This is a genomic window from Aquitalea magnusonii (genome assembly GCF_003202035.1).
Classification (GTDB): Bacteria; Pseudomonadota; Gammaproteobacteria; order Burkholderiales; family Chromobacteriaceae; genus Aquitalea; species Aquitalea magnusonii.
This window is the reverse complement of sequence record NZ_QJKC01000008.1, coordinates 168280-214761: the sequence shown is the minus strand read 5'-3', so window position 1 is coordinate 214761 and position 46482 is coordinate 168280. Positions and strand designations below refer to the sequence as shown.

The window sequence follows — 46482 nt, the reverse complement described above, 5'->3', positions numbered from 1 at the left end:
CCCATCTCGCAAATCAGCTACACCTACCTGGGCGACGCCCGCAACAATATGGGCAACTCCCTGCTGGTGATCGGCAGCAAGCTGGGCATGGACGTACGTATCGGCGCCCCGAAACACCTGTGGCCGACCGACGAACTGGTGGCCGAATGCCGTGAAATCGCCACCCGCACCGGCGCCCGCATCACCCTGACCGAAGACGCTGCCGAAGCCGTCAAGGGCACTGACTTCATCCACACCGACGTCTGGGTCTCGATGGGCGAACCGGCCGAAGTGTGGGCCGAACGTATCCGCCTGCTGAAACCTTACCAAGTGAACGCCGCGCTGATGGCCGCTGCCCAGAACCCGCAAGTGAAGTTCATGCACTGCCTGCCGGCCTACCACAACAGCGAAACCAAGGTCGGCAAGGAAATTGCCGCCCAGTACCCGGACCTGGCCAATGGCATTGAAGTGACCGAAGACGTGTTCGAAAGCGAAGCCTGCATTGCCTTCGAGCAAGCCGAAAACCGCATGCACACCATCAAGGCGATTCTGGTCGCCACCCTCGGCGACTAAGACTGGACAAGGTGGCAAAGCCCTGCGGCCTTGCCACCCCGGCAGTGACCGCAGTCAGACCGCAACACCGCTTCACCCACCACGACGACACCCCCTTGAAGTCGTGGCGGCGGAATCCGCTCCCCCTCACTCAGGCGGATTCCACCCTCCGGCAGGTCATCCCCCGGTGACCTGCCGCCCCATCCGACACACCCCGGCCTGCCACAGGCAGACCGGCCACGCCACTGTCCCGACCGTGCGGACAGGGCCAGAAAAGGAAACATCATGCGAGTCGTCGTAGCCCTGGGCGGCAATGCCCTGCAACGTCGTGGCGAAGCCATGACCGCTGACAACCAACGCGCCAACGTCAAGGTGGCCGCCGAACAACTGGCCGCCGTCACCCGGCTGGGCCACAACCTGGTGATGTGCCACGGCAACGGCCCGCAAGTCGGCCTCTTGGGCCTGCAAAACGACGCCTACGCCCGCCACGTCGACGGCAAGGTCACCCCCTATCCGCTCGACGTACTGGGCGCCCAGACCGAAGGCATGATCGGCTACATGATCGAACAGGAACTGGGCAACGTACTGCCGTTTGAAGTACCGCTGGCCACCATCCTCACCCAGACCGAAGTCGATGCCGCCGACCCGGCCTTCCAGAACCCCACCAAGTTCGTCGGCCCGGTGTACAGCAAGGAAGAAGCCGAAGCGCTGGCCGCCAGCCACGGCTGGACGGTCAAGGCCGACGGTGACTACTACCGCCGCGTGGTGCCCAGCCCGAAGCCGAAACGTATCTTCGAACTGCGCCCCATCAAATGGATGATCGAAAAAGGTGCGGTGGTGATTGCTGCCGGCGGCGGCGGCATCCCCACCCTGTACCAGGGTGACAAACTGGTGGGTGTGGAAGCGGTGATCGACAAAGACCTGGCCTCAGCCCTGCTGGCGCGCGAAGTGGACGCCGACTACTTTGTCATCGCCACCGATGTGAAGAGCGTGTTTGTTGGCTGGGGCACTCCCGAAGCCAAAGCCATCCGCCACGCTCACCCGGACGAAATGGACAAGCTGGGCTTTGCGGCGGGTTCGATGGGGCCGAAAGTGGAAGCCGCCTGCGAATTCGCCCGCCTGACCGGCAAGCGTGCGGTGATTGGCGCGCTGGAAGACATCGAGAAGATCGTCAAGGGCGAAGCCGGCACCATCATCTCCACCGAGAAGGCCGGGATCGAGTGGTACTGAGCGGGTAGATGGACTGCGGTGTTATGAACAAGGGCTGCCATGGCAGCCCTTGTTGCATGGTGGCGGCAGAATCAGGCCAGGCCCAGCTCGGCGGCATGGTCGCGGCACAATGCCTGGCCGGCAGCATAGCCGGCCTGATACATCTGCGACAGGTTGGAGTAAGACCAATCCAGCTCCTGCTCACGCTGCTCCGGACGGATGAACTGGTCGTAAGCCACGCGCAGCAACTTGGTACGCGGCTTGCCCTCGGCATCCTTGTTATGCAGGGCCTCGAACAGCTTCAGGTCATCACGGGCAATTTCGGTCAGCGGGGTAATGATGGACTGCACCCAGGCATCGTACAGATCACGCGGCGGGTGCAGCAGCTGTTCGCTGCCCAATACATCGAATACCACGGTGGTATCGATATAAGGGTGATCCTGGAACAGGCGCTTGAAGTTGAGGGTGTCAATGGCCGCGCCTTCGATGAAGTAATCGCCATCCAGCAGATAAGGCGGGTAGATCAACGGGAAGGACAGCGCGGCCAGGAAGTGTTCATGGTTGATCTGCTGCTTGTTCCAGCAGTCCATGCGCTTTTGGCTGAGGTTGTAGGCATTCAGGTAAAACTGCGGCTTGATGTCGGCCAGTCTGGCAAAGTCCACCACCTGGTCGATGAAGGGCACATGAGCGCACAAGCCCTGGCTTTGGGCGTTCAGATTGCTGGGGCAGAGGCTGGCCATCAAGTAGCTGCTCCAGTCGGCAGCCAGCCGTTGCAAGGGGCCCTGGTCGGCCTGGGCCTGGATGGCCTGCAGTAGCGGATTGGCCTGCTGCCATTGCCGCCAGATGTCGGCCAGCGGGCCGGGTTTGTTGAACACCTTGAAATTGACCGGGAAGGCGGCATACAGCGCATCGGCCACGCCCATGTCGGCCAGTTTTTCCAGTGCAGCCTTGGGGTCCTGTCCTTTGGCCGCGGTATACAGCAGGCCGACAATCGCGCCTGCGCCCGAGGTGGAAATGATGTCGAACTCGACGCCTGCTTCGATAAAGGCCACCAGCGAACCAGCCATCAGCGTGGCATTGGGCGCACCGCCACCCAGCACCAGTGCCAGAGTTTTCTTGTTGGAGCTCATGCGTGTACTTCCGATTGGGGAGATATCTGAAATTATGCGTTATGGATTGTGAAATTACTTTTTTATTGGAAGAAATTTCAGATAAAAAGCGCGGCGGCTGAGTGGGCCGGTCTACGTGGTTTTACCATGTATCTTGTAATGCACTGTAGCTGGGAATAATATGCGGCTTGTCCTTGTGCAGTGCACGGCCCTCTACCGTGTAATGCAAGGTATGGGAGTCCGAGTATGAAAACGCAGTTGAAAAAGGGCACGCTGGATATGTGCGTGCTGGCCGCACTGGCGGCGGGAGACAGCTATGCCTACGAACTGGTGAGCATTCTGTCGCGCAGCATGGAGGTGAGCGAAGGCACCATGTACCCGCTGATGCGCCGGCTGCAGGCGGAAGCCTGGGTGTCGACCTACCTGGTGGAGTCGGCCAGCGGACCTTCACGCAAGTACTACACCCTGACTGCTGCAGGGCGGCAACAGTTGGTGCTGATGCAGCAGGAATGGCAAGAGTTCGTCGGCGATGTGAACAGTGTGTTGCAACTGGCCGCAGGGCGGGCCAAGGGAGAATCAGCATGAAGCAGCAGGAATTCATCAAACAATTGCAGGATGCTTTGTCTCGGCTGCCGGAAGGGGAGAGGCAAGACATCATTGCGGATTATCAGGAATACTTCCGCGATGGTCTGGCGGCAGGCCGCAGCGAAGCGGATATTGCTGCTGCCCTGGGCGAGCCGCAGCAGTTGGCGCGCGAACTGATGGCACGTCATCACATGGCACGCTGGGAGAGCCGCAAGAGCTTCGGCAACCTGTTTGCCGTGGTGGGCGCCATTGCCGGCCTGGGCTTTCTCAATTTCATGCTGGCCATTCCCTTCCTGTTTTATCTGTGGCTGCTGACCATGGCGGCGCTGGCCTCCACCGGCATCCTGATTGGCGGCCTGCTGCTGTTTGGCACACTGGCCTGCAATGAGCTATTCGGCTGGCCGGCCATTCATGAATCGCGTGATGTACGGGCCATCTGGTCCGAATTTGCCCAGGGCGGCCCGGCGGGGAACATTCATATCCGGGGCAGTCGCGGCGAAACGGTTGATGTGGTGCGGGAGGCGTCGTCCGGCCGGGCCAGCATCCATATCCAGTCCAGAGATGGCACGGTCAGCCTGGAGCGCAATGCCAGTGAGGTGCTTGGCCGGCTGCAGATCAAGGATGAAACCGGGCAGGTGGATATCGCTGGCCTGGACTGGGGCTTGAGTCGCCATGGCATGCTGCTGACCGGCTTGCTATTGATGGCGCTGGGTGGCGGCGGCGTGTTTCTGTGCTACTTGCTGGCGCGCTGGACCTGGCGCGGTCTGCTGTCCTATGGCCGTTACCAGCTGGCTGTTCTGGACAGGGCGCGTGGTGCTCCAGTCTAGCTTTGCATGAGCGCAACGGCAGGAGTGGACGGGATGAGGGCGGGACGGCCAGTGGGCGTGGCAGGCAAGAGGTCCTACACTGTGGCCTGTGTCGCTAACCGGTATGGCGGCTGTTCAAGGAGCTTTGACATGGTCCGTGTCCTCACCCGCATGGTATGCGGTGTACTGCTGTTGGGCGCCAGCCTGTATGGTCTGCCTGGTATGGCACAGCCGGCTGATGCTGCCCTGGAGCAGGATAGGCTGCTGCTGCGCTTGCTCTCTTGTCAGCTGCCATGGGCGGAGGTGGTCAGCCCGAGTGTGCCGGTCGGCCTGGCCGTACAGCGTATGGAGGCATTGGGAAAGTCGGCTGCGGCAGGGGGCGTGGGCGATAAAACCATTGCCGGGCCACTCCTCCTTGGGCGTGCATGCTTGCAGAACGTGCATTTTGGTGGTGCCGCAGGATCATTCTGGGTCAGTGGGCAGGTGTGCCAACCGGGCATCGATGATTTCGTACGGGAATTGCGCAAGATCGGCGTGGCGCTCCATGGTGGCAAGTTGCCGCCAGCGCTAGCGGCATTGCCCATGCCAGCTTCCATGCCGCGTTACTGGGCTGGCACCGACCGGCAGTTCTATTTGCTGCTAAACGGCAGTATTGAGCTTGCCGGGAATGGCCTGCGGCTTGGGGACGACTCAGCGCTGTCCTTTTTCTGCATGCTACGTCCACCTGCAGAATATGAGCAGCACTGAGCGGTGCGTGCTAGCGCGAAAGAGCGCAGTCGCTTGATGTCAGCCAGGCGGCAGCCTGGAGAAGGCGCAGGCTGCTTCCTGTCTGTTCCGCGTGATCCGCTACTGCAGGATCACGCAGCATAAACCGGCGCGGCTGTGGCTAGTGGCCTTCGTAAGAGCACACGGTGAATACATCCAGGCCGGCATCGCGGATCAGCTGGCCGCCACCCAGTTCGGGCAGTTCGATGATGGTGGCTGCTTCCAGTACATTGGCGCCCAGCTTCTTCAGCAGATTGTAGCCAGCCATCATGGTGCCGCCGGTGGCGATGAGGTCGTCAATCAGAATCACCCGGTCCCCCGCCTTGCAGGCGTCGGTATGAATCTCCACGGTGGCGTTGCCGTATTCCAGTTCGTATTCTTCCGCCACCGTGGTGAAGGGCAGCTTGCCTTTCTTGCGGATGGGCACGAAGCCGACATTCAGTTCGTAAGCCAGTACCGAACCGATGATGAAGCCGCGGGCATCCAGGCCGGCAATCAGGTCCACTTCCTCTTGCATGTAGCGATGGACATAGATGTCGATCAGCATGCGGAAGGTTTTGGGGTTTTGCAGCAGTGGGGTGATGTCGCGGAACATCACGCCCTGGCTGGGCCAGTTGGGTACGGTGCGGATCCAGCCCTTGAGGTAGCTGGCGTAGTCGAGATTGCTGAGATTTTCCATGGCGCTATTGTACTTTCAAATGAAGCGATCGTGTCTGGCGGCGCTGAAAGTAAAAAGGCCCGCCGCAACAAGCGGCAGGCCCTGTGTGTCTGATGTCGATCAGGCAAAGAAGGCCAGCTTGAAGATCCACAGCGCGGCAATCACCACCACGGCCGGTTTCAGGTCGGCAAAACGGCCAGCCAGAATCTTGATCACAGCATAGCTGATGAAGCCGAAAGCGATACCGTCGGCAATCGAGAAGGTAAACGGCATGGCCAGCGCGGTCATCACCGCCGGGGCGGACTCGGTCAGGTCGTTCCAGTCGATTTCCGCCAGGCCACGAGCCATCAGCACGGCCACATAGCACAGTGCCGGAGCGGTGGCGTAGGCCGGAACGGTCTTGGCCAGCGGCGAAATCCACAGGCAGGCCAGGAACAGGATGGCCACCACGGTGGCGGTCAGGCCGGTACGGCCACCCACGGCGGTGCCGGCGGCGGATTCGATATAGGCCGTGGTGGACGAGGTGCCCATGATGGCACCGGCGGTAATGGCCACCGAATCGGCCAGCAGGGCGCGCTTCAGGCGCGGCAGCTTGCCATCCTTGTCCAGCAGGCCGGCACGGTGCGACACACCCACCAGGGTGCCGGTGGTGTCAAACAGGTCGACAAAGAAGAACACGAAGATCACCCCCACCAGGCCGGCGCTCATGGCACCATGCAGGTCCATCTTCATGAAGGTGGGCTCCATGCTCGGTACCGGAGCGAAGATACCTTCGAACTTGGACAGGCCCAGCGCGATGGACAGTGCAGTCACCACCAGGATGCCGATGATGATGGAGCCCGGTACCTTGCGGTATTCCAGCGCCACGATCAGGAAGAAGCCCAGAATGGCCAGCAGGGTGGTCGGGTTGTGGATATTGCCCAGCGTCAGGTAGGTAGCCGGATGGGCGGCGATCACACCGGCATCTTTCAGCGCGATAATGGCCAGGAACATGCCGACGCCGGCAGAAATGGCAAACTTGAGCGAACGCGGAATGGCATTGACAATGGCCTCACGCACCTTGAACAGGCTGACGGCCAGAAAGACGATGCCGGAAATGAATACCGCACCCAGTGCTGCCTGCCAGGGGATCCCCATGCCCTTGACCACGCTGAAGGTGAAGTAGGCGTTCAGGCCCATGCCCGGCGCCAGAGCCATCGGATAATTGGCCACCAGGCCCATGATGGCGGTACCCAGCGCAGCGGCCAGGCAGGTTGCGACAAATACTGCGTTCAGGTCCATGCCGGTGGCGGACAGAATCAGCGGATTGACCAGAATGATGTAAGCCATGGTCAGAAAGGTGGTGAAGCCGGCGATCACTTCGGTCTTGACCGAAGTGCCGTGTTCCCTCAGCTTGAAAAAGCTTTCCAGTAGTTGCATGACAGAGATGCTCCGAGCCTTGTTATGGTTTGGTGAAGACGCGGGATTTTACTTCGGTGTGAAGACAAACACCTAAATCTTGACATGAAGATACTTTTGCTCTTAACCGGAAATGCACTCTGTGGTATTCTGAAAAATTACCCTTTCTTTGGCAGGAAGCTCAATTGATGAGCAAAGCAGTCGGGAACATCTATATCGTGGTGGCACCGTCCGGTGCAGGCAAAACCTCGCTGGTGGCGGCTTTGCTGCAGGCAGAGCCCACTGTCGAACTGTCCGTTTCCTACACCACGCGCCCTGCGCGCGCCGGTGAAGTGGATGGCCAGCACTATCACTTTGTCGGGCATGCCGAATTCCAGGCCATGATCGAGGGTCAGGACTTTCTGGAGTATGCCGAGGTATACGGCAATTTTTACGGTACCAGTGTGCGCTGGCTGCAAAGCCGGCTGGAACAGGGCCGTGACATCCTGCTGGAAATCGACTGGCAGGGGGCAGAGCAGGTGCGCAAGGTATTCCCGGAGGCGGTCGGCATTTTCATTCTGCCGCCTTCCATCGAAGAACTGGAACGCCGCCTGCGCGGCCGCGGTACCGACAGCGAAGAAGTGATTCTGCGCCGTCTGGCTTCGGCCCGTTCGGAAATCGACAAGGTAGCCGAATACGACTACATCGTGGTCAATGACGATTTCGAACGTGCCAAGGGAGATCTGGTGAGCATTTTCCGCGCACGCCGCCTGCGTGCATCGGTGCAAACCCAGCGACTGGCGCCGGCACTGGCCCGCATGGGCGTGCAGCGCGACTAGCACGCATTGGTTGCTCCGGCAAAACTCGATATAGTTATCCACATCGCGCAATTTACGAAAGAAATCACATGGCACGTATTACCGTAGATGATTGCCTGGATCGCATCCAGAACCGTTTTGACCTGACTCTGGCTGCAGCCTATCGCGCCCGTCAGGTTGCCTCCGGCGCGACTTCCTTTGTGGATGCCGGCCGTCACAAGCCCACGGTCGTTGCGCTGCGCGAAATCGCCGCCGGCCATGTAGGCAAGGAAGTTCTCACCCGTAGCAAGAGCTGATCAGGGTGCAGGCGGAGCGACACATGGAGACCGGGCTTGATATCGCCATCGATTACAAGGCACTGATCGAACGCGAAGCGGCGGCATTTTTCGAGGCAGCCGCCCGTTATCTCAAACCGGAAGACGTACAGTTGCTGCGCCAGGCCTTCGATGTCAGCCGCGAGGCGCACGAAGGCCAGACCCGCAAGAGTGGCGAGCCCTACATCACCCATCCGCTGGCGGTCGCTACCATGCTGACCGACTGGCGGCTGGATGTGCAGGGGCTGGCTGCTGCCTTGCTGCATGATGTGCTGGAAGATACCGGCGTCACCAAGCCCACCCTGGCCGAGAAATTTGGCAAGGTGGTGGCGGATCTGGTGGATGGCCTGTCCAAGCTGGAAAGGCTGGAATACCAGACCAAGGAAACCGCCCAGGCAGAAAACTTCCGCAAGATGGTGCTGGCCATGGCGCGCGACATCCGCGTCATCATCGTCAAGCTGGCCGACCGCCTGCACAATATGCGCACGCTGGACTCCATGCGCGAGGACAAGCGCCAGCGCATCGCGCTGGAAACACTGGAAATCTACGCACCGATTGCCAACCGCATCGGCCAGAACAAGGTGTACCGCGAGCTGCAGGACCTGGCCTTCAAGCACCTGCATCCGCACCGCTACAGTGTATTGTCCAAGGCCGTGCGCGCCGCCCGTGGCAATCGCCGCGAGGTGGTCAACAAGATTCTGAAAACCGTCAGCCAGCGGCTGGTGGAAAGCAATATCGAAGCCACCATCAAGGGGCGCGAGAAAAACCTCTACAGCATCTACAAGAAAATGCAGGAAAAGCACCTGTCGTTTTCCGAGGTGCTGGATATCTACGGCTTCCGTGTGGTGGTCAACGACATTCCCAGCTGTTATCTGGCGCTGGGGGCCCTGCACAGCCTGTACAAGCCCATTCCGGGCAAATTCAAGGATTACATCGCCATCCCCAAGGGCAATGGCTATCAAAGCCTGCATACCACCCTGTTCGGCCCTTATGGCACGCCGGTGGAAATGCAGATCCGTACCCGCGAAATGAATGGCGTGGCCGAAGCCGGTGTGGCTTCGCACTGGATGTACAAGAGTGGCGACGCCGGCATCAATACCGCCCAGCAGCGCACGCACCAGTGGCTGCAAAGCCTGCTGGACATGCAGGAGGAGAGTGACGACGCCGTTGAATTCCTCGAGCACATCAAGATCGACCTGTTCCCCGACGAAGTGTACGTGTTCACCCCCAAGGGCAAGATCATGGTGCTGCCGCAGGGCTCCACCCCGGTCGACTTTGCCTATGCCGTGCATACCGATGTCGGCCATCGCTGTATTGCCGCACGGGTCAATCATGTGCTGATGCCCTTGCGTACCGTGCTGCGCAATGGCGATACCGTTGAAGTCATTACCTCCACCCAGGCCAAGCCCAATCCGTCCTGGCTGACCTTTGTGCAGAGTGGGCGTGCGCGCTCCGGCATTCGTAACTATCTGAAGAGCCTGCAGCGCGAAGATGCATCCACGCTGGGCGAAAAGCTGCTCAAGCAGGCGATTGGTGCGCTGGCGGTGTCGCCGCTGCTGCTGGACGACGCGCTCAAGGCCGAATACATGGCCGTGCATGGCGACAAGCTGCAGGGCTTCCAGGAAGTGCTGGCGGAAATCGGTGCCGGCAAGCTGCTGCCGATTGCCGTGGCGCGGCGTCTGGTCGAGCTGGCCGGCGAGCGCCTGGGCGAGGACGTCAAGGTGGGCCCGGTCACCATCCGTGGCAACGAAGGCGGCACGGTGCAGCTGTCCAGCTGTTGCAATCCCTTGCCGGGAGATGAAATCCTTGGCGTCATCACCAAGGGCCAGGGTCTGGTGATTCACCGGATAAGCTGTCCGAATGTGCAGCGTGTCGATCACGACAAGCTGCTTAACGTCAACTGGGAAACCCAGCGCGACCGCATGTTCGGCGTCAGCGTCAGCGTGCTGGCGCGCAATGAGCGCGGTGCGCTGGCCGATATCGCCGCCGCCATCTCGCAGGCCTCGGCCAATATCGAAAGCGTCGATACCCAGGATACCCATGTGGGCGACGGCTTCATTCACATCCATTTCCGCCTGCAGGTGGAAAGCGTCGAGCATCTGTCGCGGGTGCTGAACGAGGTCCAGAATCTGGTGGTGGTGCAGCGAGCGGAGAGGAGATAAGCCATGCAGTTGCGCATCAATGGCGAAGTGAAGGAATTTGCCGCGCTGGCTACCGTGGCGGAGCTGGTGCAGGCGCTGGAACTGGTCGGCAAGCGGGTTGCCGTCGAGCTCAATGGCGAGATCGTACCTCGCAGCCAACACGGCCTGGCCGCGCTGGCTGACGGGGATGAACTGGAAATCGTCGTTGCCGTTGGCGGCGGCTGATAACACCGTAGCAAGGAGTAGACAGTGCAGGATCAACTGGTCATCGCAGGCAAGGCATATAATTCCCGTTTGCTGGTCGGAACCGGCAAATATCGCGATTTCGAACAAACCGCCCAGGCGCTGGATGCCTCTGGTTGCGACATCGTCACCGTGGCGATTCGGCGCGTGAATCTGGGTCAAAACGCCGGCGAGCCCAATCTGCTCGATTTTTTGCCGCAGAACCGTTACACTCTGCTCCCCAATACGGCGGGCTGTTATTCCGCCGAGGATGCCATCCGTACCTTGCGCCTGGCGCGCGAGCTGCTGGATGACCACCGTCTGGTCAAGCTGGAGGTGCTGGGCGACTCCGGCAACCTGTTCCCCAATGTCAAGGAAACCCTGAAAGCCGCCGAAGTGCTGGTCGCCGAGGGCTTTGACGTCATGGTGTACACCTCGGATGACCCGATCATCGCCCGCGAGCTGGAACAGATCGGCTGCTGCGCCATCATGCCGCTGGCCAGTCTGATCGGCTCCGGCATGGGCATTCTCAATCCGTGGAATCTGAAACTGATCATCGAGCAATCCAGTGTTCCGGTGCTGGTGGATGCCGGGGTGGGTACCGCCTCCGATGCGGCCATCGCCATGGAACTGGGTTGTGATGGCGTGCTGATGAATACCGCGATTGCCGCTGCCGGCAATCCCGTATTGATGGCACATGCCATGAAACTGGCTGTCGAAGCAGGCCGCGCCGCCTATTGTGCGGAGCGCATGCCGAAACGTTTTTATAGCGCTGTACCAAGTTCTCCTAGTGAGGGGGTGATTTCTTCTCGCAAGCCGTGATGCACAAAAGCGCCACAAAAAGCTTGCCGGGAATGCTTCAGACTTTTCCAAACCGCGTATTGTTGTTAAAATGCTGTTTTTTATAGGTAGCGGTACGTCCATACCTACGGATCTAAGGATACTTGAGTCAATGCCGAATATTCGCGTTAAAGAAAACGAGCCGTTCGAAGTCGCCATGCGTCGCTTCAAGCGCGCTGTAGAAAAAACCGGTCTGCTGACCGAACTGCGCGCCCGTGAGTTCTACGAAAAGCCGACCACCGAACGCAAGCGCAAGCACGCTGCTGCCGTAAAGCGCCACTACAAGCGCATTCGCAGCCAGATGCTGCCGCCGAAACTCTTCTAAGAGTTGCTCCGGCAATAAAGCGGGACCGCAGGCATGGCCTGCGGTTTTGCCATTTGTACTCCAGAATTCTACTGCCATGTCTCGACATGGCCCTTGCGTGAGCACGACATGAGCCTCAAAGTTCGCATCAGCGATGACATGAAGTCCGCCATGAAGGCAAAGGACACCGAGCGTCTGGCCGCCATCCGCCTGTTGATGGCCGCCATCAAGCAAAAGGAAGTGGACGAGCGTATCGAGCTGGATGATGCAGCCATCGTGGTGGTGATCGACAAGATGCTCAAGCAGCGTCGTGACTCCATCTCCCAGTACGAAGCCGCCCAGCGCCAGGATCTGGCCGACAAGGAAAAGGCCGAAATGACCGTGCTGATGGCCTATATGCCGCAGCAGCTGTCCGAAGCCGAAATCGACGAGCTGGTCGCCAAGGCCGTGGTCGATAGCGGTGCTGCCTCCATGCAGGACATGGGCAAGGTCATGGGCCTGCTGCGCCCGCAACTGGCTGGCCGTGCCGATATGGCGCTGGTGTCAGCCCGCATCAAGGCCAGGCTGACCGCCTGAGCTGTGGCCGGGCGCGGTCAGGCCCGGTATTTTGTTCCCTCGTGTTAAGGCAGGTGTTCGCCGTTGATTCCACAGGACTTTGTTGATCAGTTGCTGTCCCGTGTCGATCTGGTCGACGTGGTGGATCGCTATGTCCCGCTGAAGAAGGCCGGCCAGAATTATCTGGCCTGCTGTCCTTTCCACAAGGAAAAATCCCCTTCCTTCACTGTCAGTCCCAGCAAGCAGTTCTATCACTGCTTTGGTTGTGGCGCGCATGGCTCGGCCATCGGTTTCGTCATGGAATACCAGGGGCTGGGTTTTGTCGACGCGGTGAAGATGCTGGCGGAAAGCATCGGCATGCAAGTGCCGGAAGTGCGCAGCAGCAATCCGGAAGCCAGCCGGGCAGCGCGCGAGCGTCAGCTGTCGCTGGAAGAAGTGATGCAGCTGGCAGCAGGCTATTTCAAGCAGCAACTCAAATCCGCGCCGCTTGCCATCAGCTATCTGAAAGGACGCGGCGTCAGTGGTGAAATTGCCGGCCGCTTCGGTCTGGGGTATGCACCGGGTGAATGGCAGAACCTGCAGGCTGTGTTCCCGCAGTACCAGGACGACAAGCTGGTGGATGCCGGCCTGGTGATCCTGAATGAAGAAAGCGGCAAGCGTTACGACCGCTTCCGTGAGCGGGTGATGTTTCCCATCCGCAACCAGCGCGGCGCCATCATCGGTTTTGGTGGCCGGGTGCTGGGCAAGGGGGAACCCAAGTATCTGAACTCGCCGGAAACGGTGCTGTTCGAAAAAGGCCGCGAACTGTACGGCCTGTATGAAGCCCGCCAGGCCATCCGCGAAAAGAACCGCGTATTGGTGGTGGAAGGTTATATGGACGTGGTGGCGCTGGCGCAATATGGCATCGGCTATGCGGTGGCCACGCTGGGCACCGCCACCACTGGTGAGCATGTGCGCAAGCTGATGCGCCATGCCGACCAGGTGTATTTCTGTTTTGACGGTGACAAGGCGGGGCAGAAGGCCGCCTGGCGTGCACTGGAAAACAGCCTGCCGCAATTGCAGGATGGCAAGGCGCTGAATTTCCTGTTTTTGCCGCAGGAACACGACCCGGACAGCTATATCCGGGAATTCGGCAGCGAAGCATTTGAACAGCAGCTGGCAGAGCACAGCCTGCCGCTGTCGGTTTACTTTACCCGCGAGCTGACTGGCCGCGTGGACATGAATACGCCGGAAGGGCGGGCCGACCTGATCAAGCAGGCCAGCCCGCTACTGGCACAGATTGCCGCACCGGCGCTGGGCTTCATGATCAGAAAAAGGCTGGCGGAACTCGCCGGCATGGATGTCGACGATTTCGACAAGCTGACCACGGGCAAGAAGGCGCCGGAGCGCAAGGGCAAGCGCGAATACCGCTTGCCGGAAGAATCATATCGCCAGATCAACACGCCCATCGTCCACAAGCAGATCAAGTGGCTGCTGATGAATCCGGCGTGGGCCGGTGATGTGACATTGCCGGACAGCCTGCCGCTGTCCGACGAACTGGCCTGCTTTGCGATGTTGGCCGAAAGTGTGCAGGGACACGAACAGCCGCCCAATACGGCGCAATTGATAGAGGGGCTGCGCGGCACCCCCTACGAAGGGCTGATCGACAGTGTGCTGCACCAGGCCATGCAGGATCCGGACGAGTTTGCCGACCCCGGCGAGGATGATCGCATCCAGTTTCAGCACGGCAACGCCAAGCTGTTGAAAATGCTGCGTGAAGCCCAGGTGGAAAGGCTAAAACTGAAAGACCGCAACGAAGGTCTAACGCCGGAAGAGAAAGCATTATTCAGGGAACTGCTCCGAGACCTGCTCGGCTCATCCCCGTGAGCCAGGGCAGAAGTGACGTAGTTGTGTTATAATCAACTGTTTTTTTCGGCTTATTTTAAGCAGGAAGCAAAATGGCGGCCTCTCCCGAAAATCAAAAAGACGTGCAGGACAACGAAGAACAGGTAATGAGCCTGGAAGAGCAGCGTAAACGCCTGCGCCAGCTGATTGCCCTGGGCAAGGAACGTGGCTATCTCACCTATGCTGAGATCAACGACCACCTTCCGGAAGATGTCTCCGATGCCGAACAGATCGAAAACATCGTCACGATGATTTCCGGCCTGGGCATCCAGGTTTACGACGAAGCCCCGGACGCAGAAACCCTGCTGATGTCCGATGCCACCCCGGCCGTGGCGGATGAAGACGCGGTGGAAGAAGCCGAGGCAGCCTTGTCCTCGGTCGACTCCGAGTTCGGCCGCACCACCGACCCGGTGCGCATGTACATGCGCGAAATGGGCTCGGTCGAGCTGTTGACCCGCGAAGGCGAAATCGAAATCGCCAAGCGCATCGAAGACGGCCTCAAGCACATGATTCTGGCCATCTCGGCTTGTCCGGGAACCGTGGCCGAGGTGCTGGAACTGGTCGAGCGCATCAGCAAGGAAGAAATCCGCGTTGACGAAGTAGTGGATGGTTTCATCGATCCGAACGCCGATACGGCTGAAGCGGCCCTGCCGTTTGCCGAACCGGAAATCGAGGAAGACGCCCTGCTCGAAGACGAGGAAGCCGACGCTGAAGACGACGAAGCCAGTGCCGAAGCCGCCAACCTGGCCAATCTGGAAGAACTGAAGCAGCAGACGCTGGAGCACTTTGCCGGCGTACGCATGATGTTCGACAAGATGGTCAAGGTGCTGGAAAAGGAAGGCTCCAAGTCCAAGGCTTATCTGGAGCTGCAAGACGCCATCACCACCGAGTTCATGATGGTGCGCTTCTCCACCCGCCAGATCGAATCGCTGTGCGAATCGCTGCGTCGTCGTGTCAATGAAATCCGTACCTTCGAGCGTGATATCCAGGATATCTGCGTGACGCGGGTACGCATGGACCGCACCCACTTCATCAAGGTCTTCCCCGGCAACGAAATCAATACCGCCTGGGTGGAAACCGAAATCGATTCCGGCAAGGCCTGGAGCGAGGCGCTGACCCGCTTCAAGTACGCCATCATCGAGAAGCAGACCAAGCTGTCCGAGCTGCAGGATCGTGCCATGTTGCCGATCAAGGAGCTCAAGGAAATCAACCGCCAGATGTCGGCGGGTGAGTCCAAGGCACGCCGCGCCAAGAAGGAAATGATCGAGGCCAACCTGCGTCTGGTGATTTCCATTGCCAAGAAGTACACCAACCGTGGCCTGCAGTTCCTCGATTTGATCCAGGAAGGCAATATCGGTTTGATGAAGGCGGTGGACAAGTTCGAATACCGTCGTGGTTACAAGTTCTCGACCTATGCCACCTGGTGGATTCGTCAGGCCATCACCCGCTCCATTGCGGACCAGGCCCGCACCATCCGTATCCCGGTGCACATGATCGAAACCATCAACAAGATGAACCGCATTTCGCGTCAGATCCTGCAGGAAACCGGCCGTGAGCCGGACCCGGCCGAACTGGCGGAAAAGATGGAAATGCCGGAAGAGAAGATTCGCAAGATCATGAAGATTTCCAAGGAGCCCATCTCCATGGAAACCCCGATCGGCGATGACGACGATTCCCATCTGGGCGACTTCATCGAGGACCAGAACAACCTGGCACCGTCTGATGCGGCGATGTACTCCAGCCTGAAGGACGCCACCAAGGAGGTGCTGGACACCCTGACCCCGCGTGAGGCCAAGGTGTTGCGCATGCGTTTTGGTATCGACATGAATACCGACCACACCCTGGAAGAAGTGGGCAAGCAGTTTGACGTGACGCGCGAGCGGATTCGTCAGATCGAAGCCAAGGCCCTGCGCAAGCTGCGTCACCCGACCCGTTCGGAACGTCTGCGCAGCTTCCTGGATAATGAGCCGGGCGGTCAGTAAGCTGGCCTTGTCGGCAGGAAAACATCCCCAAGCCGCTTGCATCCGGGCTTGGGGATTTTTATTTGTCTCTGCTATAATGCCCCCCTTCGGGCCTCTAGCTCATGCTTGGTTAGAGCAGCGGACTTAACAAGTGATCTCCTAAGACTCGACAGAGGACGGAGCGCGCTGATTGGGTTGCCTTGGCGCAAGTTGACTCTGCTCCTTGGTAGAACTGCTCAAATTCGGGGAAACCTCTGTTGCCTTGGCAGCGTGGCAATCCCGAGCGAAGCTCTCGCAAGAGAGAACGTGTAGAGACTGTACGGGCAGGTCGTAAAGACAAGAGACAGTCCAGACCACAAACCCGAAAGGGGTGGCGAAAGCCATAGTTGGTAAGCATAATCCGTTGGTGCCGGGTTCGACTCCCGGGGGGCCCACCAAATATCAAAAGCCGCTGTGTATCCACACAGCGGCTTTTTCATATCTGCCGCGACAGGATGGCCATGCGCTGCTGCCGGCTTGTCCGGGGCTTAGCGTAACAAGCGTTGCTGCAATTGCTGTCTGCTGGCCGGGTCGATGTGCAGCACCGTGTGCAGATAGTTTTCCACTCCCGCGTAATGTTGTTCTACCGTTGCGTAAAAACGGTCCAGATAGCGGCTGTCCACCTGTAGGGCAATGGCGAAGGCCGCTTGCTGGGCTGCGTCAGCCCCCGCGGCGGCGGCCTGGGCAACAAGTCGTGCATTCTCCTGGCTGCGCATGTGGTTGGTTTTCAGGTAGTCGTGATAAATCAGGGTTCTGGAGACCTCCAGTACTTCCAGCATCAGCATGGCGGCGATGCCGGTGCGGTCTTTGCCGGCAGCGCAATGAAACAGCACGCTTTTATCCGCATCATTGGCCAGCACTTCCTGAAAAAACTGCCGGTAACCCGCTTGTGCAGCAGGGGAGAGCGCCAGTTCCTGATACAGCATCTGCATGTATTCTGTGGTTTTGCTCACGCTATCAAGCTGGCTGAAGGCCGCGATAGAGGCCTGCGCCTGCTGTTGTGCTTCGGCCAGCAGATCGATGTGGACATAGCGGGCTTGGGCAATGCTGACATCAGGCCGTTCCAGGGTTTCTGCCGCACTTCTGAAGTCGATGATCTTGCCGAGCTGGTATCGTCCTGCCAGTTGTCGTGCTTGTTCCGGGCTGAGGTGGGACAGCTCGGCAGAGCGCAAAAGCCGCTTGTCGATCAGTTGTTTGCCATGCTTGTTTGGAATGCCGCCCAGATCGCGAAAATTGGTGAGGGTGAGCAAGCTAGGGTTCCTTGTGTGGTTTCATCATGTGGTGAGGAGGTGTGCCGCGGCCGGAGTGTGGAGCTGCTCTGCTCTGCCGCCCTTGGTCGAATGCGCTGCCCCCTGTGTGGAATGTGCGGGACGACATGATTGTCGGTGATTCCCGCGCGCAACCCAACGGCTGGCGGTGAGCTGGCGCACTGGCCGCAAGTTCATGCTGCATTGCGGAAACTTTTTCCTTGCGCGCGGGTCTAGCTCGCTGGCATGCCGGCCGGCATGCCGCTTTCTCCTGTCTGTTTGGTCGGGTTTCCAAACGCTGTTCCACTGCCCTGTTCGGCTTTCCGAATGCATGTCATTGTATTTTTTATTTTATTGTTTAAAAACAAATATTTGCCATGCTGTTTCGTGAATTTTTCCTGGCATGATTACTGCTGATACGAGCGGACTCAACACCGGTCTTAAAGCCGGGTTACTCTGGAGAAACGCTCGTGAAAACCAACAAGATTACCCTGTGGGTCTTGATCGCCCTGGTATTGGGCATCGCAGTCGGCTACGGCTGTCACACCTCGATTACCGATCCCAAGCAACTGAAAGACGTTGCCGGTTACTTCTCCATCCTGACCGACGTGTTCATGCGTCTGATCAAGATGATCATCGCCCCGCTGGTGATGTCCACGCTGGTGCATGGCATTGGCAGCAGTGATTCCCGTTCGATTGGTCGTGTTGGCCTGAAAGCCATGGGCTGGTTTATGGGGGCCTCGCTGGTTTCCCTGTTCCTGGGCCTGATTTTCGCCAATACCCTGCAGCCGGGCCTGGGTTACACCCTGCCGATGGCTGATGCTTCGGCTCCGGTCGTGAAAGCTGCTGCGCTGAACCTGAAGGACTTCATCACCCATATGTTCCCCACCAGCTTCTTTGACGCCATGGCGAAAAACGAAGTGCTGCAAGTGGTGGTGTTCTCGGTGTTCTTCGGTGTGGCCATCGCTTCCTACAAGGGTCCGAAGCCTGACATCCTGATGAAGGGTCTGGAACAACTGGCCAACATCATGCTGCGCGTCACCAACATCGTGATGATGTTTGCGCCGGTGGGTGTGTTTGGTGCCGTTGCTGCCACCATTACCGCCGATGGCCTGGGCGTACTGTCGATGTACGCCAAGTTCATGGGCAGCTTCTACCTGGCACTGACCTGCCTGTGGCTGCTGATGATTGCTGCTGCCTACGGCTTTATCGGCAAGAAGATCTTCGCCCTGCTCAAAAACATCCGCATGCCGCTGATGCTGGGCTTTGCCACCGCCAGCAGTGAAGCTGCCTATCCGACCCTGCTGGAACAGCTGGAGCGTTTTGGCATCAAGGAGCGCATTTCCGGCTTTGTGCTGCCGCTGGGTTACTCGTTCAACCTGGACGGCTCCATCATGTACACCTCGTTTGCCGCCCTGTTCATCTCGCAGGTAGCCAACATCCACCTGAGCCTGGGCCAGCAGATCACCATGCTGCTGATCCTGCTGATCACCAGCAAGGGCATTGCCGGCGTGCCGCGTGCCTCGCTGGTGGTGGTGGCTGCGGTACTGCCGATGTTCAACCTGCCGGAAACTGGCATTCTGCTGATCCTGGGTATCGACCACTTCCTGGACATGGGCCGCACCGCGACCAATGTGCTGGGTAATGCGATTGCCACCACCGTGGTGGCTGCATCCGAAGGCGATATCGATGCTGGCGCAGCGCAGAGCAATCCGGCACTGGCAGAAGACCAGGCCTGAGCGCCCCAAGGCTCTGCCACCGTTTTACCTTATAAAAATCCAGTGACAGACCCGGCCTGCCCAAGCCGCCGATTACAGGCGGACAGGCAGGACGCGGGGCTGATCGCTGCAGTGAGTTGCTCCCCGGCAACGACATCCCCACTAGTCTTTCTACAAAGAGAAGAGACATGAAAAAAACCTTCAAACTGTTGTTGTCCAGCGCGGCCGTGATGGCTGCCCTGTGTGGTCAATCCGCCCAAGCTGCCGACGCAGCCAAGCCGCATGTGGTGATTCTGGCGACCGGTGGCACCATTGCCGGTACTGGCGCCACCAGCACCACCACCATCGGTTACACCGCAGCCAAGCTGGGCGTGGACAAGATGATTGCCGCCGTGCCCGAGCTGTCCAAGGTGGCCGAGGTACGTGGCGAGCAGGTGGCCCAGATCGCCAGCGAAAGCATGACCAACGAAGTGTGGCTGAAGCTGGCCAAGCGCGTGAACGAGCTGCTGGCGCAGAAGGATGTCGACGGCGTGGTGATTACCCACGGTACCGATACCATCGAAGAAACCGCTTACTTCCTGGACCTGGTGGTCAAGAGCAAGAAGCCGGTGGTGGTGGTGGGCTCCATGCGCCCGTCTACCGCCATCAGTGCTGACGGCCCGATCAACCTGTACAACGCCGTGATCCTGGCCGGTAGCAAGGAAGCCGTTGGCAAGGGTGTGCTGGTATCGCTGAACGATCAGATCAACGCTGCCCGCGAAGTGACCAAGACCAATACCTCCACCACCGACACCTTCAAGACGCCGGAACTGGGTTACCTGGGTTACATGCAGGACAACAAGCCGCACTTCTACCGCATGTCCACCCGCAAGAACACTGCGGATACCGAGTTTGACGTGAGCAAGCTGAACAGCCTGCCGCGCGTCGACATCGTGTACGGCTACGCCAATATGGACCGTGTGGCCATGGATGCCGACATCGCTGCCGGTGCCCAGGGTATCGTGCAGGCTGGTGTGGGTGATGGCAGCATTGCCGCGCAGATGATGCCGGCCTTCCGCGACGCCCGTAAAAAGGGTGTGATCGTGGTACGCAGCTCGCGCGTGGGTAACGGCATCGTGGCCCGTAACGGTGAGGCCAATGACGATCAGGAAGATCTGGTGGTCAGCGACACGCTGAATGCGCAAAAAGCCCGCATCCTGCTGATGCTGGGTCTGACCAAGACCCACGACACCAAAGAACTGCAACGCATGTTCTACACCTATTGAGCCGCAGGGCCGGGCACTGTGCCGGCCTGTCTGCCTGTTGTGATGCCGGTGTCGAGCCGGCGTGATCCCCCGCAACGGCAGCATGGCGCAGTGTCTGCTCATGCAGCCTTTGGCAAGCGGCCCCGGTGGCCGCTTTTTTCATGCCCGCAGCCTGCTGCCGACCGGGACGGCAGGCTGCTCATCAGCCCGGCCATCAGCCCGATTGATTCAGGCCGTACTTTTTCAGCTTGTCGAACAAGGTGGTCTTGGCCACTTTCAGGGCTTCGCTGGTGCGGCTCAGGCTGTAGCCGTGGCGGCGGAACTCTTCGGCAATCAGTGCGCGCTCGAAGGCTTCCACGGTTTCCGCCAGCGGCAGGCTCTGGCTCAGCTCACCGGATTCGGACAGCGGGCTGCGGATGCCCAGTACATAGCGCTCGGCTACATTGCGCAGCTCACGCACATTGCCCGGCCAGTCGTAGGCCAGCAGCTCGGCTTGTTCGTGCGCTTCCAGTTGCGGGGTGGGGCGGTCGAAGCGGCTGGCAGCCTGCAGCAGAAAGTATTCGAACAGCAGCGGAATGTCCTCGCGCCGCTCGCGCAGCGGTGGCAATTGCAGGGTGACCACGTTCAGGCGGTAGTAGAGGTCGCTGCGGAAGCTGCCGCTATTGCCCATGGCTTTCAGGTCGGCCTTGGTGGCTGATACCACGCGGCAGTCCACCGGAATGGGGGTATTGGAACCCAGCCGCTCCAGCGTGCGTTCCTGCAGCACGCGCAGCATCTTGATCTGCAGCGGTAGCGGCATGCTTTCGATTTCATCGAGAAACAGGGTGCCGCCATTGGCGTATTCGATGCGGCCGATGCGGCGCTTGGCCGCGCCGGTGAAAGCATGGGCTTCGTGGCCGAAGATCTCGCTCTCGAACAGGTTTTCCGCCAGCCCGCCGCAGTTGACCGCGACGAAATTGTTTTTCTGGCGGCGGCTGATTTCATGCAGGCAGCGTGCCACCAGCTCCTTGCCGGTGCCGGTTTCGCCCAGGATCAGCACATTGGCCGAGGTATCGGCCAGATCGGCGATCATGCGCCGCACTTTTTCCATGGCTGGCGAACGGCCGATCAGCCGTGCCTCCAGGCTTTGCTTGTCATGCAATTGCCGGCGCAGGCTTTCCACCTCCAGGCTGAGGCGGCGCTGTTCCATGGCGCGGCATACCACTTCATGCAGCCGCTCCGAGGAAAACGGTTTTTCGATAAAGTCGTAGGCCCCGTCCTTCATCGCCTGGACTGCCAGGCTGACATCGCCATGGCCGGTGATCAGGATGACCGGCAGGCCGCTGTCGCGGGCCTTGAGCTGGCGCAGCAGCGCCATGCCGTCCTGGCCTTGCAGATGGATGTCGCTCACCACCACGCCGGGGAAGCCGGGCAGCAGCAGCGCCAGTGCCTGCTCGGCGCTGGCCACGCCGCGCGCTTCCAGCCCTTCCAGCGCCAGTGCCTGTTCGCAGCCCAGCCGGACATCCGGATCATCTTCGACAATCAACACTTTCATGCCATCAAACATGGCGGTTTTCCTTTGTGGCAAGCGGCAGGGTGATGGTGAATACCGCACCACCCTGCGGGTGGTTGTCGGCGCTCAGGCTGCCGCCGGCTTCGGCAATGATGCCGGCGCTGAGTGTCAGCCCCAGCCCCAGGCCGATGCCGGCGGGCTTGGTGGTGACAAAGGGCTCGAACAGCTGGGCGCGTACGGATTCCTGCAAACCGGGGCCGTTATCGCGAATCTGCAATTGTAGGTGTTCTGTGGTGCGATGGCCGCTGATTTCGATGATGGGCTGGGGCTGGCCTTGCAGCTCGTCCAGGGCATTGGCCAGCAGGTTGACCAGCACCTGTTCGAAGCGGTTGGGGTCGCAGCGTGCCTGCCACGGCTCCGGCGCATTGGGGCGGAGAATGCGTACCTGGCTGCCCTCCAGCCGGTTGCGCAGCAGCAGCACCGCGCTGTCGATGGCCAGGCTGATGTCCACCGTGCCCAGGCTGCTGGTGGACTTGCGCGCATAGCCTTTGAGCGCGCTGGTGATTTCGCCCATTTTATCCACCAGCTGGCAGATGGTTTGCAGATTGGTGCGGGCGGTGTCGGTTTGCTGGCGTTCGATAAACTTGATGGCATTGCCGGACAGGGTGCGCAGGGCGGCCAGCGGCTGGTTCAGTTCGTGCGCGATGCCGGTGGCCAGCTGGCCCAGCACCGCCAGTTTGCCGGCCTGCACCAGGTTGTCCTGGGTCTGGCGCAGATGCTGTTCGGCGCGGATGCGTTCGCTGACTTCTTCCTGCAATTGCTGGTTGGCACGCGACAGGTCGGCGGTGCGCTCTTCGACCTTGCGTTCCAGCTCGCGATAAGCCTGCTGCAGGGCTTCACGGGCGGCCAGCTTGTCACGCAGGCGGCGGCGCCGTTCGTTCAGCCACAGAATGCCGGTGAGGCTGAGCAGGGTGAGCAGGGCGGCCAGCGCCGCACGGTTATAGGCCAGCTGGTACACCGGCTCCAGGCTGGACAGCACGGTAAGCCGCCAGTTGGACAGCGGCAGTTGCAGCGACTGCCCCAGCATGTCGCGCGGGTAGGCCAGCCGGCTCAGCGTGCGCCGGCCGCTCTGGTCCAGCCGGTAGATGTGGCTGCCGTTGCCCAGGCTGCGCCGTTCTTCCAGCCCCAGTGGCGGCAGCGGTTTGCGGTTGTATTGGCGGTTGCGGTCGAAGGCATCCTGCAGGGCTTTGCTGAAGGGCTTGAGGGTGCTGAATTTCCAGCCCGGTTCGGTGGCCAGGATGATCACTTCATTCTGGTCGGACACCATCACCATGGTCTTGTTTTCGCGCCACAGCTTTTCCAGGTATTCCATGTTGATCTTGACCACGGCCACGCCGATGATGCGGCCGTGGCTGGTCAGTGGCTCGGACAGATAGTAGCCGGCTTCGCTGCGGGTGGTGCCTACGCCGAAAAAGCGGCCGGGCTGGCCGTTGATGGCATCGGTGAAATAGGCACGGAAGGCATCGTTTTCGCCCAGGTAGCTGTCCGGCTGCCGCCAGTTGCTGGTGGCGCGCACGATGCCGCTGCTGTCCATGATGTAGATGGCGCTGGCACCGGTGCGCTGGCTCAGCCGTTCCAGGTAGTCATTGGCCGCTTGCTGGCGCTGGCGGTCTTGCGGAGCGTGCAGCAGCCGCTCCACATAGGGCGACAGGCCGAGCAGGCTGGGCAGGCGGGCGTAGTGGCCGATCTCGCTGTTGAGGCTGTTGGCGTACAGCTCCAGCCGCTGGGTGTTGGCGGCCCGCAGCTCGTCCAGCGAACCGTCCACGCTGGCGCGAAAGGCGGCGACGGCGGCAATGTCCATCAGCACCAGCAATAGCGCTATGCGGAGTACGGTACGCAGTTTCAAGCGAAATCCAATCCTCGGAGTGGGCTGTGCCGGACGGTGCCGGCGGCCAGCAGAAAGGCGGCCGTTGGCCGCCTGCGGTGATCAGGGTCTGGCCGCAGCGCATGGCGGCAGCCGGCTATTGTAGCAAATGCCTTTGCCTTCGCGGTGATGCTTCCCTGCCTGGGACGCGCGACATCCGGTGCGGCGCGGCACCGGGACGGCATCGGCAAGAGCTGCGGCAGGCCCGCTTGCGCCGGGTAAGCGGCGCTTACAGATAGCGTTCGAAGTGGCTGACCAGCCGCTTCAGGTCGTGGGCCGTGGTGTGCAGTTGCTGGGCGACCTCGCGGGTGGTGGCGATGCTGTGGCTGTTCTGCTCGGTGAGCGCACTCATGGTTTCCATGTTCTGTGCCACTTCGGTGGAGGCAGAGGACTGCTGCTGCAGCATTTCCGCTACGTTGGCCGCCGATTGCGCCACGCCCTGGTTGGCCTCGCGGATGGCCGCCAGGCTGGTACTGGCGGTGCCGATGGCGTTTTCCACGCCCTGCACCCGCTCCAGTGCGCCATGCACATTCTGCAATACCTGGTGCGTGCGCTGGTGCAGCACATTGATGGATTGTTCGATTTCCAGGGTATTGCCGGCGGTGCGCTCGGCCAGTTTGCGCACTTCGTCGGCCACCACGGCGAAGCCACGTCCCTGCTCGCCGGCGCGGGCGGCTTCGATGGCGGCATTCAGCGCCAAGAGATTGGTCTGGTTGGCGATTTCCTTGATGACCGAGGTGACCGAGCCGATTTCCTCGGCTGATTTTTCCAGCACCAGAATGGCATCGCGCGTACTCTGGAATTCTCCCATCACCTGACGGGTCACTGCGCGGGTCTGCTGCATCCTGTCCTCGCCCTGATCGGCCAGCTGGTTGGCGGTGCCGGCATGCTCGGCACCGCTGCGGGTGGTGATGGAGATTTCATTGACCGATACCGATAGCTGCTCCAGCGCCGCCGCCACCCGGGTGATGCCGGCCAGAGTATGCTCGCCGCGCTGCTGCAGTTGACTGGCCTCGGCATGGGTGGCGGTGGCGGCCTGGCTGATGTCGTGCGCACCGGCCACCACGTCGGCCAGTACGGCACGGGTATTGATGCGCATGGTTTCCAGCATTTCCAGCATCTGGCGCATGTCCTGGCAACCGGATTGGGGAATGGCTTGCTTGAAATTGCCCTCGGCCAATCTGGTCAGCCCCTGCCTGGCCTGTTGCAGTGGCGTGGCCAGGCGCTGGTGAATCAGCAGCGCTGCGCCAAGCAGCCAGATGATGCTGGCGCTGTTCAGGATGTGGTGCAGCATGCTTTGCGGCAGGATGTATTCCAGCAGCAAGGCGAGGACGGGTGGCAGCATGGCCAGCCACAACAGGGCCTGCATGCTGAGTGCCTGCTGCTGGCGTGTGGTCGGAAAGCTGGCGCGCCGGGCACGCACCTCGGCATAAAGCTGTTCGGCCTGCTGGCATTGCTGTTTGTCCGGGGCGCTGCGTACCGACATATAGCCGATCACCTGCCCGTTTTCGCGCAAGGGGGTGACATAAGCATCCACCCAGTAAAAGTCGCCCTGCTTGCTGCGGTTCTTGACCAGTCCGCGCCAGGGATGGCCGGCTTCCACGGTATGCCACAGATCGGCAAAGGCTTCGGCGGGCATGTCCGGGTGGCGTACCACGCTGTGTGGCTGGCCGATCAGCTCTGCTTCGGTAAAACCGCTGATCTCGATAAAGGCACGGTTGGCATAGGTGATCACCCCCTTGAGGTCGGTCTTGGTGACGATGGGGCGCTGCGGATGCAGGAATAACTCGTGGTGGGTGACTGGCTGGTTGTTGCGCATGACGGGCTCCCTGAGCAAGGTTTCCGTCCGGCGTGTCGTGCGGCGACGATGGGCAAGGGCAGGGCCGCAAACCGATACCGTACGGTATTGTTGCTCTAGCGGTATAGGCGAAAAATCCGCATGCCATATTTTTCTTTTGTCGCGGTTTGATCTCTGACAAAGCGCTGTGGCGCATGGGCGCTGCCACGCCGCAGCGGCCTGTTGTCAGCCGCTCTGCTGACTGGCCTCTTGCAGTACCTGCTGCAGCAATAGCGCAAAGCTGTCGACCAGGGCGGAGGCCGGCCGGTGCAAGGGTCGCACCAGATGCACGCGAAAAGGCAGGGAAACCGCCAGCTTTCTGACCACCACGCCTTGGGAGGCAAACTCCAGCGCGGTGAGCGGATTGACCACGGCGATGCCGATGCCCTGGCGCACCATGCTGCACACCGAGGCGGCGCTGTGGGTTTCCAGCACCAGTTGCCGCTGCACTTGCTGTTCGGCAAACAGGCTGTCCAGCTGCTGGCGATAGATGTCGCTGACCGACAGGCTGATAAAGGGCTGGCCGGCGAAGTCGGCCAATTCCAGTACCGGCTTGTTGCACAGGGCGTGGCCGCTGGGCAGTACTGCCACTTCATCGGCGCAGAACACCTGTTGCTGACTGGTGCCGGCAGGCTGGCGCTGGCTTTCGGTCAAGCCCAGATCATGGCGCTGCGCGGCCAGCCACTCTTCCAGCAGCGGCGACTCCTGCGGCGTGATATTCAGCCTGACCTTGGGATAACGGGCCAGAAAGCGCTGGCAGACGGTGGGCAGCACCGCCTGCGAGAACATCGGCAGACAGGCAATCGACAGCTGGCCATGGTCGAACTGGCGCAGGGCCTGGGCGGTACTGACGATGCGTTCCAGTCCCAGATAGGAGCGCTCGACTTCTTCGAACAGCTGCAAGGCCTGCAGGGTGGGACGCAGCCGCCCCCTTACCCGTTCAAACAGGGTGAGTCCGCTCAGTTGTTCCAGCCTGGCCAGTTCGCGGCTGACCGTGGGCTGCGAGCTGTTGAGCAGGGTCGCCGCCTCGGTGACGCTGCCGGTGGTCATGATGGCGTGGAAGATTTCCACATGGCGCAGGTTGAAGGACATGGCAGGACTCGCTTGGCTCGGGCAGGCCATATCATAAATGAAAGACATGGCGATAAATTGATATTTTATTTTAGTCGCAGGCTGCGGCAGTATCATGGCAATCATTGAATGGAATGCCATGAAAACTTTCGCTGCCTCCCAACTTGCCTCCCTGGCCCAACAATTCGGCGCCCCGCTGTGGGTATACGATGCCGCGGTGATTCGCGCCCGCATCGCCCAGCTCAAGCAGTTCGATGTCATCCGCTATGCGCAGAAGGCCAATTCCAATACCCATATCCTGCGCCTGATGCGTGCGCAGGGCGTGATGGTGGATGCGGTGTCGCTGGGCGAGATCGAACGTGCGCGCCAGGCCGGTTACGACTTGTCGTCGGCCGAGCCGTCCGAGGTGGTATTTACCGCCGATGTGCTGGACCGCGCCACGCTGGAGCAGGTGGTGGCCGAGCGCATCGTGGTCAACGCCGGCAGCATCGACATGCTGCGCCAGCTGGGCGAACGCTCGCCGGGTCATCGGGTATGGCTGCGCATCAATCCCGGTTTTGGCCATGGTCACAGCCACAAGACCAATACCGGTGGTGAAAACAGCAAGCACGGCATCTGGCATGCCGATCTGCCACAGGCGCTGGCGGTGATCGCCGAGTGCGGCCTCAAGCTGGTGGGCATCCACATGCATATCGGTTCGGGTGTCGATTATGGCCATCTGCAGCAGGTATGCGGTGCCATGGTGGAGCTGGTGCGCAGCCTGGGGCAGGATATCGAGGCCATTTCGGCCGGCGGTGGCCTGTCCATTCCCTATCGCGACGGTGATGGCCGCATCGATACCGAACATTATTTCCAGCTGTGGGATAGCGCGCGCAAGCAAGTGGAACAACTGCTGGGCCACGCGGTGCGGCTGGAGATCGAACCGGGCCGCTTCCTGGTGGCCGAAGCCGGTGCGCTGGTGGCCGAGGTGCGTGCGGTCAAGGACATGGGCAGCCGTCATTTCGTGCTGGTGGATGCCGGGTTCAATGACCTGATGCGTCCTTCGCTGTATGGCAGCTACCACGAAATTTCCGTGCTGGAGCGCAGTGGTCAGGAGAAAACCGGCCAGGTGGCCACGGTGGTGGCCGGCCCCCTGTGCGAGTCGGGTGATGTGTTCACCCAGCAGGAAGGCGGCGTGGTGGAAAGCCGCGACCTGCCGCCGGCGGCAGTGGGTGACTGGCTGGTGTTCCACGATGCTGGTGCTTATGGTGCCACCATGTCGTCCAACTACAATAGCCGTCCGCTGCTGGCCGAGGTATTGCTGGATGAGGCTGGCCCGCGGCTGATCCGTCGCCGGCAGACCATGGCGGAATTGCTGGCGCTGGAAGCGGTGTAAGCCGCGATATCCGGCCAGCACAGCCCGCCGTCACGGCGGGCTTTTTGCTGCGCAGCAGTGGAATGCTCAGAAGTCCTTGCGCATCATCAGCCAGGTGGCGTTGGCATCGGGCTGCTGCAGTTTCAGCGCGCGCTGGCCGCCAGCGTTTTGTCTGACCTGGCCATAGCCGGCTTGCAGCCAGCTGGTTTTGCTCAGGTAGTACTCGGCGCCGATGGCCCACTGGTTGGCGCCCCAGTTCAGGCTCTGGCCATCGACCTTCACCTGGCGGCGGTGCGAGTACAGCGCCATCGGCTTGAAGTTGCCCATGCGGTAAGCGGCGCTCAGCGCATACACCTGACTGGTGAGCTTGTTGTTGCCGGTCGGCGCGATGCTGGTTTCCAGGATGCCCGGTATCTCGAAGTCGTTGCTATTGTCCAGATTCTTGTGGGCATTGCCGTACAGCGTGATTTTTTGCAGGGTGGCGGCCAGCGACAGATTATTGGCGTTGTAGCCGAATTCCAGCCGGTGTATGCCGCTGTTGTTGCTGGCAATGCTGTTCAGCTTGGTCATGTAGGCGTAGGTGGCGAAGTAGGCGGCATCGGCGTAAGACAGGCGCAGGCCCCAGGTATCGCCGCTGCTCTTGCCATCCTCCTGCTTTTCGCCAGCACCGTATTGCAGGCTGCCCTGTACGCCGGACAGGCGCGGGCTGTCGTAGCGCAGGCTGTTCTTGGCGCGGCTGTCGCCATAGTTGTTGCTGCCGAAGATGTCGCGTGCTTCATACAGCGGGTAGGCGATGCCGCCTTTCACGTCGCGGCGCGGGCTGGCCATGATGTCGGTGGCCTGGGTATTGGTGAGGACATCATCGAGATACCCGGCACGTACTGTGCCCCAGCCGCCTTCCAGCCCGACAAAGCTCATGCGGTTGGCCAGCCGGCCGCTGCCGGTGCCATTGTTGGGCACGCCATCCAGCGCCATGCCGGTCTCCACCTGCCAGATCGCCTGCAGCCCGCTGCCCAGGTCTTCGCGGCCCTTGAAACCAATCCGGCTGCCATAGTCATCGATGCCGCTGCTGTGACGGTAATTGGTATCGGCACTTTTCATGCTGTTGATGCCAACGCGCAGCGAGCCGTAGACGGTGACATCGGCCTGGGCCAGTGCGGGCAGGGTGCAGGCCAGGACGGTGGCCAGAATGCGTGGGTTCATGAGTTTTCCTGATCATTGACGGGATAGCCCTTGCGCCGTGGCGGAGGGCTTGGGCGGGCAGAGTGTGCTAAGGCGGGCGCGGCAGCGTCAATGCATCAGTGTGTAGCGGGAAATTGGCAGTTATTTACGTAAATTTGCGTTTATTTTTGCGTATTTTCTTTTAATTGCAGGCAAGATGCGCGTACTGGGCGGGCTGACTGCTACGTAGGGTTGGGGTGTGGCTGTACTGAATGTCGGGATGGTCATACTTGTCCGACAGTTGACCAGGAGCAGGATTGGGAGGGTTTAGGCTGATTCAGCCGTTTGCCAGGGTGATTCCGGCCCTGTTTGGGAGGCGTCTGGGTGGGGCCACAAAGGAAAACGCCTCCGGCTGGCGGAGGCGTGGAGCGCGACCGGCCCGTTGCCGGGCCAGGCACTTACATATTCATATTGTTGATGACGAACTTGACGCCCGGCACCTTTTCGGCGATGACGCCGGCCTTGAACATCTGCTGGTCATCGGTCATCTTGCCGTCGATGGTCACTTCCTGCTTTTTGCTGACAACGTGCAGGTTCAGCGCTTTCAGTTCCGGATCAGCATCCAGAGCGTTCTTGACATTGGTGGCCAGCTGTTCGTCGCTGGGAACCGCATCTTCGGCATGTGCCATGAGCGGGGCGAAGCCAATGTTCAGGGCCAGGGTTGCCAACAGGGCGGAACGAGCGAAAAGGTGCTTCATGGTTATCTCCTTGCTTCAAGCAGCGTGATGGCCTGGCCGACCATTGCGATGGATCGCCAGTGGACTGTGTTGTGGCGACATGTTATCCAGCTTTGTTTGCAGTTTTGTTGCGGCTCGATGAAATGATGCATCTGGCGAACTCGCCGGCCAGCTCCGGGTCAGACGCCAGTCCTCACCGTGCAGCGCTGCGCGGCGCACGGTAACATGGCAGCTGGCTGCCAGCAGTCCGCACCACCCTGATTCTCAATTACGCAAGTTCCCGTCCATGCTGAAACGATTGTTATTGCTGCTGCCACTGTTGTGGCTGGCCGCCTGTTCCACTACTTCCCCTCCCATGCCGCGTCCGGGCGATGGCGGTGTGCTGAGTCCGGCAGCCTTGCCGGCCTGGCAGCAGCAGAATATGGGTGACACCCTGTCGGCCCTGCAGCAAAGCTGCAAGGTGACGGCACGCAAGCCGGGCTGGCAGGCGGTCTGTGCCGATGCCGCACGCATTCCATCTGGCGATGACACCCGGACGCGGCTGTTCTTTGAAAGCCACTTCAATGCCTGGGCGGTACGCGATAGCGCCGGCAGCGGCGGCTTGATTACCGGTTATTACGAACCCCTGCTCAATGGCAGCCGCAGCCGCAGCGAGCGCACGCCGTATCCGGTCTATGGCGTGCCGGCCGACCTGCTGGTGCTGGATTACCCGCCCGCCCTGCATGGCCGCAGCGTGCTGGTGGCTCGCAAGGCGGCTGGCAATCGCTTGCAGTTACTGCCGGGCAAGAATGAAGCCGCGCCGGGCGAGATTGAAATCCATCCGGCGGATTTCCCCGTCGACCCGCGCAGCAACAAGCTCAAGGGCCGGCTGGCAGGCAATCGTCTGCTGCCGTATTACACCCGGGCCGAGATCGCCCAGGGCAAGGGCGTGGCCAGCGCGCCGGTGCTGGCCTGGGTGGAAGACCCGGTGGAGCTGTTCTTCCTGCAGGTGCAAGGCTCCGGCCGCATCCAGCTGGAGGACGGCAGTTTCCTGCATGTCGGCTATGCCGAGCAGAATGGCTATGCCTATCAGTCGATTGGCAAATGGCTGGTGGAAAAAGGGGAGCTGACCTTGTCTGCCGCCTCGATGCAGGGCATACAGGGCTGGATCAAGGCCCACCCTGGCCGGCAGCAGGAGCTGTTTGCGGTCAACCCCAGCTATGTCTTCTTCAAGACGCTGCCCGGTGGTGACAGTGGCCCGGCCGGTGCGCTGGGGGTGCCGCTGACTGGTGGTTACAGCATTGCGGTGGATCCGCATTACATTCCTCTGGGCACGCCGGTCTATCTGGCCACCACCTGGCCGCTCAGTCAGCAACCACTGACGCGGCTGGTGCATGCGCAGGATACTGGCAGCGCCATCCGCGGAGCGGTGCGTGCCGACCTGTTCTGGGGGTATGGCAGCGAGGCCGGCATGTATGCGGGCCGCATGAAGCAGAGCGGCAGCATGTGGATGCTGCTGCCCAAGGGCATGACGCCGTCGATGGCGGCTGCGCCTTGACATGAACACGGACGACAAGAACGGATGAAAGCAAGCTGGCTGGGATGGGGGATGCTGTTGGCGCTGCTGGCCGGGTGTGGCAAGCACGCGGAGGAGGCGGCCAGCGGCAAGACGGTTGCCTCCGCTGCCGTGGCCGGCGCACGCGAACTGGCGCGTGCCGATGTCGAAGTGGCGCAGCTGTCGAGCTTGCGGGATGCGTTGCCGTTTACCGGCACGCTGGCCGCACTGAAAAGCAGCAGCATCGCCGCCGAGGTGGAGGCCAGGGTCAAGGATGTGCTGGTGCGCGAAGGCGAGACGGTGCGGCAGGGACAGGAACTGGCGCGGCTGGACTCGGAATCGCTGGACCAGTCGGTGAGCGAGCAGCAGGCCCAGCTGGCCGGCAACCAGTCGCGGCTGAAGCTGGCGCGCATCAAGCTGGACAAGCAGCACGAGCTGCTGCAGAAAGGTTTCATTTCCCAGCTGGCCTACGACGAGGCCGAGAGCGAATTCACCGTGCGCCAGGGCGAGTTGCAGGCGCAGAGCAGCCAGCTGGCCCGGGCGCGGCGGCTGCAGGCAGACAGCGTGGTGCGCGCGCCGATTGCCGGCGTGGTCTACGAGCGCAAGATCAACCCCGGTGAAATCGCCGCCAAGAATGCGCGGCTGTTTTCCATTGCCGATCTGGGGGTGCTGGAGTTGAGCGCGACAGTGCCGGCACAATGGATAGGCCGCATCCAGCCCGGCCAGCAGGCGCGCTTCAGCGTGGAGGGCCTGCCGGATGAGCTGAGCGGTGCCGTGGTGCGCGTCAATCCGGTGGCGCAAAGCGGCACCCGCAGCTTTCTGATTTACATCCGTGTCGACAATCATGACGGCCGGCTCAAGGCCGGCCAGTTTGCCAAGGGCGGTGTGGTATTGCGCCAGCTGGAAGGGCAGGTGGTGTTGCCGCAGACCGCGGTGCAGGACTTGCAGGGCAAGCCCTGGGTGATGCTGGTGGAGCAGGGCCGGCTGCAGCGGCGGCCGGTGCAGGTGCTGCTATGGTCGCAGACCGAGCGCAAGGTGGCGCTGCTGGGGGTGAAGCCGGGCCAGCTGGTCCTGTCCGCTGCGCTGCTGGGGGTGGCGGCCGGTGATGCCGTCAGCCTGCCGGCCGGCCTCAAGTAAGGAGCTGCCATGTGGTTGACCCGTGTCAGCGTGCGCAATCCCTACTTTGCCACCGTGTTGATGCTGGCCTTGCTGGTGCTCGGCCTGTTTGCCTGGTCGCGGCTGCCGGTGGAGGAATTGCCGGACATCCGCTTCCCGGTCGCCGTCATCACCACCCAGTACAGCGGCGCCTCGCCCGAAGTGGTGGAAAGCGAGGTCACCCGCCCGCTGGAAGAGGCCATCAATACCATCAATGGCGTCAAGCACATCCGCTCCTACTCCTTCGAGGGCAGCTCCACCATCGTGGTGGAGTTCGCCCTGACGGTAGACCCCAATGTTGGCGTGCAGGATGTGCGCGACCGGGTGGGCGGGGTGCAGGGCCGCTTCCGCCGTGAAATCAGCACGCCATCGGTATCACAATTCAATCCCAATGATCAGCCGCTGCTGTCGCTCAGCTTCAGCTCCAGCCAGGTGTCGCAACGCACCCTGACCACCTGGCTGGAAAATACGCTGAAAAAACGGCTGCAGACGGTATCCGGTGTGGGCGAGGCCAAGGTGGTGGGCGGGGTGAAGCGGCAGATCCGCATCGATGTCGACCCCTACCGGCTGGAAGCCAGCGGGCTGTCGCTGCAGGAAGTGGCCGATGCCATCCGCGCCGGTAACCGCGACTACCCGGCCGGCGCCGTCAGCACCGCCAGCAATGAGCTGAGCGTGCGCGTCAGCGGCAAGCTCAAGTCGCCGGACGACTTTGCCAGTTTGGTCACCGGCTATCGCAATGGCAGCCCCATTCGCCTGTCCGACATCGCCAGTGTCAGCGATGCCGAGGCCGAAGCGGACAGCCTGGCGCTGATCGACGGCAAGCCCGGCGTGGGCATGGACATCCGTGCGGCACGCGGCGCCAACGTGGTGGAGGTGGCCGATGGCGTCAAGCAGGTGATTCATCACTTGCAAGCCCAGCTGCCGCCCGGCACCCAGGTGCGCTTTACCTATGACAAGTCGGAGGACGTCAGGAAATCGCTGGCCAATGTCGAAGCCAGCTTGCTGGAGGGCGCGGCGCTGACCGTGCTGATCGTCTTCCTGTTTCTGGGCAGCTGGCGCAGCACGGTGATTACCGGCCTTACCTTGCCGGTGGCGCTGATCGGCACCCTGTTTGCGCTGCAAGCGCTCGGCTTCACGCTTAACCTGATGACGCTGATGGCGCTGTCCTTGTCCATCGGCCTGCTGATCGATGACGCCATCGTGGTGCGCGAAAACATCGTGCGTCACCGCCATCTGGGCAAGAGCCATTATCAGGCGGCGCTGGATGGCACCAATGAAATCGGCCTGGCCGTACTGGCCACCACACTGACGGTGGTGGCGGTGTTTTTGCCGGTCGGTTTCATGAGCGGCATCATCGGCAAGTTTTTCCACCAGTTCGGACTTACCGTCACCGTGGCCGTGCTGATTTCCATGCTGGTCAGCTTTACCCTCGACCCCATGTTGTCCTCGGTCTGGCCCGATCCGCACCAGCATGGCGACCGCCATCGCGGGCCGCTGGGCCGGCTGCTGGACGGCTGTGAGCGCTCGCTGGACCAGCTGGCCACACACTATGTGACCGCCATCGGCTGGACGCTGCGCCATCGCAAGACGGTGCTGAGCGGCGCGCTGCTGCTGCTCCTTGGCAGCTGCCTGCTGCTGCCCTTCATCGGTGGCGAATTCATGCCACGCGCTGACAAGGGCAAGTTTTCGCTATCGTACAAAACGGCTCCCGGCTCTTCGCTGGATTACACCGCCAGCAAGGGACGCGAACTGGAAGCCTTGCTGCGCCGTCTGCCGGCGGTGCAGTCCATCCAGCTGACCGCCGGCAGCGGCAGCTTTGGTGCGGGCAAGAGCGATGGCCAGCTGGTGGTGGATCTGGGCAGCAAAAGCACGCGCCATCACAGCCTGTTCAGCGTGATGCAGCAGGCGCGCACTGCCGTCAGCCGGGTGGCCGGGGTGGAAATCCTGTCGCTGGAAGAAATGGGCAAGGAAGGCCCGGGTGGCAAACCCATCAATATCGGCTTGCGCGGCAGCAATCTGAGCGAGCTGGATGCCGCGGCCACGGCCCTGATCAAGCAGCTGGGCAGCGTGCAGGGCGTGGGCGATCTGCAAAGCAGCCTGGCCGACGCCGACCCGGCGCTCAAGCTGGAAGTCCGCCGCGATGCCGCCGCCAGCCTGGGGGTGGATCTCAGCCGGGTGGGCAGCACCCTGTCGCAGTTGCTGGCGGGCGACGTGGTGGGCAGCTGGGAAGCGCCGGATGGCGAGAACTACGATGTATTGCTGCAAGTGCCGCGCAGCGAGCGGCGCAATGAGTTGCTGGACATCATCACCGTGGCCGGACGGCCGGATGCCAATGGCGCAGCCAGCATGGTGCCGCTGTCCACCGTGACCCGGCTCAGCCCCGGCCTCAGCCCGCGCCAGATCGACCGGGTCGACCTGCTGCGCCAGGTGACCGTCACCGGCAATATCGCCGGGCGCGACCCGGGTTCGGTATTTGCCGACATCAGCAAGATCACCGCCGCCCTCAAGCTGCCGCCCGGCGTGGTGCTGGCCGAGGAGGGCGAGCGCCGCGACATGGAGGAATCACTGGGCTATGCCTTGCAGGCGCTGGCGATGGGGGTGATCTTCATCTACATGATCCTGGCGGCGCAGTTCCGCAGCTTTACCCAGCCGCTGGCCATCATGGTGGCACTGCCGCTGGCCTTTGTCGGCGTATTCCTCGCTTTGTGGCTGACCGGCTCCACCCTCAACATGTTCTCGGTCATCGGCATCATCATGCTGATGGGCTTGTCGGCCAAGAACGGCATTCTGCTGGTGGATTTCATCAATCAGGCACGGCGCGAGGGCCTGGAGCGCAGCGCGGCCATCATCGAAGCCGGCCGGGTCCGGCTGCGCCCCATCATGATGACCAGCCTGGCGATGATCTTCGGCATGTTGCCGATGGCGCTGGGTGGCGGCGAAGGGGCGGAAACCCGCGCGCCGATGGCGCATGCCATCATCGGCGGCATGATCACCTCCACCCTGCTGACGCTGATTGTGCTGCCGGTGGTCTACAGCTATCTGGATGGCTTGCGCCAGTGGCTGCGGCGGCGGCTGGCGCCCACCGGGAACAGCAAGCACGTGGCTTAGCCACTGGTCATTCGATCAGGAAGGCACGGTGAGCGGCCAGGCGGCTGTCTACACTGCAGTAGCCTGCTGCTAGCGAGGCAGTGATGGTTTGATGCATCTGTTATAACAGTATCAATACACACCAAGGTCGCCGCCATGTTCAAGCCACTTGCCACCCTGTTGTTGTCCTTGCTGCTGAGTGCCCACAGCCTGGCTACAGTACCGGTACAGCCGGTGCGCTATGCCCTGGTTTCCGGGCTGAGCGATCCGCATCGGCCCTATATGCTGGCCTTGTTGCAACTGGCCTGTGACGAGGCGCGGCTGCGTTGCCAGCTGCTGGCCGCCAGCGCCATGAACCAGTCGCGCGCTCTGGTGCAGCTGGGCAAGCCGGATGGCGGCATCGACCTGTTCTGGGGCATGACCAGCAATGAGCGTGAGCAAAAGGCCCTGCCCATCCGCATTCCGCTGGACAAGGGGCTGATCGGCTGGCGGGTGGCGCTGGTGCCGGCCGACCAGCCGGATTTGCTGGCCGGCATCCGCACTCGTCAGCAACTGGCGCGCCTGGTGGCCGGGCAGGTGGACGACTGGCCGGATACCACCATCCTGCGCAGTGCCGGCCTGAAGGTACTGACCAGCCAGGACTATGGCAATCTCTTTCCCATGTTGCAGCGCAAGCGTTTCGACTATTTCCCGCGCAGCGTGATGGAAGTGCAGCGCGAAGCGGCCATGCCCGTGGCAAAAGGGCTGGTGATCGATCACCACCTGCTGCTGCGTTATCCCACGGCCATGTATTTCTTTGTCAGCCCGCATCAGCCGCAGCTGGCGGCCCGCCTGGAACAGGGCTTGCGCATGGCCTTGCAGGACGGCCGTTTCAACCAGCTGTTCCTGCGCTATAACGCCCAGGACCTGGCCGGGCTGGCGCTGGCCCAGCGCACGCTGATCCCGCTGGACAATCCGCTGTTGCCACCGGGCACGCCCTTGCAGGATGCCCGGCTGTGGTATCGCCCCTGAAGGCTGCCGGCCTCAGTGCTGGCTGCCTTCCTCTTCCAGCCAGTGGCAGAAGGCTGTCACCAGTTCATCGCCCACCAGGGCTTGCGGTACCGCCCAGGAATAGCCGCGCACGCTGATTTCCGGCCCGGCCAGCGGTGCCACCAGCTTGCCGCTGGCCAGCTCGCTTTCGATGACCGGCAAGGCCCCCAGCGTTACCCCCAGTCCGTCCACCGCCGCCTGCAAGGCCAGGTAGTAATGATCAAAATGCTGATCGGCTGCCGATTGCAGGGCCGGTACGCCGGCGGCGGCCAGCCAGCGCGCCCAGGCGACCGGGCGGGTTTCCGCATGCAGCAGGGTGTGGACGGCAAGGTCGGCCGGCTGGTGGATGGGCAGGCGTTGCAGCAGGGACGGGCTGCATACCGGAATCTCCCGTTCGGTGAGAAAGGCATGCGAGACAAAGCCATGCCAGTGATCCTTGCCGCGGCGGATGGCGATGTCGAAATCGGCGTTCTGATTGTTGATGCTGGCATCGGAGGTCGCCAGCCGCAGTTCGACGCCGGGATAGCGCAGCTGGAAGCGGGTGAGCCGCGGCAGCAGCCAGTGCATGGCCAGGGTGGGGGTGACATTGATGTTCAGCCGCCGTCCCTGCTTGCGTGCGGTCAGCTTTTCGGTGGCAGCGGCAATGCTGTCCAGTGCCGCCTGAATCGCCGGCAGGTAGGACTGGCCGGCCGCCGACAGCCGCACGCGCCGGCCGTGGCGCTCGAACAGCACCACCCCCAGCCACTGCTCCAGCTGCTGGATCTGGCGGCTGATGGCACCATGTGTCACATACAGCGCGCTGGCTGCGGCGCTGAAACTACCGTGGCGGGCAGCGGCTTCAAAGGCTTTCAGGGCATTCAGCGGAGGCAGGCGTCGGTTCATGCTGGTGAGTTTAGCTCACATGGAAAGCCATAAAAACTCGTTTGTTGATTGGGCCGGAGCGGGCTAGGCTTGCAATATGACTCCATCCCTGATCATTCCAAGCCGCCGCCAGCTGTTCCTGGGCTTTTTCAGCATAGGACTCAGCGGTTTCGGCGGTGTGCTGCCACAGGCGCATCGCATGCTGGTGCAGCAGCGCCGCTGGCTGAGCGAAGAAGAATTCACCGAACTGCTGGGCCTGGGGCAGATTCTGCCCGGACCCAATATCGTCAATATGTCCATCGCCATCGGCTCACGCTGCCACGGTGTGGCCGGTGCCTGGCTGGCGGTGGCCGGCCTGATGCTGGCGCCGCTGGTCATCGTGCTGAGCATGGCGGTGCTGTACGACCATTACCAGAGCCTGCCGGATGTGCAGGGCACCTTGCATGGCCTGGCCTCCACGGCGGCCGGTTTGCTGCTGGCCATGGCCTTGCGCATGGGAACGAAAATAGAGCGCCATGCGGTGGCCGCCTTGCTGGCCGTGCTGACCTTTATCGCCGTGGGAGTGCTGCGCTGGCCGCTGCTGCTGGTGTTGCTGGTGCTGGCTCCCGTTTCGGTGCTGCTGGCGTGGCAGCGTGGGCGGACGGGGGCGCGCTCATGATCCTGCTACTGCTGTCGCTGCTGGGCAGTTTCGCGCTGTTTTCGCTGATGGCGGTGGGCGGAGCCATTACCCTGATTCCGGAAATGCATCATTACGTGGTGGAAAGCCACCACTGGATGAGCGGCCAGGAATTCGCCGCGCTGTTTGCCATTGCCCAGGCCGCGCCCGGGCCGAATGTGCTGGTGGTGAGCCTGATCGGCTGGAAGGTGGCCGGTCTGGCCGGGGCCTGCGTCGCCACCGTGGGCATGTGCGGCCCCTCGTCCCTGCTGTGTTATTACGTGGCCAGGTTGTGGCAACGCTGGCATGCCTCGCCATGGCGGCGCGCCATCGAGCGCGGTCTGGCGCCATTGACCATCGGCCTGGTGGCCGGCAGTGCCATGCTGATGAGCGAGGCGGCCAACCAGCATTGGAGCGGCTGGCTGTTGTGTGCCGCCAGTACCGTGCTGGCCTGGCGTACCCGCGTCAATCCGCTGTGGCTGCTGGCCGGCGGCGCGCTGCTGGGTTTTGCCGGCTGGATCTGAACGCCTCCCTGCTGGCGGTGGCGGCCAGCGTCATCTGTGTTTCATGCTGAACCGTCACACTGCGCGCTACTGCCGCCGCCGGAGCCCGCATGTCTTCCTCTGCCATTCCCGTCCGCCTCAACCTGGTGTTGCTGCTGCTGGCACTGCGCTTGTGGCTGGTTGAACTGGTGGCCGTGCCGCTGGCCGTGGCCTGGTTTCATCCGGCCTATGGCCTGTTGCTGGTGGCGGCGGTGCTGCTGATTCCGCTGCGCTGGCAGCTGCTGCACGAAGCCGTGCACGGCCTGCTGCTGCCCTCGGTGCGTTACAACCGGCTGGCCGGACGGCTGCTGGGCATCAGCCTGGGCATTCCCTTCGAGGTATGGCGGCAGGCGCATCATCTGCATCACCGCTACAGCCGCAGTGCGGCCTGCCGGGTGGAGGTGTATGAACCGGGCGAGGAGGCGGGCTGGCAACGCCGGCTTTACCTGTGGCTGCGACTGTGTGGGGCGGCCTATCTGATGGCGCTGGCCGGCAGCCTGTTGCTGCTGTTCTGCCCGGCGTGCAGCCGCTGGCGCTGGCTGGCCGGACGCGCCCCCTTGTTCCCCTTGCTGCAGCGCCGTCTGTGGCGCAGCCCGCAGCGACATGGCGCGCGGCTGGATGCCCTGCTGGCCTGGCTCTTGCCCGGCCTGTCCTTGCTGATCTACGGCGCGCATGACTGGATGCTGTGGCTGGCCTTGCTGGCGCGCGCGCTGCTGATCTCGCTGACCGACCATGTCTGCTTTGCCGGTCAGCCGCTGGGCGATGCCCGCCGCGCCGCCAACCTGGCCCTGCCGCGCTGGCTGGGACTGTGCCTGCTCAACAGCCATTTGCGCGGTGTGCACCACCTGTGGCCGGGGCTGTGCTGGCAGGCCTTGCCACAGCGTTTTGCCACGGCCCGGCTGGACTGGGATGGCCGTTTCGGCCAGGTAATCTGGCAGCGCCAGTGGCGTGCCACTCCCGCCACCGCCCTGCCGGTAATACCCCTGCGCAAGGCAGGGACGGGTATAATGCCGGCTGATTCCATTACGCCAAGCTAGCAAGCCCATACCATCATGACCCAGCTCAAGAACGACACTTTCCTGCGCGCGCTCCTGAAGGAGCCGGTTGAATATACCCCCATCTGGATGATGCGCCAGGCTGGACGCTACCTGCCGGAATACCGCGCCACCCGCGCCCGCGCCGGCAGCTTCATGGGCTTGTGCACCAGCCCGGACTTCGCCACCGAAGTCACCCTGCAGCCGCTGGAGCGTTTCCCGCTGGATGCAGCCATCCTGTTCTCCGACATCCTCACCGTACCGGATGCCATGGGTCTGGGCCTGTATTTCGCCGAAGGCGAAGGCCCCAAGTTTGCGCGCCCGCTGCGTGATGAAACTGCCATCCGCGCACTGAGCGTTCCGGCGCTGGACAAGCTGCAATACGTATTCGATGCCGTCTCCAGCATCCGCAAGGCGCTGGACGGCCGCGTGCCGCTGATCGGCTTTTCCGGCAGCCCCTTCACCCTGGCCTGCTACATGATCGAAGGCGGTGGCTCGGATGATTTCCGCCATGTCAAAGCCATGCTGTACAGCCGCCCTGAGCTGCTGCATCACATCCTGGCGGTGAATGCCCAGACCGTGACCGATTACCTGAACGCCCAGATCGATGCCGGCGCCCAGGCCGTGCAGATTTTCGACACCTGGGGCGGCGCGCTCAGCCATGCCGCCTATAAGGAATTCTCGCTGGCCTATATGCAGCGCATCGTCGCCGGCCTCAAGCGCGAGGCCGATGGCCGGCGCGTGCCGGTCATCGTGTTCACCAAGAACGGTGGCCAGTGGCTGGAAGACATCGCCGCCATTGGTGCCGACTGCGTGGGCCTGGACTGGACCACCGACATCGGCCTGGCGCGTGCCCGCGTCGGTGACAAGGTTGCCCTGCAAGGCAATTTCGACCCGAACGCGCTGTTTGGCTCGCCGGCAGCCATCGAGGCCGAGGCCGGACGTATCCTGACGGCTTATGGCCAGGGCTCCGGCCATGTCTTCAATCTGGGCCACGGCATCTCCCAGCATGCCGATCCCGAGCATGCCGCCGCCCTGGTAGCGGCCGTGCATCGCCTGTCCCGTCCCTTCCACCAGTAAGCCTGCCATGGCCGGGGTATGCGCCCCGGCCATGCCGCTATTGGCCAGCCTGACCTGATCAATCCCCGCTTTATTAGCAGGGTGTTTGGCAAAATAAGCGGGTCTGTCAGCTGTTTCATCCAGTTCGGGTCGTGGGGTATAGCCCCAGCCGCGGCGGACTTTGCGCTGCCGGCACAGGCTTTTTTGCCCGGCTGATCAAAGGGGTGTTGACAGCTTTGCCCGGTGGTGTTCTCAGAGTTATTCACACCGGGAACTGTGGCTGTGCAGACTTGTCAAGCCCACTGGGCAATATTAGTGCGCTGATTATAAGTCATTGAAAAATAAACGCTTATTCTTCTGATTAATTTTTGTGCAATCTAGCGGAAATGCTGATTTAATAGCCTTTCCCCGGCCGGCAAGCGAGTTGTGCACAAAGATATCCACAGCTTCTGTGCATAGATCGCGCAAAGCCTTGTCAGAATTGGGTTTGATGTAAAAGGGAAAATTTCCGTGGGTCTTCAGAGAGTTCAGGTGGTGGTCGATCTGCCCCTATTTGGCGCATTTACCTACCTGTCTCATTTTCCAGTCAGCCCCGGTCAGCGGGTGGCGGTTCCCTTTGGCAATCGCCAGTTGTGTGGCGTGGTTGTCACTGGCATACCCCCGGAGGGTTTGCCGGACAGCCAGCTCAAGCAGGTGGAACAGGTATTCGACAGCCTGCCCCCCTTGTCAGCCGATTTCCTCGCCCTGGCCGAATTCGCCGCCGCCTACTATCACTTCCCGCTGGGCCAGACCCTGTTTACCGCCCTGCCAACGGCATTGCGCGAGGCGCGCGACATCACGCCGCCGGACGAGCGTCCCTATGGCCTGACTGATGCGGGCCTGGCTGCGATGCCGGCTGCACGGCAACGGGCACGGCTGGCCTTGTGGCAGGCGCTGGGCGATGGCCCGCTCACGCAGACGCAAGCCCGTCAGCTCACGCCGCAGGCCGGCAAGATCCTGGCCGACTGGCTGGCCGAGGGCCTGGTGCACAGAGTGGAGCCGGACCTCCAGCCCTTGCAGCTGGGCCCCAGCCCGCAGCTGAATGCCGACCAGCAGGCGGCACTGGATGCCTTGAGCAGTGGGCCGGCTGGTTTCCAGCCCTGGCTCTTGCATGGCATCACCGGCAGCGGCAAGACCGAAGTCTATCTGCAGCGCATCGCGCGCTGCCTGGCACAGCGGCAGCAGGTACTGGTGCTGGTGCCGGAAATCAACCTGACCCCGCAACTGATCGAGCGCTTCATCCAGCGCTTTCCCGCCAGCAGCATCGCCGTGCAGCACAGCCAGTTGGCCGAGGGCGAGCGCCTGCGCAACTGGCTGGATGCCTGGCAGGGGCGGGCCGACATCATCATCGGCACCCGCTTGTCGGTATTCACCCCCATGCCGCGGCTGGGCATGATCGTGGTGGATGAAGAACATGACGGCTCCTTCAAGCAGCAGGACGGCCTGCGCTACCATGCACGCGATCTGGCGATCTGGCGGGCACACCGGGCCGGCATTCCCATCGTGCTGGGCAGTGCCACGCCCAGCCTGGAAACCGTGGCCAATGTCGAGGCCGGCCGCTACCGCCAGCTCAAGCTCAGCCAGCGGGCGCATGGCGCGGCCAAACTGCCGCAGGTGCGGCTGGTGGACACCCGGCGCGCCAAGCTGGTCGAGGGCTTGTCCGAGCCGGTGATCAAGGCGCTGGCGGCACGGCTGGAACGTCAGGAAATGAGCCTGGTGTTCATCAACCGCCGCGGCTATGCCCCGGTGCTGGCCTGTACTGATTGCGGCTGGACCAGCGGTTGCCCGCGCTGCTCCACCCGGCTGGTACTGCATTTGCTGGAGCGCAAGCTGCGCTGCCATCATTGCGGCTGGGAGGAAAACGTCCCGCATGCCTGCCCGGAGTGTGGCGCGCCCGACATCAAGCCGCTGGGCGAGGGCACGCAGCGGCTGGAATCCGCACTGGGACGTTTGTTCCCGACAGCGCGCATCCTGCGCATCGACCGCGACACCACCCAGCGCAAGCAAGCCTGGGACGACATCTATCGCAAGGTGCATGCCGGCGAGGTGGACATGCTGGTCGGCACCCAGATGCTGGCCAAGGGGCATGACTTTGGCACCCTGTCGCTGGTAACAGTGCTCAATGCCGACGGCGGGCTGTACTCGGCGGATTATCGTGCGTCCGAGCGGCTGTTTGCCCAGCTCACCCAGGTGGCGGGCCGCGCCGGCCGCGCCGATGCGCCGGGCGAAGTGCTGGTGCAGACGCAATGGCAGGAACACCCGCTGTATCAGGCGCTGGTGGCACATGATTTCGATGGCTTTGCCGCCAGCCTGCTGCAGGAACGCCGCCAGGCGGCCTTTCCGCCTGCGGTGTACCAGGCGCTGCTGCGGGCCGATGCCGCGGAACTGGCCAGCGCCAGCGCCTTTCTCACGCAGGTGCGCAGCCAGGTTCAAGACATGGCCGCAGGCGTGCTGATCTCCGGCCCGGCCCCCGCCTTGATGGTGCGGCTGGCCAATCGCGAACGCGCGCAACTGGTGCTGGAGTCGGCCAATCGCCAGGCCCTGCACCGTTTTCTTGATCAACTGCCCCCGCTGCTGGATGCCCAGGCGCGCCAGTACGGCCGTGGCTTGCGCTGGTCGCTGGATGTTGACCCGCAGGAGATGTAATGAAGCCTGTTTTACCCGCTATCGCACTGCTCATGCTTGCCGCCACTGCGGCGGGCGCCACGCTGGACCTGCACGGCCTGAAAGCGGATGAAGTCGCCATCTGGGCGGCGCCGGTCGAAGGCGGCGCCGAATTGGCCAGCCTGCGTGCCGATGCAGCGGTCAATCCGGCATCCACCATGAAGCTGCTGACCAGCTGGACGGCGCTCAACCGGCTCAAGCCCGGCTACCGCTGGACCACACGGCTGCTGTCGGATGCCCCGCTGGAAAATGGCGTATTGAAGGGCGATCTGGTCTGGGTGGGCGCGGGCGATCCACGCTTCAGCACGGCCAATCTGCAAGAGCTGCTGCGTGGCCTGCGCCAGCGTGGGGTGCAGCGCATCGACGGCCGGCTGCTGCTGGACAAGAGCGCTTTCAGCAGCATCGGCACGGCGGAAAATTTCGCAGGCGACGAGGGCAGGTCTTTCACGGTCGAACCGGATACCCATCTCACCGGCCTGAAAGTGGCCTGGCTGCGCTTTTTCAATGATGCCAATGGCGCCAGGGTGGTGCTGGACCCGCCACTGGCCGGCATCAGCCTGCAGGCCAGGCTGAGCAGTGCCGGCGGTTCCGCTGCTTGCCCGGATGTCCGGCAATGGGTGCAGATCCGCCAGCAAGCCGGGCAGATCGAAGTCAGCGGCAAACTGCCCGCAGCCTGCGATGGCAGTCAGGCTTATGTGAATGTACTGGAACACAATGACTTTGCTGCCCAGTCGTTTGCCGCGCTGTGGGCCGAACTGGGCGGCAGCGGTCCGCAGGGTGTGGCGGTCGCGCCAGCACCGGCAGGGGCGCGCACGCTGGCGCAATTCCAGTCCGAGCCGCTGACCGTGGCGCTGAACGATATCAACAAATACAGCAACAACACCATGGCGCGCACCGTTTACCTCACGCTGGGGAAGGAGGAGGGCGGCAGCGACACCCCGGCCGCTGCCCAGCGCGCGGTACGCCGCCTGCTGGCCGAGCAGCATATTTCCGACGAGGCACTGGTGCTGGAAAACGGCTGCGGCCTGTCGCGGCGCGAGCGCGTATCCGCCCGCCTGCTAGGCCAGGTGCTGCTGAATGCGGCGCGCGGTCCCTATGCGGCTGAGCTGCTGGCCAGCCTGCCTGTCGCCAGCGAGGACGGCACGCTCAAACGTCGCTTTGCCGCCATCGGCCCGCGGCTGCGCATGAAAACCGGCACGCTGAAGGACGTCAAGGCGCTGGCCGGTTACTGGCAGGCTGCCGACGGGCGGCGGCTGGCCATTGTCGCCATCATCAACAGCCCGCGGGCGCTGGCGATGGGGCCGGCACTGGACGGCATCGTGGCGGATCTGATTCACCGCTTCGACCGCAGCGCGCCGGATAGCAGCCAGTTGGCGCCGGCAGAAGCTATAATGCAGCCCTGAATCCCACCACGCATCAAACAGGTTTTGTCATGAAACACGTCACCATGTATACCACGGCGGTCTGCCCCTATTGCATCCGCGCCAAGCAAGTGCTGGCCAGCAAGGGTGTGACCGGCATCGAAGAAATCCGCATCGATCTGGACGATGCGGCGCGCGAGCGCATGATGAGCAGCACCGGTCGGCGCACCGTGCCGCAAATCTTCATCGGCGACACCCACGTCGGCGGCTGCGATGACCTGGTGGCCCTGAACCAGGCCGGCAAGCTGGATGTGCTGCTGGCGGATTGACGCCAATCAAGCAAGCACGGAGTCCTGCGCCGCAGCGGCCCATTCCCGCCGGGACACACTGGCCGCACACCGTGCTTTCATGCGATGATGCAAACCTGATTTTCCTTTGCAACCGGCTGCCATTGGCGGCCATCAGCGAGACTGAGACATGAGCGAGCAACAAGAGCTGCAACCGGTATTCTCCATCGAAAAAATCTACGTAAAAGATCTGTCCCTGGAAGTGCCGAATGCACCGCAGGTCTATCTGGAAGCGGCCCAGCCGGAAATCGACATGCAGCTGGCCAGCGAAGGCAAGCAGGTCGATGAAGGCTTTTACGAAGTGGCGCTGACCGTGACCGTGACCGCCAAGCTGCCGGAAAAAACCATGTTCCTGTGCGAAGTGACCGAAGCCGGCATCTTCCGCATCGAAAACGTACCGGTTGAAGACATCGAGCCGATTCTCGGCGTGGCCTGCCCGAACATCCTGTTCCCCTACGCCCGTGAAACCGTTTCCAATCTGGTGAACCGTGCCGGCTTCCCGCCGGTGCTGCTGTCGCCGATCAACTTCGAAGCGCTGTACATGCAGCAGCGCGCCCAGCAAGCCGAAGCCGGCAACGCCTGATGCTGCGCCGCCTCGTCACTGCTGCTGCCGTGCTGGCCGGGCTGCATGCCCTGCCGGCGCAGGCGCTGGAATTCCGTTCGGTCAAGGAAACCGGTGTGGCGCTGTACGAGGCGCCCGCATTGAGTGCCAAAAAGCTGTTCCTGGTCAGCCGTTATTATCCGGTGGAAGTGTTGTCCAGCCAGAAAGAGTGGGCACGCGTGCGTGATGCCACCGGCGGCATTGCCTGGATTCCGCAGGCGGCGCTGTCCGGCCAGCGCTGGCTGCTGGTGACGGCCGACCAGGCCGTGGTGCGCGCCACGGCCTCGGCCGATGGCCAGCCCGTGTTCAGCGTGGCCCGCGATGGCGTGCTGCAATGGCAGGAAGCGCCCAAGGATGGCTGGGTCAAGGTCAAGCACCGCGATGGCAGCAGCGGCTTTGCCCGCATTACCGATCTGTGGGGCCTGTAAACCATGAAACTGGCCATTCTGGGGAGTGGAGCCTGGGGTAGCGCCCTGGCGCTGGCCTTTGCCCGTCATCATGACGTCAGCCTGTGGGGCCGCGATGCCGCCCAGATGTCGGAAATGGCTGCCGAGCGTGTCAACCGCCGCTATCTGCCCGACAGCCCCTTTCCCGCCAGCATCACGCTGACC

At 62.1% G+C, this 46482-nt stretch carries 42 protein-coding genes (1 of these 42 only partly in view); 31 read left to right on the top strand and 11 right to left on the bottom strand.

The window, feature by feature from the left end; all coding sequences use genetic code 11:
• Positions 1-552 (top strand): Rossmann-fold NAD(P)-binding domain-containing protein (locus DFR38_RS10725; RefSeq protein ID WP_483396326.1); only part of this gene is annotated, 552 nt, incomplete at its 5' end.
• Between the two features lie 264 nt (positions 553-816).
• Positions 817-1761, top strand: a complete 945-nt coding sequence (gene arcC, locus DFR38_RS10720) for a carbamate kinase (RefSeq protein WP_110313382.1) — start codon at positions 817-819, stop codon at positions 1759-1761.
• Positions 1762-1832: 71 nt separating this feature from the next.
• Here the strand turns inward: arcC and DFR38_RS10715 are convergent, their stop codons facing one another.
• Complete coding sequence (locus DFR38_RS10715; RefSeq protein WP_110313381.1) at positions 1833-2870, bottom strand: patatin-like phospholipase family protein; 1038 nt, start codon at positions 2868-2870, stop codon at positions 1833-1835.
• Between the two features lie 225 nt (positions 2871-3095).
• Between DFR38_RS10715 and DFR38_RS10710 the strand changes: the two genes are divergently transcribed.
• The 3 genes from DFR38_RS10710 (at position 3096) to DFR38_RS10700 (ending at position 4987) form a co-directional block, all read left to right on the top strand.
• Positions 3096-3434, top strand: a complete 339-nt coding sequence (locus tag DFR38_RS10710) for a PadR family transcriptional regulator (protein ID WP_059284929.1) — start codon at positions 3096-3098, stop codon at positions 3432-3434.
• Positions 3431-4261, top strand: a complete 831-nt coding sequence (locus DFR38_RS10705) for a DUF1700 domain-containing protein (RefSeq protein WP_059284930.1) — start codon at positions 3431-3433, stop codon at positions 4259-4261. Before DFR38_RS10710 ends, DFR38_RS10705 begins: the two co-directional genes overlap by 4 nt.
• Before the next feature lie 129 nt (positions 4262-4390).
• Positions 4391-4987 (top strand): hypothetical protein, encoded by a 597-nt coding sequence (locus DFR38_RS10700; protein ID WP_059284931.1) that lies wholly within the window; start codon positions 4391-4393, stop codon positions 4985-4987.
• Positions 4988-5126: 139 nt separating this feature from the next.
• On the opposite strand, the gene DFR38_RS10695 is transcribed toward DFR38_RS10700, so the two are convergent.
• Both DFR38_RS10695 and DFR38_RS10690 read right to left on the bottom strand, forming a co-directional pair.
• Positions 5127-5684 carry an adenine phosphoribosyltransferase gene (locus DFR38_RS10695; RefSeq protein ID WP_059284932.1) on the bottom strand — a complete coding sequence of 186 codons (558 nt, stop codon included), beginning with the start codon at positions 5682-5684 and terminating at the stop codon, positions 5127-5129.
• A 99-nt stretch (positions 5685-5783) separates the two neighbouring features.
• Complete coding sequence (locus tag DFR38_RS10690) at positions 5784-7082, bottom strand: NCS2 family permease (RefSeq protein ID WP_059284933.1); 1299 nt, start codon at positions 7080-7082, stop codon at positions 5784-5786.
• Positions 7083-7249: 167 nt separating this feature from the next.
• Here DFR38_RS10690 and gmk point away from each other — a divergent pair, with 167 nt between their 5' ends.
• The 9 genes from gmk to rpoD all read left to right on the top strand — a co-directional run bounded on the left by gmk (position 7250) and on the right by rpoD (position 16100).
• Positions 7250-7879 carry a guanylate kinase gene (gene gmk, locus DFR38_RS10685; RefSeq protein ID WP_059284934.1) on the top strand — a complete coding sequence of 210 codons (630 nt, stop codon included), beginning with the start codon at positions 7250-7252 and terminating at the stop codon, positions 7877-7879.
• Positions 7880-7947: 68 nt separating this feature from the next.
• A complete protein-coding gene (gene rpoZ, locus DFR38_RS10680) occupies positions 7948-8154 on the top strand; it encodes a DNA-directed RNA polymerase subunit omega (protein WP_059284935.1) in 207 nt (68 codons plus the stop codon).
• Positions 8155-8177: 23 nt separating this feature from the next.
• Positions 8178-10334: a RelA/SpoT family protein gene (locus DFR38_RS10675; RefSeq protein WP_059284936.1), complete on the top strand. Its 2157-nt coding sequence runs from the start codon at positions 8178-8180 to the stop codon at positions 10332-10334.
• A gap of 3 nt (positions 10335-10337) precedes the next feature.
• Complete coding sequence (gene thiS / locus DFR38_RS10670; RefSeq protein ID WP_059284937.1) at positions 10338-10538, top strand: sulfur carrier protein ThiS; 201 nt, start codon at positions 10338-10340, stop codon at positions 10536-10538.
• Between the two features lie 24 nt (positions 10539-10562).
• Positions 10563-11357, top strand: a complete 795-nt coding sequence (locus tag DFR38_RS10665) for a thiazole synthase (RefSeq protein ID WP_059284938.1) — start codon at positions 10563-10565, stop codon at positions 11355-11357.
• A 130-nt stretch (positions 11358-11487) separates the two neighbouring features.
• Positions 11488-11700 carry a 30S ribosomal protein S21 gene (gene rpsU, locus DFR38_RS10660; RefSeq protein ID WP_059284939.1) on the top strand — a complete coding sequence of 71 codons (213 nt, stop codon included), beginning with the start codon at positions 11488-11490 and terminating at the stop codon, positions 11698-11700.
• Between the two features lie 108 nt (positions 11701-11808).
• Positions 11809-12255: a GatB/YqeY domain-containing protein gene (locus tag DFR38_RS10655; RefSeq protein WP_059284940.1), complete on the top strand. Its 447-nt coding sequence runs from the start codon at positions 11809-11811 to the stop codon at positions 12253-12255.
• A gap of 63 nt (positions 12256-12318) precedes the next feature.
• Complete coding sequence (gene dnaG, locus DFR38_RS10650; protein WP_059284941.1) at positions 12319-14100, top strand: DNA primase; 1782 nt, start codon at positions 12319-12321, stop codon at positions 14098-14100.
• Positions 14101-14171: 71 nt separating this feature from the next.
• Positions 14172-16100, top strand: a complete 1929-nt coding sequence (gene rpoD, locus DFR38_RS10645; RefSeq protein ID WP_059284942.1) for an RNA polymerase sigma factor RpoD — start codon at positions 14172-14174, stop codon at positions 16098-16100.
• 506 nt (positions 16101-16606) lie between these two features.
• Here the strand turns inward: rpoD and DFR38_RS10640 are convergent.
• The gene (locus DFR38_RS10640) at positions 16607-17368 is read right to left on the bottom strand and encodes a tyrosine-protein phosphatase (RefSeq protein ID WP_059284943.1); all 762 of its coding nucleotides are present in this window, start codon (positions 17366-17368) and stop codon (positions 16607-16609) included.
• Between the two features lie 467 nt (positions 17369-17835).
• Here DFR38_RS10640 and DFR38_RS10635 point away from each other — a divergent pair, with 467 nt between their 5' ends.
• Positions 17836-19104 carry a dicarboxylate/amino acid:cation symporter gene (locus DFR38_RS10635; RefSeq protein ID WP_059284944.1) on the top strand — a complete coding sequence of 423 codons (1269 nt, stop codon included), beginning with the start codon at positions 17836-17838 and terminating at the stop codon, positions 19102-19104.
• Between the two features lie 167 nt (positions 19105-19271).
• Complete coding sequence (locus DFR38_RS10630; RefSeq protein WP_110313380.1) at positions 19272-20348, top strand: type II asparaginase; 1077 nt, start codon at positions 19272-19274, stop codon at positions 20346-20348.
• A 193-nt stretch (positions 20349-20541) separates the two neighbouring features.
• Here the strand turns inward: DFR38_RS10630 and DFR38_RS10625 are convergent, their stop codons facing one another.
• The 4 genes from DFR38_RS10625 to DFR38_RS10610 all read right to left on the bottom strand — a co-directional run bounded on the left by DFR38_RS10625 (position 20542) and on the right by DFR38_RS10610 (position 26672).
• Entirely contained in the window at positions 20542-21873 is a 1332-nt protein-coding gene (locus tag DFR38_RS10625) for a sigma-54-dependent transcriptional regulator (protein ID WP_110313379.1), read from the bottom strand.
• A complete protein-coding gene (locus DFR38_RS10620) occupies positions 21866-23725 on the bottom strand; it encodes a sensor histidine kinase (RefSeq protein WP_204377524.1) in 1860 nt (619 codons plus the stop codon). Before DFR38_RS10620 ends, DFR38_RS10625 begins: the two co-directional genes overlap by 8 nt.
• A gap of 247 nt (positions 23726-23972) precedes the next feature.
• On the bottom strand, positions 23973-25562 hold the full coding sequence (locus tag DFR38_RS10615; protein ID WP_059286813.1) for a methyl-accepting chemotaxis protein: 1590 nt from the start codon (positions 25560-25562) through the stop codon (positions 23973-23975).
• A 204-nt stretch (positions 25563-25766) separates the two neighbouring features.
• Positions 25767-26672 carry a LysR family transcriptional regulator gene (locus DFR38_RS10610; protein WP_059286814.1) on the bottom strand — a complete coding sequence of 302 codons (906 nt, stop codon included), beginning with the start codon at positions 26670-26672 and terminating at the stop codon, positions 25767-25769.
• 118 nt (positions 26673-26790) lie between these two features.
• Between DFR38_RS10610 and lysA the strand changes: the two genes are divergently transcribed.
• Complete coding sequence (gene lysA / locus DFR38_RS10605) at positions 26791-28026, top strand: diaminopimelate decarboxylase (protein ID WP_059286818.1); 1236 nt, start codon at positions 26791-26793, stop codon at positions 28024-28026.
• 66 nt (positions 28027-28092) lie between these two features.
• On the opposite strand, the gene DFR38_RS10600 is transcribed toward lysA, so the two are convergent.
• On the bottom strand, positions 28093-29208 hold the full coding sequence (locus DFR38_RS10600; RefSeq protein WP_059286815.1) for a porin: 1116 nt from the start codon (positions 29206-29208) through the stop codon (positions 28093-28095).
• 416 nt (positions 29209-29624) lie between these two features.
• Positions 29625-29924, bottom strand: a complete 300-nt coding sequence (locus DFR38_RS10595; RefSeq protein ID WP_233170483.1) for a BON domain-containing protein — start codon at positions 29922-29924, stop codon at positions 29625-29627.
• Between the two features lie 265 nt (positions 29925-30189).
• Between DFR38_RS10595 and mltA the strand changes: the two genes are divergently transcribed.
• The 4 genes from mltA to DFR38_RS10575 all read left to right on the top strand — a co-directional run bounded on the left by mltA (position 30190) and on the right by DFR38_RS10575 (position 36690).
• Complete coding sequence (gene mltA / locus DFR38_RS10590; protein WP_059286816.1) at positions 30190-31440, top strand: murein transglycosylase A; 1251 nt, start codon at positions 30190-30192, stop codon at positions 31438-31440.
• A 51-nt stretch (positions 31441-31491) separates the two neighbouring features.
• Positions 31492-32574 (top strand): efflux RND transporter periplasmic adaptor subunit, encoded by a 1083-nt coding sequence (locus DFR38_RS10585; RefSeq protein WP_110313378.1) that lies wholly within the window; start codon positions 31492-31494, stop codon positions 32572-32574.
• Between the two features lie 9 nt (positions 32575-32583).
• Entirely contained in the window at positions 32584-35700 is a 3117-nt protein-coding gene (locus DFR38_RS10580) for an efflux RND transporter permease subunit (RefSeq protein WP_110313377.1), read from the top strand.
• Positions 35701-35835: 135 nt separating this feature from the next.
• Entirely contained in the window at positions 35836-36690 is an 855-nt protein-coding gene (locus tag DFR38_RS10575; RefSeq protein ID WP_059287453.1) for a hypothetical protein, read from the top strand.
• Positions 36691-36702: 12 nt separating this feature from the next.
• Here the strand turns inward: DFR38_RS10575 and gcvA are convergent, their stop codons facing one another.
• Positions 36703-37590, bottom strand: a complete 888-nt coding sequence (gcvA, locus tag DFR38_RS10570) for a transcriptional regulator GcvA (protein ID WP_059287454.1) — start codon at positions 37588-37590, stop codon at positions 36703-36705.
• A 76-nt stretch (positions 37591-37666) separates the two neighbouring features.
• Here gcvA and DFR38_RS10565 point away from each other — a divergent pair, with 76 nt between their 5' ends.
• From DFR38_RS10565 to DFR38_RS10520, 10 genes are all read left to right on the top strand, one after another.
• On the top strand, positions 37667-38227 hold the full coding sequence (locus DFR38_RS10565) for a chromate transporter (RefSeq protein ID WP_059287455.1): 561 nt from the start codon (positions 37667-37669) through the stop codon (positions 38225-38227).
• The gene (locus DFR38_RS10560; protein ID WP_059287456.1) at positions 38224-38748 is read left to right on the top strand and encodes a chromate transporter; all 525 of its coding nucleotides are present in this window, start codon (positions 38224-38226) and stop codon (positions 38746-38748) included. The genes DFR38_RS10565 and DFR38_RS10560 overlap by 4 nt, the downstream gene beginning before the upstream one ends.
• An 89-nt stretch (positions 38749-38837) precedes the next feature.
• Positions 38838-39803 carry a fatty acid desaturase gene (locus DFR38_RS10555; RefSeq protein ID WP_110313376.1) on the top strand — a complete coding sequence of 322 codons (966 nt, stop codon included), beginning with the start codon at positions 38838-38840 and terminating at the stop codon, positions 39801-39803.
• A gap of 15 nt (positions 39804-39818) precedes the next feature.
• Entirely contained in the window at positions 39819-40880 is a 1062-nt protein-coding gene (hemE, locus tag DFR38_RS10550) for a uroporphyrinogen decarboxylase (RefSeq protein ID WP_110313375.1), read from the top strand.
• Positions 40881-41369: 489 nt separating this feature from the next.
• Positions 41370-43544 carry a primosomal protein N' gene (locus DFR38_RS10545; protein ID WP_110313374.1) on the top strand — a complete coding sequence of 725 codons (2175 nt, stop codon included), beginning with the start codon at positions 41370-41372 and terminating at the stop codon, positions 43542-43544.
• Positions 43544-44965 carry a D-alanyl-D-alanine carboxypeptidase/D-alanyl-D-alanine endopeptidase gene (dacB, locus tag DFR38_RS10540; protein ID WP_110313373.1) on the top strand — a complete coding sequence of 474 codons (1422 nt, stop codon included), beginning with the start codon at positions 43544-43546 and terminating at the stop codon, positions 44963-44965. Before DFR38_RS10545 ends, dacB begins: the two co-directional genes overlap by 1 nt.
• A 29-nt stretch (positions 44966-44994) precedes the next feature.
• Positions 44995-45252: a glutaredoxin 3 gene (grxC, locus tag DFR38_RS10535; RefSeq protein WP_110313372.1), complete on the top strand. Its 258-nt coding sequence runs from the start codon at positions 44995-44997 to the stop codon at positions 45250-45252.
• A gap of 148 nt (positions 45253-45400) precedes the next feature.
• Positions 45401-45853: a protein-export chaperone SecB gene (secB, locus tag DFR38_RS10530; RefSeq protein ID WP_059287677.1), complete on the top strand. Its 453-nt coding sequence runs from the start codon at positions 45401-45403 to the stop codon at positions 45851-45853.
• Positions 45853-46299 carry an SH3 domain-containing protein gene (locus DFR38_RS10525; protein ID WP_110313371.1) on the top strand — a complete coding sequence of 149 codons (447 nt, stop codon included), beginning with the start codon at positions 45853-45855 and terminating at the stop codon, positions 46297-46299. The genes secB and DFR38_RS10525 overlap by 1 nt, the downstream gene beginning before the upstream one ends.
• A gap of 3 nt (positions 46300-46302) precedes the next feature.
• Positions 46303-46482 carry the 5' end (the start) of an NAD(P)H-dependent glycerol-3-phosphate dehydrogenase gene (locus DFR38_RS10520; RefSeq protein WP_110313370.1) on the top strand. The gene runs 825 nt beyond the window's last position, so only the first 180 of its 1005 coding nucleotides appear in the window; its start codon is at positions 46303-46305; its stop codon lies off the right edge, out of view.

What these genes read in the sequence shown, in the direction of transcription:
- arcC (WP_110313382.1), top strand. Translation starts at nt 817, where the DNA reads ATGCGAGTCGTCGTAGCCCTGGGCGGCAATGCCCTGCAACGTCGTGGC.
- DFR38_RS10715 (WP_110313381.1), bottom strand. Translation starts at nt 2,870, where the DNA reads ATGAGCTCCAACAAGAAAACTCTGGCACTGGTGCTGGGTGGCGGTGCG.
- DFR38_RS10710 (WP_059284929.1), top strand. Translation starts at nt 3,096, where the DNA reads ATGAAAACGCAGTTGAAAAAGGGCACGCTGGATATGTGCGTGCTGGCC.
- DFR38_RS10705 (WP_059284930.1), top strand. Translation starts at nt 3,431, where the DNA reads ATGAAGCAGCAGGAATTCATCAAACAATTGCAGGATGCTTTGTCTCGG.
- DFR38_RS10700 (WP_059284931.1), top strand. Translation starts at nt 4,391, where the DNA reads ATGGTCCGTGTCCTCACCCGCATGGTATGCGGTGTACTGCTGTTGGGC.
- DFR38_RS10695 (WP_059284932.1), bottom strand. Translation starts at nt 5,684, where the DNA reads ATGGAAAATCTCAGCAATCTCGACTACGCCAGCTACCTCAAGGGCTGG.
- DFR38_RS10690 (WP_059284933.1), bottom strand. Translation starts at nt 7,082, where the DNA reads ATGCAACTACTGGAAAGCTTTTTCAAGCTGAGGGAACACGGCACTTCG.
- gmk (WP_059284934.1), top strand. Translation starts at nt 7,250, where the DNA reads ATGAGCAAAGCAGTCGGGAACATCTATATCGTGGTGGCACCGTCCGGT.
- rpoZ (WP_059284935.1), top strand. Translation starts at nt 7,948, where the DNA reads ATGGCACGTATTACCGTAGATGATTGCCTGGATCGCATCCAGAACCGT.
- DFR38_RS10675 (WP_059284936.1), top strand. Translation starts at nt 8,178, where the DNA reads ATGGAGACCGGGCTTGATATCGCCATCGATTACAAGGCACTGATCGAA.
- thiS (WP_059284937.1), top strand. Translation starts at nt 10,338, where the DNA reads ATGCAGTTGCGCATCAATGGCGAAGTGAAGGAATTTGCCGCGCTGGCT.
- rpsU (WP_059284939.1), top strand. Translation starts at nt 11,488, where the DNA reads ATGCCGAATATTCGCGTTAAAGAAAACGAGCCGTTCGAAGTCGCCATG.
- DFR38_RS10655 (WP_059284940.1), top strand. Translation starts at nt 11,809, where the DNA reads ATGAGCCTCAAAGTTCGCATCAGCGATGACATGAAGTCCGCCATGAAG.
- rpoD (WP_059284942.1), top strand. Translation starts at nt 14,172, where the DNA reads ATGGCGGCCTCTCCCGAAAATCAAAAAGACGTGCAGGACAACGAAGAA.
- DFR38_RS10630 (WP_110313380.1), top strand. Translation starts at nt 19,272, where the DNA reads ATGAAAAAAACCTTCAAACTGTTGTTGTCCAGCGCGGCCGTGATGGCT.
- DFR38_RS10625 (WP_110313379.1), bottom strand. Translation starts at nt 21,873, where the DNA reads ATGTTTGATGGCATGAAAGTGTTGATTGTCGAAGATGATCCGGATGTC.
- DFR38_RS10615 (WP_059286813.1), bottom strand. Translation starts at nt 25,562, where the DNA reads ATGCGCAACAACCAGCCAGTCACCCACCACGAGTTATTCCTGCATCCG.
- DFR38_RS10610 (WP_059286814.1), bottom strand. Translation starts at nt 26,672, where the DNA reads ATGTCCTTCAACCTGCGCCATGTGGAAATCTTCCACGCCATCATGACC.
- lysA (WP_059286818.1), top strand. Translation starts at nt 26,791, where the DNA reads ATGAAAACTTTCGCTGCCTCCCAACTTGCCTCCCTGGCCCAACAATTC.
- DFR38_RS10600 (WP_059286815.1), bottom strand. Translation starts at nt 29,208, where the DNA reads ATGAACCCACGCATTCTGGCCACCGTCCTGGCCTGCACCCTGCCCGCA.
- DFR38_RS10595 (WP_233170483.1), bottom strand. Translation starts at nt 29,924, where the DNA reads ATGAAGCACCTTTTCGCTCGTTCCGCCCTGTTGGCAACCCTGGCCCTG.
- mltA (WP_059286816.1), top strand. Translation starts at nt 30,190, where the DNA reads ATGCTGAAACGATTGTTATTGCTGCTGCCACTGTTGTGGCTGGCCGCC.
- DFR38_RS10585 (WP_110313378.1), top strand. Translation starts at nt 31,492, where the DNA reads ATGCTGTTGGCGCTGCTGGCCGGGTGTGGCAAGCACGCGGAGGAGGCG.
- DFR38_RS10580 (WP_110313377.1), top strand. Translation starts at nt 32,584, where the DNA reads ATGTGGTTGACCCGTGTCAGCGTGCGCAATCCCTACTTTGCCACCGTG.
- DFR38_RS10575 (WP_059287453.1), top strand. Translation starts at nt 35,836, where the DNA reads ATGTTCAAGCCACTTGCCACCCTGTTGTTGTCCTTGCTGCTGAGTGCC.
- gcvA (WP_059287454.1), bottom strand. Translation starts at nt 37,590, where the DNA reads ATGAACCGACGCCTGCCTCCGCTGAATGCCCTGAAAGCCTTTGAAGCC.
- DFR38_RS10565 (WP_059287455.1), top strand. Translation starts at nt 37,667, where the DNA reads ATGACTCCATCCCTGATCATTCCAAGCCGCCGCCAGCTGTTCCTGGGC.
- DFR38_RS10560 (WP_059287456.1), top strand. Translation starts at nt 38,224, where the DNA reads ATGATCCTGCTACTGCTGTCGCTGCTGGGCAGTTTCGCGCTGTTTTCG.
- DFR38_RS10555 (WP_110313376.1), top strand. Translation starts at nt 38,838, where the DNA reads ATGTCTTCCTCTGCCATTCCCGTCCGCCTCAACCTGGTGTTGCTGCTG.
- hemE (WP_110313375.1), top strand. Translation starts at nt 39,819, where the DNA reads ATGACCCAGCTCAAGAACGACACTTTCCTGCGCGCGCTCCTGAAGGAG.
- dacB (WP_110313373.1), top strand. Translation starts at nt 43,544, where the DNA reads ATGAAGCCTGTTTTACCCGCTATCGCACTGCTCATGCTTGCCGCCACT.
- grxC (WP_110313372.1), top strand. Translation starts at nt 44,995, where the DNA reads ATGAAACACGTCACCATGTATACCACGGCGGTCTGCCCCTATTGCATC.
- secB (WP_059287677.1), top strand. Translation starts at nt 45,401, where the DNA reads ATGAGCGAGCAACAAGAGCTGCAACCGGTATTCTCCATCGAAAAAATC.
- DFR38_RS10525 (WP_110313371.1), top strand. Translation starts at nt 45,853, where the DNA reads ATGCTGCGCCGCCTCGTCACTGCTGCTGCCGTGCTGGCCGGGCTGCAT.